The organism is Paractinoplanes tereljensis, assembly GCF_016862435.1.
Lineage (GTDB): Bacteria > Actinomycetota > Actinomycetes > Mycobacteriales > Micromonosporaceae > Actinoplanes > Actinoplanes tereljensis.
Map to the genome: position 1 here is coordinate 1 of NZ_BOMY01000008.1, position 57,671 is coordinate 57,671.

Here is a 57,671-nt window from a genome sequence, read left to right on the forward strand (position 1 = left end):
CGCCTCTTGAGGTGGCTCCGCCTCTTGAGGTGGCTCCGCCTCTTGAGGTGGCTCCGCCTCTTGAGGTGGCTCCGCCTCTTGAGGTGGCTCCGCCCCGCGCGGTGTCTCCGGCGCGCGACATTTCTCCGCCGCGCGACATTTCTCCGGCGCGCGACATTTCTCCGGCCCGCGACGGCCGGCTCGGCGCCGACGCCGCGGTGGGCCGCGCTGACCGCCCCTGGTCGGCATGCCCGTTGGAGCTGCTCGTGGTCAGGGGCATGGGAGGTGGCTCCCCTTGGTCGGCGGTGCCCGGCCGCGGATGCACGACGGATTCACCGGTGTCCTCGGGGAACGTTTCATGACCCGCCGCCGTACGCCCCGCCACCCTTAACGGTGTCGCTGGGCTTCCCCGCCTACCCGGAAATCCTGGCACCGCCCGCAGCACCGGCGAGGCGAAATGCGCCACCTTCGATGAATGCCGCCCGTTACGCCTTGGCCGCGGCCTTCATCTCCTTCTTGTAGGCACGCACCTTGCCGAGCGACTCCCCGTCAACGATGTCGGCCACCGACTTGAACGAGCCGGCTTCTCCATACCCACCCGCCGCTTCCCGCCAGCCGTCCGGCTGCACTCCGTACTGCTTGCCGAGCAGCGCCACGAAGATCTGCGACTTCTGCTTGCCGAACCCCGGCAACGAGGCCACCCGCTTGAGCAGTTCCTTGCCGTCGGCCACCCCCGTCCAGAGGTTGACGGCCTCCCCGTCGTACTCCTCGACCAGCCCTCGGCACACCTCTTGAACCCGGGCCGCCATCGCCTTGGGAAACCGATGCAGCGCCGGCGGCGTGGCAAAGATCGTCACAAGCGCCTCAGGATCAAACTCCGCCAACTCGACCGCGCTAGGCGCATGCCCAAGCCGCTGAGCAAGCACCCAGGGCGAACTGAACGCCTTCTCCAACGGAATCTGCTGGTCAAGCACCATGCCGATAAGCAGCGCCAGGGGGTCGGCGGAGAGAAGCTTGTTGGCCTCGGCGTCAATCGGCAGGCTGAGCGTCATGCCCCTATCTTGCCGCTAACCCATCCGCCCGAGTCCAGACACCCACCCCGTTCCTCCACCCCTCCCGTTCCTCCTCCCCCGCGTTCCTCCACCCCCCGCGTTCCTCCACCCCCCGCGTTCCTCCACCCCCCGCGTTCCTCCACCCCAGCGTTTCTCCACCCCAGCCCCAGCCCCGGCCGCCGGTCACCGCAGGCCCGCCTCGTAGGCGATGACCACCAGCTGCGCCCGGTCGCGGGCGCCCAGCTTGGCGAGAAGGCGGCCAACGTAGGTTTTGACCGTTCCCATGCTCACGTGAAGCTCGGCGGCGATCTCTTCGTTGGAACGCCCGCGCGTCACCTGTGCCAGCACCTCACGCTCGCGCAGGGTCATCTCGGGCAGCGGGTTCACCCGCCGCTCCGGCTGCGCGACATAGGCCGAGATCAGCCGCCGAGTGGCGCCCGGCGCGAGCAGCGCTTCCCCGGTGGCCACCACCCTGATCGCCCGGATCAGCTCGTCCGGCATCACTTCCTTGAGCAGAAAGCCGCTGGCCCCCGCCCGGATCGCCCCGAACACATACTCATCCAGGTCGAACGTAGTCAGCACGATCACCCTGGTAGGCAGCCCGTAGGCGCCTTGGCAAATCTCCCGAGTCGCCTCGATGCCATTCATCTCGGGCATCCGCACATCCATCAGAACAACGTCGGGCCGCTCCCGCCGCGCGACCTCAACCGCCTCCTTACCGGTGCCCGCCTCGCCAACACAGGTAAGCCCAGGCGTGTGCTCGATCAGCATTCGAAAGCTGACCCGCAGCAGCGCCTGATCATCCGCAAGCACAACCCGGACGTCACTCATGACCCATACCGAAAGACCACGTCCACCCGCCAGCCGCCCCCACCCCGCGGCCCAGCGAGAACCTCACCGCCAAACAGCGCAACCCGCTCCCGCATACCAACAAGCCCCTGCCCCGCGACGCCACCGACCACCCCGCCCACAGCGCCACTCAAGCCTCGCCCGCCGGACCCCGCCGCCACTCGGCCGGCAGCACCGCCCACGCCCTGGTGGCCATCAAACCCAGCCACCGCACGGCCGACCACACCACTCACGCCCTGATCGAGGGACCCCGCCGCCGCTCGGCCGACCGTGCCACTCGCGCCCTGATCGACCGACCCCGCCGCCGCGTGGCCGGCGGCGCCTGTCTGGCTTCGTTCTTCTGTCTTTTCGGCGGCTTTGGCGCCGGCTGTCTTGGCCGGGCCGTTGTCGGTCACTTCGATGTGGATCTCGGCCGGGCCGATGTCTATCTCGATGCGGCAGGTGGTGGCCTGCGCGTGCTTGAGCACATTGGTCAGTGCCTCCTGAACCACCCGGAAGACCGCGAGGCCGACGCCCTCGGGCACCGTGGGCTCACCGCGCACGTCCAGATCGACCGCGAGGCCCGCGGTGCGGGCGGCCGCGGTCAGGCCCTCGAGATCGGCGAGGCCGGGTGCCGGGACCACGACCGCCTCGGCCCGCAGCGCCGCCAGCGCTCGGCGCAGGTCTGCCAGCGCGCCGCGGCTGGTCTCGGCGATGACCTGCAACGACTCGCGCATCTGCTGCGGGTTCGCGTCGGCGATGTGGTCGGCCACCGTGGCTCGTACCGCGATGACGCTCATGCTGTGCGCGACGATGTCGTGCAGGTCGCGGGCGATGCGCAGCCGTTCCTCGCCCAGGGCCAACTCGGTGGCCTGCGCGGCGGACCGCGCCGCGTAGGCCCGGCGCTCTCGAATGGTGCGGCCGATCGCCCAGCAGGCCCCGAGCACCCACACCACGAGCAGCACCTCGAACGGCTGCCGGGCCGCCCACCCGAACGCGGCTGCGGCCGTGAGCAGGCCGATAGCGACGATTCGCACCGACCGGCGCCGGTCGAGCTCGATGCCAACCGTGTAGAGGACAAGCCCGAGCATGACCAGCGGAGCCACCCCGGCGTAGTCCGGAATCACGCCGACGGTGGTGACCGCCGCGGTTAGCGCGAGCGCCAACCAGGCGGCGGCCGCCGGCCGGAGCCGCCGCACTGCCACCGGGACGGCCAGCGACAGTCCGACCAGGACGGACACCCAGGCCGGCTCGTGCCAACCCGGATGCGATGCCGCCGGCGGCTCGACAGCCGCAAGAAAACCGAGGAACGCGACCACCGCGGCCAGCAGCACGTCGAACGCGATCAGCTGGCCACGGCTGAGCCCGCGGAGGAGCACGGAGGGCGCGGCAGTGGTCATGCCCGAGACATTAATGACGGACGAGGGGCGGCGCGTCAGACCACGGTCTGAAGTTCGGGGCTCGCAACTATGGACCACGGTCTGACGACACCCCGTCCATCCCCGGGGATCGTCGACACCCATGACAACACCGATGGTCTCGCTCCACGACCTGCGCATGGAGTTCCGCGCCGGGCCCGATCCGGTGACCGCCCTCGACGGCGTCACCGCCGATCTTCCGGCCGGCTCCTTCACCGCTGTCATGGGCCCGTCCGGCTCGGGAAAGTCGACGCTGTTGCACTGCGCGGCCGGCCTCGAGCAGCCGACCTCCGGCGAGGTGGTGCTCGACGGTGTCCGCCTCGGTGAGCTCGACGAGACCGGCCTGACCGTGCTTCGCCGGGAGCGGGTGGGCTTCGTCTTTCAGGCGTTCAACCTGATCTCTTCGCTCAACGCCGCGCAAAATGTCGCTCTCCCCGCCCGGCTGGCCGGCCGCCGCGTCAACGAGGTCGAGTTGGCCGCGGCCCTGACCCGGGTGGGCCTGAGCGACCGCGCGCGGCACCGTCCGGTCGAGCTCTCCGGCGGCCAGCAGCAGCGGGTCGCCATCGCTCGTGCCCTGTTCACCCGCCCGGCCGTGCTGTTCGCCGACGAGCCGACCGGCGCGCTGGACGGGCCGACCTCACGCCACATCCTCGCTCTGCTCCGCGAGCTGGTCGATGAGCACGGGCAGACGGTTGTCATGGTCACCCACGATCCGGTCGCCGCCGCGATCGCCGACCAGGTGATGCTGCTGGCCGACGGCCGCCTGATCGACCGGCTCGAGGCCGCGTCGGCGGCGACGATCGCCGCCCGGATGGCGTCGGTGGAGGCGACATGCTGACGCGAGATCGGCTGGGTGCGTTCGTCGCGGTCCTTTTCGGCACGGCGGTCGTCGCGCTGACCCTGTCCCTGCTCGCCTCGGCGAAACCGCGGGTGCCGGAGCGATTCGACGGTGTCGCCGTGGCCGCGCGGGGTCCCGGCGTGACCACACCGGCCGACCCGTTCCCGGAGGCTCGGCCCTGGTCATCCGCCGAGGCGACCGCGGTGGCCGCGCGACTCGCCGCACTGCCCGGTGTCACTGCCGCCGTTCCCGACCGGCCGTTCTACGCCCAGCCCGTGCTCGACGGTGTGCCGGTGGCCACCGTCCAGCAGGCCCAGGGCTGGGCAAGCTCCGTGCTGGCACCCGACCCGCTGGTCGCCGGCCGGCCCGCACAGTCCGCCCACGAGGTGGTGATACCTCGATCGTGGGGCATCCCGGTCGGTGGCACGGTGACCGTGCTGACCGCGACCGGCCCTGGCTCCTGGACGGTGACCGGCCTGATCACCGCCGAGCGGCTCTACGTCTCCGACGCCACGGCGGTGTCCTCGGCCCCCGGCGTCCGCGTCATCGGGCTCACCGGGCATCCCGATCCGGAACAGGTCCAACGGGCCGTGCCCGATGCGACGGTCCTGCACGGTTCAACGCTGGGTGATCTCGAGCCTCGCGCCGATGCCCGAACCAGGTGGATCGGCATGCAGGTGCTGACGGCCATGACCGCACTGTCGGCGTTCGCTTGCGTCTTCGTGATCGCCTCGACGTTCGCGCTGACCGTGCATCAGCGCCGCCGGGAGTTCGGCCTCCTGCGCGCGACCGGTGCCACGCCCGCCCAGGTTCGGCGAACGGTGGTGCGCGAGGCGGTGATCGTCGGCGCGATTGCCGGACTGGCCGGCACGCTGCTCGGCCTGTTGACGGCGCCGGCGATCGGCCGGGTGCTGATCGATGCCGGCTTCGAGCCGGAGTCGTTCTCGGTGAGCACGCAGCCGTGGCCGTTGCTCGCCGGTCTTCTGGCCGGGCCGGTCATCTCGGTCGCCGGCTCCTTCGTGGCGGCTCGGCGCGCCTCGCGGATCGGTCCCCTCGCGGCGCTACGGCTGGCAGTGGTGGAGGACCGGCCGATGACCCGGACACGCTGGATCGTGGGCCTGCTGTTCGTCGCGGTGGGAGTGGCCGCCGGTGCCGGCACGCTGGCCACCGACGATCTCAGCGACCTGGCGACGTTCGCCCTCCTCGGCGTGATGGCACTGATCGTGTCGGCCACCGTGCTGGCGCCGGCGGCGGTCCCATTGATCGTGCGGGTGCTGCTGTGTCCGGTGCGCGGGCCGATCGGCACGGTGATGCGGGAGAGTGCGCTCGCCGGTGCCCGGCGGACGGCGTCCACGGCGGCGCCCGTGTTGCTCACCGTCGCGTTCGCCGTCTTCATCACCGGCAACGTGCAGACCTCCTCGGCGGCCTACGCGGACCACCGGGCCGAGGCCGCCGGGGCCGGCACGGTGCTCATCCCGGACGGCACCCCCGGGCTGACCGACGCGGTCGCGGCCACGGCGCCGCTGCCCACGAACCTCTACCTGAACGGCACGGTGGTCTTCGCTGTCGGTCTCGACCCAGCCGCGCCGATGGCGGCCGACAAGGCACGAATGCTCACCGCGCCGGGCTCGGTGGTCGTCACGGAGGGCCGCGCGGCCCAGCTTCAGGTCGGTCTTGCCGACTCGATCGAGGTGACCTTCGCCGACGGTCTCCGGCAGTCGCTGCGGGTCGTCGGGGTGGCGGCGGACGGCACCGTTCCGGCCGAATTCTTGCTCAGTCGGGCAACCGTGCGCGCGCACGACCCCTCAGCCCTGGCCGCGGCATCGCCCCTCCACGCCGGGGCATCATCGGCAAAAACGGTCGGAGCGCGAGCCGTCGACGTCACCACCTACTCACGACAGGTCGGCACCGAGGAGGACAGGCTCGTCTGGATCTTCACGCTCCTGTTGATCGGGGTGTCCGTCGGCTACGGGGCACTCGCGGTGGCCAACACGCTCTTCATGGCCACCGCCCGCCGGGCGCCGGACTACCGCCTGCTACGGCTCGCGGGCGCCACGCCCCGGCAGGTGCTGCTCGCCGTCGCCGGTGAATCGGCTCTGGTCGTCGTCATCGGCGCGGTGCTGGGCGGCGCGGCCGCGCTCGTCGCCCTCTGGGGTGCGACCGCCGGCCTGAGGTCACAAACCGGCACCACCCTGCCGCTGCAGGTGCCATGGCCGACCGCAGCCGTAGCGGTCACGGCCTGCCTCGTCCTCGCCCTGGCCGCCAGCGTGCTTCCGGCCCGGGCCGACCTACGCCACATCGGCCCGCCACGGGAGGCATCATGACCGCGCGCCGACCCAGAAGAACGTCGTCAACCCAGCCCAGCCCCGCCGGCTCGGCTCAGGTGCCAAGGGTCGCCCAGCCCGATCCAGTCGGCGCAGGTATCGAAGTCGCCCAGCCCGGTCCGGACGGCTCAGATATCGAGGACGCCCAGCCCGATCCGGACGGCTCAGATATCGAGGACGCCCAGCCCGATCCGGACGGCTCAGGTACCGAGGACGCCCAGCCCGATACGGACGGCTCAGGTACCGGGGACCCCCAGCCCGGTCCGGGCGACTCAGGTGTCGAGGAAGCCTCGGAGGGGGCGGTCGGACAGGGAGGTCAGCACGACGTCGGCAGCGTCCAACGCTAGATCGACGGTGAGCGGGTTGGGCACTGCGACGCAGAACAGGCCGGCTGCCTTCGCGGCTGCCACGCCGTTCGGTGAGTCCTCGACCGCGAGTGCCTCGGACGGTCGCGCGCCGAGTTCGCTCAGGGCGAGTTCGTACAGGTCCGGGGCTGGTTTGCTGTGCTCTACCCGCTCCCGGGTGGCCAGCACCTCGAAGCGGTCGCGCAGGCCGAGCGCGTCGAGGAAGCGGGTGACCCAGATCGAGCCGGAGCTGGAGGCGAGCCCGATCCGCAACCCGAGGTCGTGGGCCTCGTCGAGCCAGGCGACGATGCCGTCACGTGGTTCGGCGGCGGCGATCAGATCGTCGAAGCGCGCGTGGCGGGCCGCGCGGATCGACGGCCGGTCCACCGTGCGACCGGTGAGGGCTTCGAGGTGGGCGTACGGGTCGAAGCCGGAGTCCGTGCCGATCCCCTGTGCCCACACGGTTTGGTCGAGCTTGGCGTCGTGGTCGGCATACACCTCCTGCCAGGAGACGAACTCCGGTGTCTCGGTGTCGAGGATCGTTCCGTCCAGGTCAAAGATGATCGCCTTCCGCACCAGGGCATCATGCCGCCACGAGTCAACGGGGGCGCGGCCGGCCGACGGGTCGGCGCGGCGGGCGATCAGCGACGTGGATCACTGTACGGAACGGCGGAGAAGTGCCAGGGTCGAGCCGAGGGTGGGTAACCGCCGTGAGCGCCCGGGGAACCGGGGGCCGCCGGCCAGGCGCCGGTGTCCGAAGGGAGACGAGATGAGCGACTCGGACGAGAGCATCGCGCGGGAGATCGCGGGTGGCGACTACGGGCCCGGGATCTTCGACGAGCCGGACACCTACCGGCCGGAGAAGGGCGACGACGACGCCGGGCTGTCGAGCACGCTCGCGGCCGGCACCGACGTCGACCGCCTTCAGGATGGCGGGCCGCACCCGGAGCACGGGGTGATGACCACCACCGGTGGGACGGCCGGGCCGAACAGTTTCCGGACGCATCCGCGCTCGGGTCCGGGCGTCGCGAACACCACCACCGGTGACGCGACCACCGGTGCGATGGAGACGCCGGTCGACAGCTACACGAGCGACGCCAGCAGCAACGCGGTCGACTGATTCGGCAGCGGGCGTTCGCTACCGTCGGCCCCGTGATGGATCTCGAACCGTTCGCCGCCGGGCGTGAGGCGGACGTCTTTGCGCTGGATGGCGGGCGCGTTCTGCGGCGTTACCGCACCGGGATGGACGTGCGGCGCGAGGCGGAGGTCATGGCCTATGTCGGCGGGCTCGGCTATCCGGTGCCCGAGGTCTATGCCGCCGACGGCACCGACCTGGTCATGGAACGGCTGGACGGCCCGACGCTGGCCGAGGCGGCACTGATCGGCGAGCTGTCCATTCCGGACGGGGTCGCCATCCTGGCCGACCTGCTCCGCCGCCTGCACGAGCTGCCAGCTCGCGGCAGCGGCGGCGGCGGCAGCGGCAGCGGCAGCGGCAGCGGCAGCGGGGACACGATCGTTCATCTCGATCTGCATCCGGAGAACGTGCTGCTGACTCGGCGCGGGCCGGTGGTGATCGACTGGTGCAACGCCGGCGACGGGGTGGGAGACCTTGATACGGCGCTGAGCGCACTCATTCTTGCCCAGGTGGCGATCGGGTCGATCGAGCATTCGCTCGGCGCAGCGGCCGGGACGATGGTGGACCTCTTCCTGGAGCTGGCGCCGGGAGATCCCATTCGGCTGCTCGACGAGGCGGCGGCCTTCCGGCGGCAGCAGCTCACGATGTCGCCGGACGAACTCGCGATGATCGATACGGCGGTAGCTCGGGTGCGCGCCGCCGCCTAGCCGGGCCGGCGCCGCGCTGGGCAGGGTTAGGCCAGGCCGGGGCGGGCTGCGCCAAGCCGGAGGGCTGAGCCGCGCTGGGCAGGGGTTGGGCCAGGCCGGGAACGGCTGCGCCAAGCCGGAGGGCTGGCCGCGCTGGGACAGGCCGGGGCTAGGCCAGTCGTGCCGGGGCCGGGTTGGCTGGGTGATTTGGCTGCTGAGGATGGGGTGGGTTGTGCGGTGGTTCAACCTTGGGCTGCGGTTTGTGCTGGAGCTCTGCGCGTTTGCTGCGCTCGCCTATGGCGGGTGGCACGTGCCCGGGCCCATCTGGGTGCGGATTCTGGCGGCCGTAGCGCTGCCGGTAGCCGGCGCGGTGGTTTGGGCTCGTTGGGTTGCGCCCAAGGCTAGTCATCCAATTTCGGATCCGCTGCGACTTGTCCCGGAATGGGTGGTCTTCGGTGGGGCCGCCGTCGCGCTCCTGGTCACCGGGCATTTTGTTCTTGCGGGAGCGCTCGCGCTGCTCGCGGCCGGCAACCGGTGGGCCCTGCACGCGCTGCGAACCGACACCGGCGGCAGGAACCGCTGAATACGCCGGGAAAGCGATCGCCCGGCGGGTGGGAGGCGCCGCCGGGCGAATCGTTGGTTTCGAGAGGGTCAGCCGGCGTACGCCTCCAGGCGGGACGCGCGCTCGGGGTCGCGGAGCTTGAGCATCGTTACCTTCTCGATCTGGCGGATGCGCTCTCGGCTCAGGCCGAACTCGCGGCCCACCTCGTCGAGGGTGCGCTGGCGGCCGTCGTCCAGGCCGAAGCGGAGCCGGATCACCGCGGACTCGCGCTCCGACAGCGTCGCCAGGACGATTTCCACCTCGTTGCGCAGTTCGCCCTGGCCCACGGTGGCGCCGGGGTTGTTGGAGTCGACGGCCGCGACGAAGTCGCCCAGGGCGCTCTCGCCGTCCTCGCCGACCGCCTGGTCGAGGCTTACCGGCTCGCGGTCGTAGGAGATCAGCTCGATCACCTGGAACTCGGGGACGTCCATGGCCTTGGCGATCTCGCTGATGCTGGGCTCGCGGCCGAGCGTCGCGGCCAGGTCGCGGCGGGCGCGGACCATGCGGTTGACCTGCTCGACCATGTGCACCGGGATACGGATGGTGCGGGCCTGGTCGGCCATGGCCCGGGTGATGGCCTGGCGGATCCACCACGTCGCGTACGTGGAGAACTTGTAGCCCTTGGTGTAGTCGAACTTCTCGACCGCGCGGATCAGGCCAAGGTTGCCCTCTTGGATGAGGTCGAGGAAGGCCATGCCACGGCCGGTGTAGCGCTTCGCGATGCTGACCACCAGGCGGAGGTTGGCCTCCAGCAGGTGGTTCTTGGCGGCCTTGCCCTCGGCAATGATGATCGTGAGGAGCCGCACGAGGTCGCCGTTCGCTCCGGGGAGTTTCTCCTCGGCGTACAGGCCGGCTTCGATGCGCTTGGAGAGCTGGACCTCCTCGACGGCGGTCAGGAGGCGGGTGCGACCGATGCCGTTCAGATAGGCCCGGACCAGGTCGGCGGAAACCCCACGCTCGTCCGTCGCGTCCAGGTCGGTCAGGAGCTCGACACCATCCGTCATGCTGGTGTCGTCCGACGTCTTCATCATCTGCAGGACCACCTTTCAGTCCCCTCCCCGCTGATAACCGTCTCGTGCGTTCCCAGCCGCATTCGTGCCGGTGATCGATAGCTTGGCCCGGGACGCGTTAAGCGGAGGTGAGGCAAGCGTCCAGGTGGCATGAATCAGGGAGAACCCTGACGTCGCCAAGCCGACAGGTGGCCGAAATGCCGGTTCTGGGATCTTGTCGAGCGCCGATAGTGTCTTTGAAACGCTCCCGAGGAGGATTTGGTTCGATGGTCTTCAAGCGAATGATGCAGGCGCTCGGTGTGGGCGGCCCGTCCGTCGAGACAGTGCTGGCCAACGCCAACTGCCGGCCCGGCGGGTTCCTCGAGGGGCAGGTGCACGTTCAGGGCGGGGACCACGCGGTCGACGTGGAATACCTGGCGGTCGGCCTGATCACCCGGGTCGAGGTGGAGAGCGGCGACAGCGAGTACAACACCGATCAGGAGTTCCACCGGCAGCGGCTGACCGGCTCGTTCCGGCTGGAGCCGGGGGCCCGGCACGACGTGCCGTTCCGGTTCGACGTGCCCTGGGAGACGCCGATCACCGAGGTGTACGGGCAGCACCTGCACGGCATGACGATGGGCCTGTCCACCGAGCTCGAGGTGGCCCGCGCGGTCGACAAGTCGGACCTGGACGCGGTGGCCGTGCACCCGTTGCCGGCCCAGGAGCGGCTGCTCGACGCGCTGCTGCGGCTCGGGTTCCGGTTCAGCCGGGCGGATGTCGAGCGCGGCCGGGTCTACGGGGTGGAGCAGCAACTGCCGTTCTACCAGGAGATCGAGTTCTACCCGCCGTCGGCGTACGCGAGCGGCATCAACCAGCTGGAGCTGACCTTCATCGCCACGCCACGTCACCTCCAGGTGGTGCTGGAGATCGACAAGCGGGGTGGCTTCCTCTCCGAGGGGCACGACGCGTTCGGCCGGTTCGACGTCGACTACGCGTCCGTCGACCAGGTCGACTGGGCCGGTCAGCTGGACAACTGGCTGCGTCAGTCGGCCCAGCGCCGCGGATTGTTTTTCTAGAGCTCCAAAAGAAGCGTCCGCGGGCCTACGTTGACGCTCTCGACCAGCATGTGCGCCTGGAAGCGCCCGGTGGAAACCGCGGCGCCCCGGGCGCGCAGTGCTTCGACGAACGCGGTGACCAGCGGCTCGGCGACCGGCGCGGGGGCGGCCGCACTCCAGGTGGGGCGGCGGCCCTTGCGGGCGTCGCCGTAAAGGGTGAACTGGCTGACCACGAGCAGCGGGGCACCCAGGTCGGAAGCCGACTTCTCGTCGTCGAGGATGCGCACCTCGAACACCTTGCGAGCGAGCTCACCGGCAATAGCCGGGGTGTCGTCGTGGGTGACGCCGAGCAGGACGAGCAGGCCGTCCTCGATCTTGCCGATGACCTCGTCGTCGACGGTCACGCTGGCCCGGCTGACGGTCTGCACCAATGCACGCACGAGACAGACCCTCTCACGGGTTGCGCAGCCGGCGCGGGCCGGTGTCGGGACGCAACGCCGGCGTGCCGATCTCGGTCGCGGCGTGCAGCACCGAGATGCCGTCGGGGCGGGCCAGCACCGGGTTGAGCATGAGCGATCGCAGGCGGGGGTGGTCGTCGGCGAGCCGGCCGACCCGCAGGAGCAGGTCGATCAGGGCGGCCCGGTCGACGGGGGCGGAGCCGCGGTAGCCGTGCAGCAGCGGCGCCGCCCGGGGTTCGTCGACCAGGGCCTCGGCGGCCCGGTCGGTGAGCGGGGCGGCGCGCCAGGCGAGGTCGCCGAGCAGTTCGCTGGCCACCCCGCCGAGCCCGAAGCCGACGACCGGCCCGAAGGCGGGGTCTTCGACGACCTCGACGGTGCAGGCGACGCCGGGCGCGACCATGGTCTGCACCAGGACATCCGGCCCGAAATTTCGCGACAAATCCTCATAAGCCGCAGCCACGTCATCCTCATCAGCCAACGCCAACCGCACCGCGCCCAGGTCGATGCGGTGCCGCAGCGCACCTCCAGCCGCCTTCAACGCAACGGGGTAGCCAAGCGCGGAAGCTGCCGACAAAGCGGACGGAAGTGACGTGCACAAGGTCGACGGGACGACCGAGATGCCGTAAGCCGCGAGCAGCGAGGCCGGCGGCCCGGACACATCGACGGCCAACGGGTCCACATCGGGCAAAGATGGCAAAATCCCCGGGGGTCGACGGAGCCAGTCCGCATAGGTGGCGACCCGGGCCAGCGCCCGCACCGCCTCCTCGACCGACGGATAGGACGGCACCCGGGACGAGAGATTGCCCAGCAGGAAGGTCGCCACGGTGGGCTTCTCGCCGGCCAGGGCGACGCTGGCGAGCGCGGCCGCGAAGTCGCCGTCCTCGTCCGGCAGCTGACCGGGCAGCGGCGGCGCGAAGACCACCACCAGGGCGTCGGCCCGATCGTCGACGGCCGCGTCGGCCAGGGCGTCGGCGAAATCGTGCGCGCCGGCCTCGGGGCTGATGTCGTGCGGGTAGCCCTCGGCCACGGTCAGGCCGTTACTCCGGCAGGCGGCCACCGCCAACTCCGACAACGCCGACGAATTGCCGACCACCGCTACCCGGCGGCCGCTCGGCAGCGGCTGGTGGGCCAGCACCAGGCCGACGTCGAACAGCTCCTGCACGGTGTCGACCCGGATGACCCCGGAGCGGGCGAACAGGGCGGTGACCGCGTGCGCGTCCGGCCCGGGCAGGTCCCCGGACAGGCCGGGCGGCCGGGTGGCCGAGGCGACCGCCACCACCGGCTTGACCCGGGACATCCGCCGGGCCAGCCGGGCGAACTTGCGCGGGTTGCCGAAGGTCTCCAGATAGAGCAGGACGACGTCGGTGCCCGGGTCGTCCTGCCAGTACTGCAGGAGGTCGTTGCCGGACACGTCGGCCCGGTTGCCGGCCGACACGAAGCTGGACAGCCCGAGCCCGCGCCGATCGGCCTCGGCCAGCAGGGCCACCCCGAGCGCACCGCTCTGACTGAAGAAGCCGACCCGCCCCGGAGTGGGGAGCCGGGGTGCGAGCGTGGCGTTCAGCCGTACGGTCGGATTGGTGTTGGCGATCCCCATGCTGTTGGGGCCCACCACGCGCAACCCCGCGCCGTGCGCGCTCTCCACCAGGCGCCGCTGCGCGGCGGCGCCGGCCGCACCGGCCTCGGCAAACCCGGCCGAAACCACCACCACGCCGCCGGCGCCGCTCGCGGCGGCGTCCGCCACCGCGACCGGGACGCTGCGCGGTGGCACCGCGATCAGCGCGAGGTCGACCTCGATGCCGGCGTCGGCGGCCGATTTGTAGGCCGGCAGGCCGGCCACCCGTTTGGCCCGCGGGTTCACCGCGATGATCGTCCCGGTGTATCCGCCGTCGCGCAGATGGCCGAGCATCGCGGCGCCGATGCCCTGACCGCTGGCGCTGGCGCCGTAGACGGCTACCGCCCGGGGTGCCAGGAGCCGGGCGATCGACCTGGCCTCGGTGCGGTGCTCCCGCGACTCTTGCACCTCGCGGGATTTCTCGGTGGGCGCGATCGGGAACTCCAGATGCACCACGCCGTCGGCGTACTTGCGCTGCACCTGGTAGCCGAAGTCGCTGAAGACACGCAGCATGCCGCCGTTCTCCGGGAGCACCTCGGCGACAAACCGGGTGATGCCGTTCTGCCGGGCCGCGTCGGCGAGGTGTTCCAGCAGCACCGACCCGATGCCGCGGCCCTGGTGGGCGTCCTCCACCACGAACGCGACCTCGGCCTCGGCCGCCTCGGCGCCCAGTCGTTCGTATCGGCCGACCGCGGTGATCTGCGGACCGCTGACGATGACGAACGCCTCCCGGTCGTGGTGGTCGACGTTGACGAAGCGCTTCAGGTCGCGTTCCGGGATGCGCGGGTACGGCGAGAAGTAGCGCAGGTAGCGGGTGCGGTCGCTCATCCGGGAGTGCAGCTCCACGATGGCGGGTGCGTCCTCGGGCTGGATCGGCCGCAGGTGGACGGCGGTGCCGTCGGAGAGCAGAACGTCCGCGCTCTTCGCCACGTCAGGCTCCTCAGTCCCGGGGGTCGTGCGGGTCTAGGCCGTGCAGCGGGAACACGGCCATCCGGGTGGCGAGGATGGCCTTGTCGACCGCGTCGGGCGTGGTGCCGGGCTGCCAGGCCTCGACGACCGGCTCGGTGCCGTCGGTCATGACCGTGGGCACGACGCTGCGGGGGCAACGCTCGGCGGCAAACGTGCGCCACGCCGGAGGGACCGCGACAGAAGGATCAAGCGGTGCACCGGTGGCCACCGCAAGCAGGTGGGTCCAAGCGCGGGGCACCACCTCGACCAGGGCGTATCCACCGCCGCCCATAGCGACCCAGCGGCCGTCGCAGAGTTCGTCGGCCAGCGCACGCATCGCGATGTAGGCGGCCCGCTGGCCGTCGACCGACAGGCTCAGGTCGGCCAGCGGGTCGAGCCGGTGGGCGTCGGCGCCGCACTGGCTGAAGATGATCTCCGGGCCGAACGCGCGCAGCACCGACGGGACGACCGCGTGGAAGGCGCGCAGCCAGGCGGCGTCGGAGGTGCCGGGCGGCAGCGGCACGTTGACCGCGGTGCCGGCCGCGTCGCGCCCGCCGGTCTCGTCGGCGAAGCCGGTGCCGGGGAACAGCGCGAGCGGTGTCTCGTGCAGACTGATCGTGAGCACCCGGGGGTCGTCGTAGAAGGCGGCCTGGACACCGTCGCCGTGGTGCACGTCGACATCCACATAGGCCACCCGCTGAGCGCCCTGGTCGAGAAGCCGGGCGATCGCGACGGCCGGATCGTTGTACACACAGAAGCCGGCAGCCCGGGAGGCCATCGCGTGGTGCAGACCGCCGGACACGTTCACGGCTCGGGTAGCCGTACCGTGCCAGACGGCCTCGGCCGCCGCGATGCTGGCGCCGCAGATCCGGGCCGATGCCTCGTGCATCCCGTCGAAGACGGGGTTGTCCTCGGTGTTCAGACCCCAGCCCCGGAAGAACGGGTCGCTGGGCGCCAACCGGACGGCGTCGAGGTAGTCGGGGCGGTGGATGCGGGTGAGGTCGGCCTCGTCGGCCGGCCGAGGTGTGATCATTTCCACCCCCGGACGGCTGAGAACGCCGAGTTCACGAGCCAATGCCATGGTGAGCTCGACCCGCACCGGGTTGAGCGGGTGGTCACCCATGTCGTAGTCGAGCAGGGCTCGATCCCACACCACGGCGGTCGTCCGGTCTGCCATGCCCGCCATGCTGCCACGGCGCGCTCGGCCGCACCGCCGTCAAGGCCTTGTAACGAGGTAATATCGCTGCTGGGAGGGCCGCATCTTGAATGATCTTGTCGACACTACTGAGATGTATCTCAGGACGATCCTAGAACTCGAGGAGGAAGGCGTTCCGCCGCTGCGCGCGCGGATCGCCGAGCGCCTGCACCAGAGCGGTCCCACAGTCAGCCAGACGGTCGCACGCATGGAGCGTGACGGCCTTCTCACGGTCGAGAACGACCGTCACCTGGTGCTGACCGCGGCGGGCCGGGTGGCCGCCGTGGCGGTCATGCGTAAGCACCGGCTCGCCGAGCTGTTGCTGGTCAACGTCATCGGCCTGCCCTACGAGGAGGCCCATGAAGAGGCCTGCCGGTGGGAGCACGTCATGAGCGACTCGGTCGAGCGCAAGGTCTACGAGTTGCTCAACCGGCCGACCCGCTCGCCGTACGGGAATCCGATTCCCGGCCTGGAGAAGCTGGGCGGGGGCGAGGAGGTCGGGGCGAACAGCACCGGCGAGCGCAACCTGGCGTTCCCCGGCCTGTCCGGCAGCGTCGTGGTCAGCCGCATCTGCGAGAGCGTGCAGACCAACGCCGACGTGCTGCGCCAGCTGCACGCGGCCGGCATCGACCCGGGCACGACGGTGACGGTGGCGCAGGAGCGCGACGCCGTGACCATCGACCGCTCGGGCGACAAGATCCGCCTGCCGCGCGAGGTGGCGTCGCGAGTGTTCGTGGCAGCGCACTAACCCGCTGTAGTGTCCATCGCTTTCGCGAGGGTAAGCAGTTTGTTGTTCATGGCCGTCACGTCAGCGGCCTTGGCGGTCTTGGCGAAGGTGAAGCGCAGCGTCTGCAGCTGCTTCGCCTCGCTGAGCCAGCCGATCTCGATGACTGGGCCGTGCTGGCCGCTCGCGGCCGTGTTCAGCCGGTAACCGGCCTTGCCCAGGCCTTTGAGCGTGGTGGCCTTCTCCGGCTTGAGGTCGGAGTTGAACAGCTTGGCGTCGGCCTGGGTGCTCTCCACCACGCTGAGCGCCAGGTCGGGGTAATCGGTGGAGATCATCTGCACCACGCAGGTGGAGGTGTCGTCGACCTGGTCGGACGCGGCGACCTCGAACTTCAGCCCGATCTTGGACTGGATGAAGGCGTAATCCCAGAGGATGCAGGCGCCGCCGGCCGAGGCGGCCGGCTGCTCGACGAAGTCCACCGGCGGCAGCGCGGCTTCGGCGGCATCGTCCTTTTTGTCACATCCGGCCAACCCCAATAGAAGCACGGCGCCGAGTATCAGCGAACGCGAACGCACGAGGCTCCTCCCGAGGGGCTTTCGGGGCACACCGTACTTTGCCCGGCGATAACACGAAAGGCCGAGTGCGGCACCAATCGGACACCGTCCGTGACTTGACATCGCGTGTCAAGTAGCGCCAGGATCAGACCCCGTGGACCTTGTCGAGCAGATCGTGCGCCTGATGGACGTGCGCCTGCTCGACCCGCTCGAGGTGCTTCTCGAGGGCGACGACGCGGTCGACGCCCTGCGCGATCTGGTCCGGCTGCGCGCCCGCCGCTGGGCCGACACCATGCGGCACGGCAGCGACTCCGAAGCCGTGCTCGCCGCGGCCCGGCTGATCGCCACGCTCTACCCCAGCGACCGCGCCTTCGACCCGCCCCCGGACTGGTGGGCCACCCCCCTGGGCCAGGCCGTCGCCGTCCGGGCCGGGCACCCGTGGGCCGACTCCGTCTCCTATGCCACCGCCGGCGCCATGCTCGGCATCACCCGGCAGGGCGTGCACGACCTGGTGCGACGCGGCCGCCTGCCCCGCCACCCCGACGGCGGCGTGCCGTCCGCCGCCATCCGCGACCGTCTCCGAGGAGAACCCATGATCAACGACCGCCTGATCGACGCCGGAGACCTGCCGATCGCGACCCGCGACTTCGGCGGCGACCAGCCTCCGCTGCTGCTCCTGCACGGCGCCGGCGGCAACCTCGCCCAGCTCACCACGCTGGCCCGCGCGCTGCGCCCGCACCACCGGGTGATCACCGTGGACCTGCGCGGGCACGGCCGCTCCGGCGACGGCACCTGGAGCTGGGACGCCGCCCTGGGCGACCTGGCCGCGGTCTGCGTGCAGATGGAGCTGGACCGGCCCGCGGTGGTCGGTCATTCGCTGGGCGGCATGCTGGCGGCGCTGTGGGGCCAGCGGCATCCCGAGGCGCCCGGCGTGGTCAGCCTGGACGGCAACCCGCCGCCGACCCGGCCCGAGCACCTGCCCGGTCTCGACCCCGCGAAGGCGACGGCCGAGCTGGCCCGGCTGCACGCGATCTTCGACCAGATGGAGGCCCTCGGCGGCCGGGTCATCCCCGCCGATCAGCTGCCCGACCTGGTGGAAAGCCAGCAGGCCGCGGCCCGCGACATGGGCGCCAACGAGAAGGTGTGGATCGAGGGCTTCCGCCGCAATCTGGTGCACGCCGACGGCGAGACCTCCACCCGGCCGTCCGCCGCGGTCACCTCCCAGCTGCGCAAACTCATGAACGAGCTGGACCTCGGCCCGGTCTACGCCGCGACCACCTGCCCCGAGCTGCTGGTGCTGCCGACCCGCGACCTGCCGGAGCAGGAGCCGTTCGCCGAGCTCTACGCGGCCCACCGCCGCTACCTGGTCGAACAGGCTTCCCAGGCCGGCCACCCGCGTTACCTCGAGCTCGCCGACGCCTCGCACGCCATGGTGATCGAGCAGCCCATGGTGCTGGCCGGCCTGATCACCGATTTTTTAACCGCAAACCGCTGACAGGTACGCGCCGGGAAGAGTCCCGTCCGAGCAGTTTTCCCTGGGTGCCACACCGGGCCGTGCGCCCGCTGCGGCCAGGTGGCCGCCCGGAAATTCACCCGCACGGCGGAAAAGGAAGTTAATCACACAGTTGATTCGCAGGATGGCCACCGACGCCACTACCTGCACCAATACCGCCCCGAAGGATAAATCGCCGGACTCACCTCGCGGCATGTGTCGGTTTTAGTGTCTTTCGCACGAATTGGCGCGCAACTATAGCGCCCTTAGATTGCACTGTCATTTGGCCATTCGTGGGATTTCTTGAAACGCCGAGGCGATGTTGTGAATCGCCTGAGCCACGTTGAGTTCTCGCGAAGGAAGGCGTCCTTGGGGGGAACATGCAATTGCGAGGCCAGTATTGGTCCCGGGCCGCGGCAAGCGCGGTTTTATTGCTGCTCACCGGCACTGCACTAGTGCTGCACGAGCAGACTGACAGCAACTCAGACAACGGGGCCGGCTCGCAGAGCGTTGCCGATGAACACGCCAAGCACGTGATGGTGAAGCCGGTGCCGGTCGCGGTGACCGCCGCCGCCCCGCTGCCGCGCACCGGTTGGACGGCCACCGCCGACACGGCCGCCTCCGGCTTCGCCGCCGGCAGCGCGCTGGACAACAGCACGACCACGGCGTGGAAGAGCAGCACCACCGTGGCGATGCCGCACTACATCACGATCGACACCAAGAACAAGATGGCGATCAGCGGCCTCACCTACCTCCCGCTGGCCGGCGCCAACGGCCGGATCGGGCAGTACAAGGTGCAGGTCAGCGACAACGGCACGACCTGGTCGGCAAACGTCGCCACCGGCACCTTCGCCGACGACGCGACGGTCAAGACCGTCACCATCGCCACCGTCATCACCCGCTACGTGCGGCTGACCGCGGTCACCGAGGCCGGCAACCGGGTCAAGTGGGCCGCCGCCGCCGAGGTCAACCTGCTGGGTGGCACCGACCCGGCCCTGCCGCGCACCGGCTGGACCGTCGCCGCCGACAGTCAGGAGACCGCGGGCGAGGACGGCAAGGCCGCCAACGCGATCGACGGCAACACCGCGACCATCTGGCACACCCAGTGGCAGGGCGCCGAACCGGGCTTCCCGCACACCTTCACCATCGACATGCACGCGGCCTTCCAGGTCTCCGGATTCACCTACCTGCCCCGGCAGGACGGCGAGGCCAACGGCCGGATCGGCCAGTACAAGATCGATGTCAGCATGGACGGGGCGGCCTGGACACCGGCTGTCACCTCGGGCACCTTCACCGACATCGGCACCGTGCAGTCCATGACGTTCGCCTCGGCGATGGCCCGCTACGTGCGGATCACCGCGCTCACCGAGGCCGGCAACCGCGGCCCGTGGACGTCGGCCTCCGAGATCAACGTGCTCGGCCGGTCCGACTCGCGGCTGGACCGGACCGGCTGGACCGCCACCGCCGACAGCCAGGAGACGACCGGCGAGGACGGCAAGGCGGCCAACGCGCTCGACGGCAACACCGCCACCATCTGGCACACCGAGTGGGACCTCAACGAGCCGGCGTACCCGCACACGTTCACCATCGACACCAAGGCCAGCCAGCAGATCGGCGGCCTCGTCTACCTCCCCCGGCAGGACGCCGAGAGCGGCGGTAACGGCCGGATCGGTGGCTACAAGATCCAGTCCTCGACCAACAACACGGCCTGGACCGACGTGGCCAGCGGCGCGTTCAACGACGACGGCGGTGAGAAGACCGTGGTCTTCCCGACGGTGACCGCCCGGTACGTGCGACTCGTCGCGCTGGCCGAGGCCGGCAACCGCGGGCCGTGGGCGTCGGCCGCCGAGTTCAACCTGCTCGGCCCGAGCGGTGCGGTCGCCGTCAACCGTGGCTCGTGGAGCGCGCCGGTCGGCTTCCCGCTGGTGCCGGTCGCGGCGGCGCTGCTGCCCAACGGCAAGATCCTCACCTGGTCGGCGGAGTACGCCGACGACTTCAACGGTGGCACCGGCAGCACGCTGACCGCCACCTACGACCCGGCCACCGGCGTCGTCACCCAGCGCGACGTGGTCGAGACCGGGCACGACATGTTCTGCCCCGGCATCTCGGTGCTGCCGGACGGCCGGATCCTGGTGACCGGCGGTAACGACGCCGCGGTGACCAGCATCTACAACCCGGCCACCGACGCTTGGACCCGCGGCGCGGACATGACGACGCCGCGTGGCTACCAGTCGAGCGTGACTCTCGGCGACGGCCGGGTGTTCACCATCGGCGGCTCGTGGAGCGGCGGCACCGGCGGCGCCGATGTCGCGCACAAGTCCGGTGAGGTCTGGTCGGCTACCACCGGCTGGAAGTCGCTGCCGGGCGCCAACGTGGTGCCGATGCTGACTGCCGACACCACCAACGGTGACTACCGCAAGGACAATCACGCCTGGTTGTTCGCCTGGTCCGGCAACAAGATCCTGCAGGCCGGCCCGAGCAAGGCGATGAACTGGTACACCGCCGACGGCACCGGCACCGTCGCGGCGGCCGGCACCCGTGGTGACGACACCGACGCCATGAACGGCAACGCGGTCATGTACGACACCGGCAAGATCCTGACCCTCGGCGGCGCACCCAACTACGACAACTCGGCCGCGACCGCCAACGCGTACGTGCTGACCATCAGCGGCACCACGGTCACGACCAAGAAGGTCGGGTCGATGGCGAACACCCGGGCGTTCCAGAACAGCGTCGCCCTGCCGGACGGCAAGGTTCTGGTCACCGGCGGGCAGAACTTCGCGGTGCCGTTCTCGGACAACACCACGGTCTACTCGGCCGAGTTGTACGACCCGGCGACCGAGAAGTTCAGCACGCTGGCCAGCGCGACGGTGCCGCGCAACTACCACAGTGTGTCCCTGCTGATGCCGGACGGCCGAGTGTTCAGCGGTGGTGGCGGCCTCTGCGGCGGCGACTGCGCCACCAACCACTTCGACGGGCAGTTCTTCACCCCGCCGTACCTGCTGAACGACGACGGCACGGCGGCCACCCGGCCGACGATCACCACCGCCCCGACCACGGCGGCCAACGGCGCGGTGATCAACGTGAAGACCGGCGCGGCGGTCACCGGCTTCTCGATCATCCGGATGGGCACCGCCACCCACACCGTCGACACGGACCAGCGGCGCCTGTCGCTGACCCCGACGGCGGCCACCGGCGGCGGCTACAACCTGACGGTCCCGGCCGACAAGGGCATCGCGGTTCCGGGCTACTGGATGCTGTTCGCTCTGGACGCCAAGGGCGTGCCGAGCGTCGCGAAGATCATCAAGATCGGCTGAGTTCGGGTTTGTTCGTGAGGGGCGCCGGTCGAAAGACCGGCGCCCCTCCTTTACGTTCCGCTCGTGTAGAGGCCGGCCACCTCGGCCGCGCTCAGCGCCCGGTGGTAGAGCCGCACGTTGTCCAGGGCACCGTCCAGGTAGGGATCGGCGTACTGGGAGCGGCCCAGCCAGTTCTGGGTGGTGCTCGCCGGCGTCGCGGTCAGCGCCGCGTTACGGGCCACCTCGGCGCCGTTCACGTAGAGCACGCCCAGCCCACCACTGCGGGTGACCGCGACGTGCGTCCAGACCCCGGCCGGTAGCGCCGCCGGCGCGTCGATCCGCTGCTCGCCACCGGAGCCTGCGGTGGTGATGGCGAACCGGGCGGTGCCGGCGCTGGAACGCGGGGTGAGGAACAGGTAGGCACCGGTCCCGGTGCCGAGGTCGAACAGCCGGCTCCAGGTGGTGACAGTGTCGATCCGCGCCCAGAGGGCGACGGAGAAATTGGTCGCGCCGGCGAGGAGGCCGCCGGGCATGGAGGCGTACGCCGTGGAGCCGTTGAGATCAAGCGCCTGCCCACTGCGCCCGCTGACGTAGGCCGCCCCACCCACGAGGGTGGCGGTCCGCCCGTTGCCGGAGGCGTCGGCCACCGACCCGTCGAACGGATAGTGCGCGACCAGGGTCGAGCCCCCGATGGACCAGTAGACGCTGTAGCGCTGCCCGTGCACCTTGTAGAACGGAGCCAGCACCACCCCACCCGCCGTGTACTGCAGCGGCGTGGCCGTGGGCGCCAGCGACGCCGGGTCCAGCACCGGCAGCGCGGTCAGGTTCGACGTGCCGAAGAGTCCACCCAGGACGATCGGCCCGACCTTGACCGCCTGCACCGACGCGTTGTCGTTCGTCGCCTCCCGGGTCAGCGCCATCGGAAGGGTCACGTCGACGACGTCGCCCGAGACCCAGGTCCGGCTGACCGTCGCGTAGGCGCCGGCCGCCGGCGAGGAGAAGACGGCACCGTTCACCCGGATCTGCGTCCCGGCGGCCCACGCCGGGATCCGGATCCGCAGGCTGAACGCGCCGGCGCCGGTGACGGTCAGCCTGGTGGAACCGGCCTCGGGGAAGGACGTGTCCTGCCGGATCGTCACGCTCCGGGCCGACCAGGTCAGCACCGACGGGATGAACAGGTTGACGTAGAGCGTGCTCGCGCCGTCGTGGAAGTAGATCGATTCGCCGTACTTGGTGTTGCTCTCCATTCCGGTGCCGTGACAGCAGACGAAGCTGTTGTAGTCGTTGCTGTAGGTCTTGATCCCACCCGCCCGCAACGGCACGTAATAGCACTGGAAGCCATGCGCCGACGACGGGTCCTGCGAGGCCAGGATGTGGTTGTAGAGCGCCCTTTCATAGAAGTCCATATATTCAATGCGGGACGGGTCGGTGAGAAACAGCTGCCGGGTCAGCTTGAGCATGTTGTAGGAATTGCAGCACTCGGCGGTGGTGTCGGACAGCTCACTGGCGATCCGGTCGGCCGCCTTGAAGTACTCACCGTTCGAGTTGCCACCGATCGCGTACGTATGGTGCCGGGTCACGATGTCCCAGAAATTGACCGCGATATCCCGGTACCGGGTCGTGCCGGTGGCGTGGAATTCGCGGATCGCGCCGAGCACTTTCGGGATCTGGGTGTTGGCGTGGTAGTTGTTCAGAGCGTCCTGATTGGACGCGAGCGGATCGAAGACCTCGGCGTGGTCGAACTGCTGCGCCGCGGCCAGGTGGGTGGCGTCCCCGGTCACCTGGTAGAGGTTGGTCAGCACCTCGTTCATCCCGCCGAACTCGGTGTCCAGCATGTTCTGCCGCTGGGTCAGGGTGAGCCGGTCGTTGCGGAACTTCACCCAGGCCGCCATGCCGACCAGCACGGTCAGTGCCTGCGCGCTACCGGCCAGCAGATGCATGTCGAGCAGCCCGGCCATGATCTTGTGCAGGGTGTAATAGGGCGCCCACACGCTCTGCCGCTGCTCGACCCGGTCGATGAAGCTCTCCGGGAACGCGCTCAGATAGCCGGTGTTGAAGCCGGCCGCCGACGCCCGGGCCTGGCACTGGGCCAGCACGGTCACGATCTGGTTGCCCTTGGTCTGGTAAGCGGTGTCGCCGGTGCTCGCGTAGGCCTGGGCGAGCGCGGTCAGCAGGTGGCCGGTGGAGTGGCCACGCAGTTCGGTGGTGGGTGACTCCCAGCCGCCGCAGGCGGTGGCGGTCGAGCCGAGCCCGACGTTGAGCCGGAACGTGTGCAGCATCCGGTCGACGTCGAGGAACTGCAGGTAGGACTGGGTGCGGCCGGCGTTGGCGGTGAACGGGCTGGTCAGCAGGCGGACGGCGGACAGCGGGAAGGCGAAGGCCGCGACGCCGGTGTCGGGGCGCGCCGCGACGGCCGGAGCGGGGAACACGACGGCGGCGCCGACGGCAGCGGAGCCGGCCAGGAATGTACGACGGGTCAGAGACACGGGACCTCCTCGACGGTGGGGACGGCCCGCCCTCCTCGAAAGAGGGCGGGCCGTCGTCTCAGAACGCCTTGACTTCGAGCAGGCCGACGGACGCGGTGCCGCTCTGCAGCAGCACCCGCAGCCGGGTGGTGCTCACCGACGTGAAGGTGACGTGGTTGTACTGGTTGACCGCGGTCGGGTAACCGGACGCGCCGGCCACGTCGACGTACGCGGTGCCGTTCCAGTACTGGAGCTTCCACGACGCGGGCACCCGGACGCCGCCGTTGTCGTCGAAGAAATAGACATCCGCGCTGGACAGCGACTGCGCGGCCGGCCAGGTCAGCAGGCCCCACTGTTCGCCGGTGTTGGGCCAGGTGCCCCAGCGCCGGTTGACGGTGTCGTTGGACGACGGCGGGTCGATGCCGTCATTCAGCGCGAGCACGCTCTCCCACGACGAGGTGTAACTGGCGGTCGGAGTAGCGGTGAGCGCCTTGTTGGTGTCGGTCGGTGGGGTGACCACTCCCCCGCGGTTGTAGACCTTCGCCTCGGTGATGCCGGTCTTGAAGCCGCTCGCGTGGGTCACCTGGATCCGCAGCCGGGTGGCGTTGACCGCGGCGAACTGCACCACGTTGTAGTTGGCCTGGCCGGTGGCGGTGGCCACCGGGGTCCAGGTGCTGCCGTTCAGGTATTGGACCTGATAGGACGCCGGTTGCCGGTAGCGGTTGGTGGCCCGGTCGTTGCGGAACCACAGCCGGACCTCGTTGACGGTGCGCTGCTGGCCGAGGTTGAGCTCGAGCCAGTCGGTGGCGTTCGGTGAACCGGAGGTGCCCCACAGCGGCTCGTTGATCGGGAAACCGTCGACCGCGTTGGCGCCGGCGGTTCCGGACGCCGTGTAGGAGGCGGTGGTGGCCGCGCCCTGGGCGTAGTTCGGCAGGTCGGCGGTCAGGTCGACGCCGGCCTTGTTGAACATGTCGACCATCTGGGTGCTGCTCTGGGTCACCTGGGTCGGGGACTGGAGTCCGGCGTACGCCTGGTTGTAAAGCACGCTGCCGCCGGCCGGCAGCGTGACCGCGCCCGAGTCGGGGTTCCAGGTCAGCGGAACCAGCTTGTCGACGGTGACCACCCGGGTGCCGTTGATGAAGATCGAGTAACCCTGCGGGATGCCGGTGTACTTGACCACGCCGTCGGCCGGGTCGTCCCAGACGATGCTGAGGTCGGCGTTGCGGTAGCGCAGGTTGTTGGCCGCGAAGTTGGGCCAGCCGATGTTGATCGGGGACAGCTCTATCTGCTTGTCGGTGCGCGGGCGCAGGCCCATCACATCCTCGATGACGGTCCAGTTGCTGCTGCCGAGGATGTTGTGGTGGATCCAGGACCGGTAGTCGATGGTGGTGGTGCCGGCGTTCCAGTCGGCCCAGAACTCGTTGGCGTCGGGCCAGGCGGTGTTGCCGCCGACGTACTGCGCCCAGGTGTTCCAGTAGAGGAGTTTCTTGTAGTCGTCGGTGGTCATCCACTGGTTGGGGTAGTTGCGCAGCACGCTGGAGTACAGCCGGAACTGCACCGTCGAGTTGATGGTGGAGAAGTTGTTGCTGCCCGGGAAGCCGGCTGCGGCCGCCGTCGCCTTGTCCTTCTGGTTCGCCGTGTAGAACGGGAAGATCGGGTACTCGGCGGGGTCGGCGAACAGGCGCAGGGCTTGCTTGTACTCGTCGGTGTTCGGCATCGCGCCGACGGCGTACGGGTAATAGTTGTTGATCTCTTTCCAGGGCACCAGGCTGTTGGTGGCGACGTGCCGGTGCTCGATCAGCTTGTTGGTCGAGTCCCACAGGTAGGTCGTGATCGCGTTCTTGATCCGGTCGGCGATCGCCTGCAGCTCGGCGGCCTTGGTGGTGTTGCCGATCGCGGCGTAGGCCTGGGCGGCGGCGACGGCTCCGCTGTAGACATATGCGGATTCGGCCCGGTCCATGTTGCCGGAGCGCCAGTCGAACGAGACGGCGTCGGCGTCGTTGCCGGTGAGCGCGCCCCAGTCGTACTCGATCAGGCCGTTGTTGTTGTGGTCGTAGTAGGACAGTTGGCCCTTGACGTCGCCCTCGGCGTACTTGGCCAGGTTGCCGGCGATGGCCGGCTGGCCGCCATGGATCTCGAAGCTCTTCCAGGCCGCCTCGGCGATGTACTGGGTGTAGCTGTTCGACCAGTTCTCCGGGTCACCGGGGTTGTCTACGAAGCGTCCGCCCTTGGAGACCTGGCCTACCGAGAGCCACGGGCCGTACGAATACGCCGGGTTACGCAGGTACTTCAGGTCGTCGATGTGCATCGGCTGGGTGAGCACGATGGCGTTGTTGTAGCCCAGAGCTCCCTCGACCGAAGTGGGGAACTGGAAGTCCTGGCCGGGGATGTTGGCGTCGAGGTAGTTGAACCTCATCAGCCACCAGCGGTAGTAGATCTCCTTCTTGATCGCCGGCTCGGGGACGTCGAGGTAGGGCAGGTTCTGGGCCCACCAGAGGTTGTACGCCTTTACATGCGTACTGAAGGCAGTGTCTGGGTTTAGTGCCTTATAAGCGTTGTATTCGGTGAGCGAGTCCGGGATCTCGTTGGCCACGAAGCCCAACTGGACCTTCACGGTCGTGGACGCGCCCGCCGCGACCGTCACACTTCGCGTCAGCGCGGCGCTCGCCGCCGTGAAGCCGTCGCCCGACAGCCGCGGATAAATCGCAGTAAGGGCATTTTTGACCGATACCTGGCCGGTCAGATCGGTGCCGCTGACCGTCGTGGCGTACGGGGAGGTCACCCGGAGCGCTACGGTCTGCGACGCCGTGCCCGTGTTGGTGATCGTCAGGTTGTCGACCGCCACGTCGTTCTGCGTGATGAACTTCGTCTGGTTTATCCGCAACGATCCGTTGGTGTGCACGCTCTTCCAGTGGCTCGGCGCCTGCCAGCGCGACGCCACCTGCTCGGTCCAGGTGCCCGATCCGGCGGTCACCGTGAACGCGGCCTGGTCGTTGATGCTCTCCCAGTACGCGACCGTGCCGCCGAAGCCGAGCACCGAGGGCGTGTGGGTCTTCATGAACACCGCCCGGCCCCGGCTCATCAGCCAGGTGCCGGCCGGATCGTTGCCGACGCGGGCGAGCAGGCGGTCCATCCAGAAGTCGGTGCCGCCACTCTCCGCGTTGTAAATCGCCTGCATGGTGTTACCGGTCGTCATCGCCACGGGGGGAGCCGGGATGGCCGATCCGGAGAACGTCGGATAGCCGATCGTCTGTGCTGCTGCGGCGGGTGCTGGGGGAGTCAGCACGATAGTCGCCAGTACTACGGTCAACGCGAGTGCCAGCCGGGGACGCGGCATCGCGTACCTCCCTTTCAGGTTGTTGTGGGCAGCCAGATCCGCATCGTGGACGGGCCCCGACGGGCCCAGCGGTGGTACGGGAGCAGCGAAACCACGACCGGATCGGGGCCTTCGGTGGTGGTGCGGTGACTCTGGTACGGCCAGCTCTCGTCGATCGGCTTGGTGCGCCGGCCTTTCACCGCGCCGATTTCCGGGGCCACCGAGGTATCGACCTGGATCTCGTCGAGGCGGACGTCGTCCTCGAGGTCGATCGACTCGGCGCACATGACAAGCGGGCCGACCTCGACGGCTGCGCATCCGCGCAGCGCGTCGGCCCGCGGATCGGGGAACGTCCATCGCGGACGCATGGGCAGATCGAGGCGGATCCGCTCACCCTTGCGAAAAACCCTTCGGTGTACGCCGTCCGCGCCGGCCGCCCAGGCCGGTACGCGCAGCGTGATGGTGCGCGGGGTGTCCGGTGCGTCGACCACGGTCACCGTGACGGTCCCGCTGTCCGGGTAACCGGTGTCGACGTCGAGCACCAGACCGCCGGCCTCGACCCGCATCGGCGCGAACTGGTGCAGCTGCACACCGCCGGAGTCCTCGGACACGAAGTAGGTGCCGAGCGAGGCAAGCAGCCGGGCCATGTTGTGCAGGCAGCAGGACACTGGCAGCCAGGACGCCCGGCCCGGCGTGGGGACCCGCTGGTGCAGGGTCTGGTCGTAGAAGAAGGACCGGCCGTCGTCGCCGAGCGAGGTGGCGATCACGTTGTGCAGCACCCGGTCGACGATGTCGCCGTAGCGCAGGTCGCCGGTGGCCAGCAGCAGCCGGTGCGCGAGCATCACGGTGGCCACCGCGGCGCAGGTCTCCGAATAGGCCCGGTCGGGCGGCAGGACGAAATCCTCGCCGAAGCTCTCGTCCCGGTGATGGGAACCCATGCCGCCGGTCAGATGGGTACGCCGGGCCAGCGTCCGGTCGAACTGCCGGGCCACCGCCTCGAGCAGCTCGTCGTCGCCGGTCTCGACGGCCACGTCCACCGCCCCGGCCGCCAGGTACAGCGCGCGGACCGCGTGCCCGCCGAAGACCCTGCCGGAGCGCAGCGGCACGGCGTCCTGGAAGTACTCCCAGCCGAACTCGTGCTCCGGCAGCGTTCGGTGCCCGCGGCGGCTCACGAACGCGGCGGCCTGGTCGAGGTAGCGCCGCTCGCCGGTCACCCGGTAGAGCTCGACCAGCGCGGTCTCCACCTCGGGATGCCCGCAGAACCCCTCGTCGGCGAACGTGGCGCAGATGTGGTCGGCGGCCCGGACCCCGATGTCGAGCAGGCCCGGCGCGGCCCCGGTGCGGGCGGCCGCTACCGACGCCTGGATCAGGTGGCCGGCGCAGTACAGGTCGTGGCCGAAGTTCTGGTCGCCGTAACGCTCCGGCTGGCCGGGCCGTCCGTACGCGGTGTGCAGGTAACCGTCGGCGGCCTGCGCACCCCCGATCAGCGCGGTGAGCTCGGCCAGATCGGCGCGATGGTCCTCGCCACCGGGGCGCCCGGTTTCCCAGCAGAGCGCCTCGACCAGCTTGTAGACCTCGGAGTCACTGAACTCCCGCCCGCGGGTGAGCGCGCTCGGATCCCGGAAGTTCGTCGTCCAGCCGAGCCGGTCCTGCCAGGTGCGGCAGTGCTCCATTGTCGTAGTGCCGTTGATCACCTGGCGGTGCCGCCAGAAGCCCCCGGTGAACCACACCCGGTGCGGGCCGACCGGGCGCAGCGCGCCCCTCGATGGTGCGACAGGTCCAGTCATAGCCCCGGTCCCCCGAAATCTACGAAAACCTTTTCGGCATCGTGACAAAGTGTTTCCATGCTGTCAACGGTCGATTTCCACAGTGGTCAGTGCTGCTAAGCTGCCGAAAACTTTTCGGTGGGGGTGTGCGATGGCTCGGAGACACGCGCAGGTGACGCTGACCGACGTCGCCAAACGGGCCGGGGTCTCGGTGGCCACCGCGTCCAAGGCACTCAACGAGCGCCCCGAGGTCGCCCCGGCCACCCGCGACCGGGTGCGGCAGGCCGCGGAGGAACTGGCGTTCCACCCGAACGTGCTGGCCCGCGGCCTGATCTCGGGCAACACCCGGACGGTCGGCCTGCTCACCGACGAGTTGTCGGCGGCCCGGTTCGCGATCCCGGTGCTGCTCGGTGCCGAGAACGCGCTCGGCAACGAGCAGATGAGCGTCCTGCTGTGCGACGCTCGCGGCGACGCGATCCGGCGCCGGCACTACATCCGCACGCTGCTGGCCCGGCAGGTCGACGGCTTCATCATCCTGGGCGACTCCAACCAGGTCCGGCCGTCGCTGAGCGGCGAGATTCCCGTTCCGGTGGTGTACGCGTACTGCGAGTCAGACGACCCTTCGGACCTGTCGGTCATCGCCGACGATGCGGGCGGCGCTCGCCTGGCCGCCGAGCATCTGGTGACTCTGGGTCGCCGAAAGATCGCCCACATCACCGGCGACCCGGGCTACCGGGCGGCCCGCGACCGGGCCGCGGCGATGATCGAGGTCCTCGACGCGGCCGGCCTGCCGCTGGTCGGCGAGCCGCTGTTCGGCCAGTGGTCGCAGCGCTGGGGCCGGCACGCCACCGCCCGGTTGCTGGCCACCCATCCGGACGTGGACGCCATCTTCTGCGGCAGTGACCAGATCGCCTCGGGCGTCACCGAGGCCCTGCGTGACCTGGGCCGGACCGTGCCCGAGGACGTCGCGATCGTCGGTTACGACAACTGGGAGGTGCTGGCGACCGAGTGCCGCCCGCCACTGACCACGGTGGACCTCAACCTGGAGCAGCTGGGCACGACCGCCGCCCAGCACCTGTTCGCATTGCTCGACGGCAACCAGCACGCCGGGGTGATCCGGCAGCCCGGCCGCCTGGTGGTCCGCGAGTCCACCGCGGTGGCCAATCCTTACGGATCGTGTCGCTGATCCGGCTGACTACCGAGCGACAGCAGGTCTACCTTCGGCTTGAATCCCCCGGTCCACATCGAAGCACGGGGCCCCATGCGCACATGCGACCGCTCGATTCGCTCATGCCGAAGGGAGCATCACTCATGACCGATCGCTTCGATCCCAACATTCCACCCACCGGACCGACCGACCCCGCCATCCAGGGCGAATTCACCGGCATCGTCGGTATCACCGAACGGCCGGCCATCGGAAAGTCCAACCTGGTCGTCGACGGCTCCAAGCCATTCGAGATCGACGTCAGCTGGCACATTTTCGGCAACCTCACCCCGCTGTGGCTGACCGCGCTGTCGGTCCGGACCAAAGACTGGGTGGTGACGGCGTACGCCGAGTCGCAGGGCCCCGGCGATGAGGTTCTGCTGGGCACCGTGAACGTGCCGGTTCGCGGCCCGAACTTCAGCCAGGACGAGGCCTACCGGGCGAAGATCAGAGTCCCGGCCAACACGCTGCCCGAGGAAGACCCGGGCAACCGCACCCAGTCCGGCGTCTACAAGATCATCGTGACCACGTTCCTCGACTCGGATCTCGGGCCGGTGGGTTACGACATGATGGGCTACGCCGAGGGCCCGATCATCAAGGTGGAAGACCCCCGCTAGCTGCGGGAATTCCCGGCCGCGTCTCGCTCAGGCGGCCTCGATACCGTCGACGACGACGCCGCCCAGCGAACCGACGTGGGAGGCCGAGAAATCGCCGCGATCGATGACCGTCAGACGCGGCCGGGACTTACCGACGACGACCCGCCGCCCGCATGCCTCGTCCGCACAGACGAACAGCACCTCGGCGGCCGTCTCGGTCTCGCAGAACATTTCATGGATAGCCATGACTTTTAATACCCCGCCGAGAACGGCCCTCAATCCCAGGGAGCCGACCGATGGAAGAGTTGACACAGAAATCACCTGAGGGGCGCGCCGCATTGGTGACGCTTTCCGAGGGTTCCTGCTATTTCCCTGGCTGCCGGACACCCATCCTGGTGTTCCTCGACGGCCGACTCGAGTTCAACGTGGAGATCACCCGGAGCAACGGTGCTCTTCTCCTGCTGTGCGTGCCGCACCGGCGCATCGTCGACCGCGACCCCACCGCACATCCCGCCGGCCTGCTGCGCACGTGGGTGCCGCCGGCGATCAGAGAACTGGACGACCTCGACGAGGATCGTCTCCCGGAACTGCTCGCCGAGGCCTTCAGCACGGCCCGCGAGCAGATCAACGAGGCCCTGCTGCGCTTCGAGAAGACCGAGGGCGAGGCGGCCCGGTTGCTCCGGCACCTGGTCGACGGCCTGCACGACGAGCGCAGCCGGTACGCGGCCGACCCGGTTCTGGTTCGGCTGGCCCGCTTACTGGACACCATCGAGCCGGAGGCACGCCGGGCACCACGCCCGGAACGCCTCAACGTCGGCTGGCGCGCCTGAGAAACAACGATCCCCCGGACCGCCGAGCGGTCCGGGGGATCATCGATGAATCGTCAGCTGCAGCCCGAGGTGGAGCCGCAGCCCTCGCACACGTAGCAGCTGCCGGCGCGGCGCATCTTGGTGCCGCAGGTGAAGCACAGCGGTGCGTCGGCCGAGTGTCCGGTCACGATCTCGAGCAGCTCGGTCGACGAGCCCACGCTCGCCGGCGGGGCCTTCTCGATGTCGACCGGGACCGACGCGGCACCGACCGGAGCCGACACCGGGGCGGACGCGGCCATCCCGGCGAGCTCTTCCGACGCCGCGGCGACCTCGGCCGCCGCTTCCGCCTGCACCTGGGCGGCCCGCTCCTTCGCCGTGAAGATGCCGAGGTCGGCGCGGGTGTCGTAGGGCAGGAAGTCGAGCGCCAGGCGACGGAAGATGTAGTCCATCACCGACGCGGCCATCCGCACGTCCGGGTCGTCGGTCATGCCGGCCGGCTCGAAGCGCATGTTGGTGAACTTGCCGACGAAGGTCTCCAGCGGCACGCCGTACTGCAGCCCTATCGAGATCGCCACCGAGAAGGCGTCCATGACGCCGGCCAGGGTGGAACCCTGCTTCGACATCTTCAGGAAGACCTCGCCGAGGCCGTCGTCGGGGTAGGACGACGCGGTGAGGTAACCCTCGGCGCCACCGACCGAGAACGACACGGTCTCCGACGGCCGCTTCTTCGGCAGCCGCTTGCGGACCGGGCGGTACTCGACGACCTTCTCCACGACCTTCTCGACCTCGGCGACCGGAGCCGCAGCAGCCTCGACGGCCTTGCTGGTCTTGGCCACCGAGAGCGGCTGGCCCACCTTGCAGTTGTCGCGGTAGATCGCGAGTGCCTTCAGGCCGAGCTTCCAGCCCTGGTAGTGGATGTTCTCGATCTCCTCGACGGTCGCCGTCTCCGGCATGTTGACCGTCTTGGAGATGGCACCCGAGATGAACGGCTGCACGGCCGCCATCATCCGCACGTGACCCATCGGGGCGATCGCGCGCTCGCCCATGGCGCAGTCGAACACCGCGTAGTGCTCCGGCTTGAGGCCGGGCGCGTCGACGACGTTGCCGTTCTCGGCGATGTGCTCGACGATCGCCTCGACCTGCTCCTCGGGGTAGCCGAGGCTGCGCAGCGCGCGCGGGACGGTCTGGTTGACGATCTGCATGGAGCCGCCGCCGACCAGCTTCTTGAACTTGACCAGGGCGAGGTCGGGCTCGATGCCGGTGGTGTCGCAGTCCATCATCAGGCCGATGGTGCCGGTGGGGGCGAGAACCGACGCCTGGGCGTTGCGCCAGCCGTTCTTCTCACCGAGCTTGTTGCCGGCCTGCCACTGCTTGGTGGCCTCCCGGACGATCTCGTTGGCGACCGGGTTGTTGGTCCGGATCTCGTCGTTCGCCGCGGCGTGCTTGCGCATGACCCGCTTGTGCGCCTCGGCGTTGCGGGCGTAGCCCTCGTAGGCGCCGACGACACCGGCGATCTCGGCCGAGCGACGGTAGGCGGTGCCGGTCATCAGCGAGGTGATGGCGGCGGCGACGCCGCGGCCACCCTCCGAGTCGTAGGGCAGGCCGGACGCCATCAGCAGGGCGCCGATGTTGGCGTAGCCGATGCCGAGCTGGCGGTAGGCGCGGGTGGTGACCCCGATCTTCTCGGTCGGGAAGTCGGCGAACGCGATCGAGATCTCCATCGCGGTGATGATGAACTCGACGCTCTTGACGAACTTCTCCACCTCGAAGCCGCCGTCGGCCTTGAGGAACTTCATCAGGTTGAGCGAGGCCAGGTTGCAGGACGAGTCGTCCAGCGACATGTACTCCGAGCAGGGGTTGGACGCGGTGATCCGGCCGGTCTCGGGGTTGGTGTGCCAGTCGTTGATGATGTCGTCGTACTGCATGCCGGGGTCGGCGCACTCCCAGGCCGCCTCCGCGATGCCGCGGAACAGCTTCTTGGCGTCGACCCGCTCGATCTCCTCGCCGTGCAGCCGGCCGCGGAGGGCGAAGTCGGTGCCCTCCTCGTAGGCCCGCATGAACTCGTCGCTGACCCGCACCGAGTTGTTGGCGTTCTGGTATTGCACCGAGACGATGTCGGCGCCGCCCAGGTCCATGTCGAAGCCGGCGTCCCGCAGCGCGCGGATCTTGTTCTCCTCGCGCGCCTTGGTGTAGACGAACTCCTCGATGTCCGGGTGGTCGACGTCGAGAATGACCATCTTGGCGGCCCGGCGGGTGGCACCGCCGGACTTGATGGTGCCCGCGCTGGCGTCGGCGCCGCGCATGAAGCTCACCGGGCCACTGGCGGTCCCCCCGGACGACAGCAGTTCCTTGGACGAGCGGATGCGGGACAGGTTGACGCCGGAGCCGGAGCCGCCCTTGAAGATCAGCCCCTCCTCCTTGTACCAGTCCAGGATGGAGTCCATCGAGTCGTCGACCGACAGGATGAAGCAGGCGCTGACCTGCTGCGGCGACTTGGTGCCGACGTTGAACCAGACCGGCGAGTTGAAGCTGAACACCTGGTGCAGCAGCATCCAGGTCAGCTCGTGCTCGAACAGCTCGGCGTCGGCCTTGGTGGAGAAGTAACCGTGCTTCTCGCCGGCCTTGCGGTAGGTCTCGACGACCCGGTTGATGAGCTGCTTGAGCGACCACTCGCGCTCCGGGGTGCCGACCGCACCGCGGAAGTACTTGGTGGTGACGATGTTCGCCGCGTTCACGCTCCAGAACGCGGGGTACTCCACGCCACGCTGCTCGAAGTTGATCGAGCCGTCCCGCCAGTTCGTCATGACGACGTCCCGGCGCTCCCACTCCACCTCGTCGTACGGGTGGACGCCCTCGGTCGTCCAGACCCGCTCGACCCGCAGCCCCCCGGCCGGCGCGCTGCCATTTGCACGACTGCGCTGCCGACCTGCTGTGATGCCGTCCCCGGCCATACTGCTCCCCCTCGTCGAAACTGCTCGTCTTTAGTTGATCTTGGCTGATCGGGCGGCCGCCGCCGCCTCACGATCAGCCGTCGCGTCGCGCAGCGCGGCAATCTCCTTCTCGAACTCGTCGAGCGAGTCGAAGGATTTGTAGACGCTGGCGAACCGGAGATAAGCCACCTGGTCGAGCTCCCGCAGCGGGACGAGGATCGCGAGACCCACCTCATGGCTGGGGATCTCTGCCGCACCCTTGGCCCGGATCGTCTCCTCGACCTTCTGCGCGAGCAGTGCGATCGAGTCCTCGTCGACGGGCCGGCCTTGGCAGGCCTTGCGGACCCCGCTCATGATCTTCGTCCGGCTGAAGGGCTCGGTCACGCCGCTGCGCTTCACCACTGCGAGAACTGCTTCCTCGACCGTGGTGAACCGCTTGCCGCACTCGGGGCACGAGCGGCGGCGACGGATCAGAGCACCGTCGTCGGCCTCACGTGAGTCGACCACGCGCGAGTCGGCATGGCGACAGTACGGGCAGCGCACGCGATTCTCCTTCCGGAACCCCCTCCATTGTCCTCCGGGCACGCCAAAAACGACGTCGCTAACTGTGCGCCGCCGTCAACAGCCTGTGGATGGACCGGGGAGGGAAACCCCAACCAGTGGATGACTTACACCCTTGTAACTACTACATGTTGGGGTAGACGCTAGGCCCAAGCAGACGCGGGCGCAAGCTCAGAGCGTGCCGACGCGCCGTATTTTCCGCCTCAACACGTGCGGTGTACCGGCGACTACTGACGGCGGCTTTTCATCACGTTCGCGGCAAGATCAAAATCTGGCCGGGAGTCAAACCGTAACCGTCCAGGTGGTTGATTCGGCGGATCTCAGCGACGGCTGCCTGGCCGTCGCGGCCGGGGCGCACGCGGGTCGCGATGTCCCACAGCGTGTCGCCGGGCTGGACCTTGAGCGTAGGTGGCGCGACCACCGGTTGATCGTCGGCCCGGGAGGCCGTGGTGAACAACACCGCGCTGGCGAGGGAGGCCACCAGCGCCAGAAGAACCAGCACCACAACCCGTCCACGCCGCGTCAGTCGCAGCGGCGGTGCAACCTGCCGAACGCTGTGTACCACCATCTCGACCCTCTCAAGTCCGCTAGGACACCCGTTCGATCGAACGCCCGTACGACGGTCTATCAGAACAGGCGTACGGAAGTCGAGCACTTCCGAGCGACACGCCGAGAGAAAGTCGTACAGATGTTTGAATATGTCGCACCCCCCGATTACGGTTTCCCATCAAGAGGGGTCATCCGGGCCATCGCCATCCCCACGGCGTGACCGGGCCGTGACCCAGCTCCGCGAGCGCACCACGTGCCGACAGGCACTGGCCGACAGGAAGGGCGGACGTGTCGACCGACGACCGGACCAGCCGGCAACAACACATCACCCCGCGTCGCTCCCCGGCGCGAACCCGCGGCGACGGGACCCCCCAGCTGCGGGCCGTCACCCCCGTGGTCAGCCACTTCCCCGACCTGGTGACCGCCGACCTCACCGCGCGCCAGCGGCGCATCCTGGAATTCATCCGGGAGTGGGGCGAGCGCTACGGCTACCCGCCCAGCGTCCGCGAGATCGGCGAAGCGGTCGGCCTGGTGTCCCCGTCCAGCGTCGCCTACCAACTGAAGGCCCTGGAGACCAAGGGCTTCCTGCGCCGCGACCCCAACCGCCCGCGGGCCGTCGACGTGCGGGCACCCAGCGAGATGGTCGACGACGAGGCGCTGCGCCGCGCCCGCCCGCAGCCCACCTACGTCCCGCTGGTCGGCCGGATCGCCGCCGGTGGCCCGATCCTGGCCGAGCAGGCCGTCGAGGAGTTCTTCCCGCTGCCGCGCGAGCTGGTCGGCGAGGGCGACGTCTTCATGCTCGAGGTCAAGGGCGACTCGATGATCGACGCGGCCATCTGCAACGGTGACTGGGTGGTGGTCCGCCAGCAGCCGACGGCCAACGCGGGCGACATCGTGGCCGCGATGATCGACGGCGAGGCCACGGTCAAGAGCTACCGCCAGCGCGACGGCCACGTCTGGCTGATGCCGGCCAACCCCGCTTTCGACCCCATCCCCGGCGACGACGCGACCATCATGGGCCGCGTGGTGGCCGTCCTGCGCCGCGTCTGACGTGCAAAATAGAGGCCGGTCCACTGGACCGGCCTCTATTGATCAGGTAGCTCAGCGGCGGTAGCCGGGATTGTCGAAGCGGCCCTCCGGGCGGCCGTTGCGGTCGGCGTAACCGTCGCGCTGCGGCGGGCGACCCTGGCCGCCGCCCGGCTGCTGGCCGTAGACGCCCGGTGAGCGCTGGCCCTGAGCCGGACCGCCGCCACCCTGGCCGGGCGGGCGCTGGCCCTGCGGCCCACGCGGGGGCTGGCCGTGCTGCTGGCCGCCGCCGGGCGCGCCGTAGACCGGGCCACCGCGGCCGGGCTGCTGCTGCGGGCCGCGTGGTGGCTGGGCCGGCTGCTGCGGGCCGCGCGGGGGCTGGCCGCCCTGGGGCGGCCGGGCGTATTGCGGGCTGCCACCGCCACTGCCGCCGGCGCCGTAGACCGGGCCGCTGCGGTTGGGATTGCCGCCACCGGGACCGTAGCCACCACCGGGCGGAATCGCGCCGGACCGGGAACCGCCGTAGACGCCGTTGCGTTGCGGGGCGCCGCCGACGCCGATCAGCTCGGTCTCGGGATCGCCGGGTTCCGGGGAGTCGTTGCCGGCCCAGGCAGGCGACGAAGCCGCCCGCTTGCGGTGCCGGGTGATGCCGAGCACACCGATGCCGACCAGGAGCAGGCCGAGCAGGCCGACCCCGCCGACGAGGTAGGTGATCTGGTCGATGGTGAGGTCCGCGTACCACGCGGTGCCGGAACCGCCGCCGGAGCCGCTGGAGGCTTTCTTCACCGTGGCGACCGTGGTCGCCGGGGTGTACTTCAGGATGCTGTTGGGCGTCTCGTGGTCGCCGCTCATGTCGGAGACCGTGTAGAAGAGGCTGCCGTCCGCGCTGTAGGTGATCGCCTCGCCCTGAGTTTCGTTCGGCAGGCCGGTGGTGCGCGGCTTGCCCTTCAGCGCGGCCAGCACGTCGTTGCCGGTGACGTCCCACTCCAGGGCGTCGGTGTAGGTGCGCAGCACGACCTTCCCACCGCCGGGCGCGATCGCGCCGCCGTCGATGGTCTTGTTGCCGATGCGCGCGTAGGGATTTCCGGCCGTCTCGGTCGCGTTGACCGAGAGCTCGCCCACCTTCTTCAGCGGGACGCCGGTCTCGTTGTTGGTCTTCAGCGCCGCCGACGGCTGGTAGATGCCGGCCGCCTTGCCGATCTCCTTGGTGATGATCAGCGGGATGTTGTCGCCGGTGAGCAGCAACGCCTCGGCGTCGTGGTGGTCACCGTCGGGAAAGGACACCCGGTGGACAACCGGCTTCTTCGACCCGTCGACCGGCATGGTCCACAGGGTGAGTGTGGGCCGGCTGGTGGTCTTGTCGTAGTCGTTGTCGCCGATGTCGGCGATCCACAGCGTCTGGCCGTCCGGCGAGAGGATCAGGTCTTCCGGGTCGCGCGGGCCCTTCCCGCTGTACGAAACCTCATCGACCACCTTGCACTTGGTGTCGAGGAAGAAGATCTGCCGGTGACTCTCGACGGGCGCGCTGTCGTTGATCACGACGAAGCCGGTCTTGGTGGCGACTATCCCGGACAGCTCGTCCAGCCGCTCGTCGGTCACCTTGCAGACTGATTTTCCCGCGGTCGCCTTGACGCTGACCGTGGGGTTGGGATCATCCGCAAACGCACTGGACGGACCGACCATCACCAGCCCAATGGCTGCAACAGCCGGAAACACGAGACGCCGCATCCGATCAGTGTCGCATGCGGCGTCCCGAACCGGTGTTACGCGTGGATCAACCCAGGTCAGGGCAGTCCACTCTCAGTGCCGGAATGACTCCAGCTCGCCAGCGAGCTGCTCGTTGACCCGTACCTGCAGCTCGGTTCCATCATCCGTATAGCGGGTGTTGAGTACCTGACCGGACCGATGAATTCGGGCGACCAGGTCACCTCGGTCGTACGGAAGGATGATCCGCAGGTCGACGGCCGGACGAGGCAGCCGCTCGGCGATCGCCACGTGCACATCGGCGATCCCGGCGCCGCTGCGGGCCGAGACGAAGACCGCGTCCGGCCAGGTGCGCTTGAGGCGCAGCAGGGTCTCCTCGTCGGCGGCATCGACCTTGTTGACGACCAGCAGCTCCGGAATCTTGTCCGCGCCGACCTCGCCGAGCACCTCGCGGACCGCGCTGACCTGACCCTCGGGGTCGGGGTGCGCGCCGTCGACCACGTGCACGACCAGATCGGCCTCGGACACCTCCTCGAGCGTCGAGCGGAACGCCTCGACGATCTGGTGCGGCAGGTGCCGGACGAAGCCCACCGTGTCGGACAGCGTGAACACCCGGCCGTCCTCGGCGGCGGTGCGCCGGGTGGTCGGGTCGAGCGTGGCGAACAGCGCATTTTCCACCAGCACGCCGGCCTGGGTGAGCTGGTTGAGCAGGCTGGACTTGCCGGCGTTGGTGTAACCGGCGATCGCCACGGCCGGGATCCCGCTCGCCTGACGGCGCGAGCGCTTGGTCTGGCGTACGGTCCGCATGTTCTTGATCTCGCGCTTGAGGCGCGAGATGCGGGTGTTGATCCGGCGCCGGTCGGTCTCGAGCTTGGTCTCACCGGGACCACGCGTGCCGACGCCGCCGCCGGAACCGCCGCCGGCGCCACCGCCCTGCCGGGACAGCGACTCACCCCAGCCGCGCAGTCGCGGCAGAAGGTATTGCAGCTGGGCCAGCTCGACCTGCGCCTTGCCCTCTTTGCTCTTCGCGTGCTGGGCGAAGATGTCGAGGATCAGCGCGGTCCGGTCGACGACCTTGACCTTGACCTGCGACTCCAGCTTGCGCAGCTGGGAGGGCGAGAGCTCACCGTCGCAGATGACCGTGTCGGCGCCGGTGGCGATGACCACGTCACGCACCTCGTCGACCTTGCCCCGGCCGATGAAGGTGGCCGCGTCGGGCCGGCTGCGCCGCTGGATCAGGCCCTCGAGCACCTGCGAGCCGGCCGTCTCGGCCAGCGCGGCCAGCTCGGTCAGTGAGTTGTCGGCGTCCTCGACACTGCCGTCGGTCCAGACGCCGACCAGCACCACTCGCTCGAGGCGCAGCTGCCTGTACTCGACCTCGGTGACATCGGTGAGCTCGGTCGACAGGCCGGCGACCCGGCGGAGTGAATGACGCTCCTCGAGCTCGAGATCGCCCGTGGTCGGGTCTTCCTGCCCAAAAGCGTCGTCAAGGACGGGTGCCTGGTAGATGTCTCGCAAAAGTGACCTCCTCGGCCCGATCGTGGCACGTCCTGCGGGCAGGCGCATCTACATAAGCGGGCCGGGCGTTGACGTTGAGTGTTTGAACCAGTAATAACCACCGGATTGGAAACCACTATTCCGGACGCGCAAGAATGCCTTGAAGCACTTGCCGACGTCGGAGGACACACCGTGGTGACCACCCGCCTGCCCAGCGCAGGTTTCTCGATCACGATCCGCATCGCAGTTACCGCGGACGCCTCGTCCATCGGACGCCTCACCACGTGTGTCGGCGAGGCCGGCGCGATCGTGACGGCCCTGGACGTGGTCGACTCGGACCCCACCCGGGTTCTGGTCGACCTGACCTGCGACACCGCCGACTCGAACCACGCCGATCAGGTCGTGAAGCAGCTCGAGGAGCAGGATGGGGTAGATGTCCGGAAAGTGTCGGACCGCACCTTCCTGCTGCATCTGGGCGGCAAGATCGAGGTCAGCTCGAAGGTGGCGCTGCGTAACCGCGACGAGCTGTCCCGGGCATACACGCCGGGCGTGGCGCGGGTCTGCATGGCGATCGCGGAAAACCCGGCCGACGCCCGCCGCCTGACCATCAAGCGCAACACCGTGGCCGTGGTCAGCGACGGCTCGGCGGTGCTCGGCCTCGGCAACATCGGCCCGGCCGCGGCCATGCCGGTGATGGAGGGCAAGGCGGCGCTGTTCAAGCGGTTCGGTGGGGTGGACGCCTGGCCGGTGGTGCTCGACACCCAGGACACCGACGAGATCGTGCGGATCGTGAAGGCGATCGCGCCGGCCTACGGCGGCATCAACCTCGAGGACATCGCCGCGCCGCGCTGCTTCGAGATCGAGGCGCGGCTGCGCGAGCAGCTGGACATCCCGGTCTTCCACGACGACCAGCACGGCACCGCGATCTGCGTGCTGGCCGCGCTGACCAACGCGCTGCGGGTGGTCGGCAAGAACATGGCCGACGTGCGGGTCGTGGTCTCCGGCGCCGGTGCGGCCGGCACCGCGATCATGAAGCTGCTGCTGCGCCAGGGCGTGGGCGACATCATCGCGTACGACCGGAAGGGCGCCCTGCACCGCGGCATGCCCGACCTCACGCCGACCTGGCAGTGGCTGGCCGAGAACACCAACAAGGCCAACTTCGCCGGCGACCTGCCCGGCGCGATCGAGGGCGCCGACGTCTTCATCGGGGTCAGCGCGCCCAACCTGCTGACCGGCGACGACATCGCCAAGATGGCCCCGAAGTCGATCGTCTTCGCGCTGGCCAACCCCGACCCCGAGGTCGACCCGCGGGAAGCCCGCAAGCACGCCGCCGTGGTGGCCACCGGCCGGTCCGACCAGCCCAACCAGATCAACAACGTGCTCGCCTTCCCCGGCGTCTTCCGCGGCCTGCTCGACTCGGCCGCCGAGGAGTTCACCGAGGAGATGGCCCTGGCCGCGGCGAACGCCATCGCCGACGTGGTCGGCGTCGACAAGCTCAACCCCACGGTCATCGTCCCGAGCGTCTTCGACCCGAAGGTCACCCCGGCGGTCGCCGCGGCGATCCGCGCGGTCGTCCGCGGCGGCCACGCCCCGCACAACGCGGCCGCGGTTCCCGAGGTCGAGCTCGCCGAGGCTCCGGCCGAGACGTTCTAAGCGGACGTCCAGCCGGTCAGCTCGCCGAGGCGGTCGGTGATCAGGCCGGCGACGCCGGCCGCGGCCAGGGCCGGCCACCTGGTCAGGTCGTTGGCGGTCCACGGCATCACCTCGATGCCGTGGCCGGTCAGCTCGGCCACCCGGTCGGGGGCGGCCAGCACGTCGTCGACCGGCGGGTTGCAGCAGACCACGCCCAGCTCGCGGGCCAGCTCCACGGTGTCGGCCTCGAACGACATCCGGAGCAGGCCGCGGCGGACGTCGGGGGCGGCCGTGCGGACCAGTGCGACCACCTCCGGGTCGAAGCTCTGCACGATCGTGCGGGCCAGCAGGTCGCGCTCGGCGACCTGCTCGACGATCGCCTTGACCTGGTCGAGGGTCGCCGGTGGCTTGATCTCCAGCAGGATCGACGGGCCGGGCGGAGTCAGCAGGTCAAGCGTCGCGGCCAGGGTCGGCACCCGCACGCCCGCACAGGCCGGGGAGAACCAGGCGCCGGCATCGAGAGCCAGGACATCCGAAGCGGCCGCGTCCCAGACGTAACCGGTGCCAGAAGTAGTGCGGTCCAGGGTGCGGTCGTGGATGACCACCGGGACGCCGTCCAGGGTGGTGCGGACGTCGAACTCGACGTGGGTCGCGCCGGCCCGGACGGCGGCGGCGAACGCGGGCAGGGTGTTCTCCGGCGCCACGGCCGAGTAGCCGCGGTGCGCGATCCGGTGCCGCATCAGTCGAGGATCTCGCCGTTGGCCACCAGCACCGCCGGGCCGGCCAGCCACCAGCGGTCGTCGGCGTCGTGGGTCACCTCGAGGCGGCCGCCGGGCAGTTCCACGGCGACCTTCCCGGTCGTCAGGCCGGCGTCACGCAGAGCCACCGCGCCGACCGCGAGGGCGCCCGAACCGCAGGACAGCGTCTCGCCCGAACCGCGCTCGTGGACCCGCATTGCGACATGCCGGTCGAAACCGTCGAGCGGCGGGGCGGGGACGGTGAACTCGACGTTGACCCCGCGGCTGAACAGCGCCGTGTCGAAATCCGGCGCGACACTCAAATCCAGCGACGACAGCTCGACGCCGTCGTGCAGGGCGCAGACCAGGTGCGGATTGCCGCAGTCCACGGCCATCCCGGGGAAGGTCAGGGGTCCGGTTGTTGCGGTGCTCGCCGCGTACACCCGGGGGGTGGTCATGTTCACCCGGATGAGGTCGCCCTCGATGACCGCGACCACGACGCCGGCTCGCGTTGCCACCGGCAGGCCCGCAGGGCCGGGCGTGGCCAGCCCGGACGAGATCAGATAGCGGGTGAAGACGCGGACGCCGTTGCCGCACATCTCGGCGATCGAGCCGTCGGCGTTGCGGTAGTCCATGAACCATTCGGCGTCGGCGGCGAACGCCGCGCCGTCCGGGTCCTTCGCGGTGCGCACCACGCGCAGCACGCCGTCGCCGCCGATGCCGAATCGGCGGTCACACAGCGCCGCGACCTGGGATGGCGTCAGCTCGAGGGCGCCGTCCGGGTCGGCGATGATCACGAAGTCGTTGCCGGTGCCGTGGCCTTTGGTGAACAACACGCCGCCCATCATCCCGCAATCGCCAGAGCGTCCGCCACGAGTGTGTCCGACGCCCCGTCCAGCCAGTGGATCGCCGGATCGCGCCGGAACCAGGACCGCTGCCGGCGCACGAACCGGCGGGTGCCCTGCACCGTGTCCGCTTTAGCCGATTCCTCCGCCAGAACGCCGTCGAGCTGGGCGAGAGCCTGCTGGTAGCCGAGGGCGCGGGCGGACGTCCGCCCCTCGCGCAGGCCCAGCGGAAGCAACCCGCGCACCTCGTCCAAAAGCCCCCCGGCCCACATCAGGTCGACCCGAAGGGCGATCCGCTCGTCCAACTCGGCCACCGAGCGGTCCACCCCGATCTGCACCGACGGGTAGTGCGGGGTCGGCTTCGGCAGGGTCGCGGTGAATGGCCGCCCGGTCAGCTCGATCACCTCCAGCGCCCGGACGATCCGCCGCCCGTTCGAGGGAAGAATGGCCGCCGCGGCGGCCGGGTCCCACTGCTGGAGTCGCTCGTGGAGCGGTCCGGTGCCGGACGCGGCGAGCTCCTCCTCCAGCCGGGCCCGGATGGCCGGGTCGGTGCCGGGGAACTCGAACTCCTCCAGGACCGCGCGAAGGTACAGCCCCGAGCCGCCGACCAGCAGCGGAACGCGGCCCCGGGCCAGGATGTCGTCGATCGCCCGGCGGGCCAGCGCCTGATATTCGGCCACCGCGGCCGGCACCGTCACGTCCCAGATGTCGAGCAGATGGTGCGCGACACCCTGCCTCTCGGCGACGGTCAGCTTGGCCGTGCCCACGTCCATCCCCCGATAGAGCTGCATCGAGTCGGCGTTCACCACCTCACCGCCCAGTTCGTGGGCGAGAGCGATGCTCAGGGCGGACTTTCCCGCGGCGGTCGGTCCCACGACGGTGATCACACGCGGAACCACACTTGACGGCACGGAGCAACCGTAGGACAAGGTTTGGCCACGGTCATCGGCGGGCGCTTCCCCATAACCGGGTTGGACCTGTGACAATGCGCGAGAAAGAATGCCGATGAGAAGCTTTGGCGTTCCGCTGCGCTATGGCGGCGTTTGCCACCCTTGGACGGGGAGGCCGGCGCCGGGAGACTGAGGACGGGTTATGAACGACTGGACGGCTTTCGGACGCGTGGATGCCGACGGCACCGTGTACGTGAAGACCGCGGAGGGCGACCGGGTGGTCGGCTCCTGGCAGGCGGGCACTCCCGAGGAGGGCCTGGCGCACTTCGCTCGGCGCTTCGCCGACCTGGTCACCGAGGTCGAACTGGTCGAGGCCCGACTCAAGACCGGCGCGGCCGACGCGTCGCACTCGCTGGCCAGTGTGAAGCGTCTTCGCACCGAGCTGGCCGAGGCGCACGTGGTGGGCGACATCGACGGGCTCACCGCCCGCCTCGAGCGGCTCGCCGGAGTCGCCGAGGAGAAAGCCGGCGAGGCTCGCGCCGCCCGCGACGCAGCCCGGGTCGAGGCCCTGGCCCGCAAGACCACCCTGGTCGAAGAGGCCGAGAAGATCGCCGCCGACGCCACCGGCTGGAAGACCGCCGGCGACCGGCTGAAGGAAATCCTCGACGAGTGGAAGACCATCCGCGGCGTCGACAAGAAGACCGACGGCGAGCTGTGGAAGCGTTTCGCCGCCGCCCGGGACGGCTTCACCCGCCGCCGCGGCGCCCACTTCGCCACCCTTGACGGCCAGCGCAAGCAGGCCCAGGGCGCGAAGGAAGACCTGGTCACCGAGGCCGAGGGCCTGGCCGAGTCGACCGAGTGGTCGAGCACGGCCAACCGCCTCAAAGAGCTGATGAACGAGTGGAAGGCCGCACCGCGCGCCGCCAAGGAAGCCGAGCAGAAGCTCTGGGAGCGGTTCCGCGCCGCGCAGGACGCCTTCTTCACCCGCCGCAGCGAGGTCTTCACCGCTCGCGACGCGGAATACAAGGGCAACCTCGACAAGAAGCAGGCCATCCTCACCGAGCTCGAGGCGATCGACGTCGACGCCGACCCGCGCGCCGCGCAGAACAAGCTGCGCGACGCCCAGGCCGCCTGGCACGACGCCGGCCGGGTGCCGCGTGAGTCGTCCGCGTCGCTCGACCGTCGCTGGCGGGCCGCCGAGGAGCGCATCCGGGTCGCGATGGACTCGGCCTGGCGCAAGACCGCCCCGCAGGACAATCCGCTGCTGAAGCAGATGCGGGAGCAGGTGGCCGAGGCCGAGGAGAAGCTGGCCCGGGCCCAGGCCGCCGGTGACAACCGCCGCATCAAGGAAGCCGAGCAGGCGTTGTCCTCCAAGAAGCAGTTCCTCGCGCTGGCCGAACAGGCAGGCTGAACAGGCCGGCTGAAAGAAAAGGTCTGAATAATACGGGCGCCGAACGGTCCCGTATCAGCACGGCCAGGTCCGCGGTCGGACCTGGCCGCTGCGCCACTCTCGCGTGTAGCGATGGATGACGACCGCTACGCGGTCGCGAGGCTGAGCACGCCGATCGCCTTGGACTTCTTGGCCTCGTACATGGCCATGTCGGCCCGGGTCAGCACGTCGTCGGTGCGGTCGCCGGGGACGGCGTGCGCGACGCCCACGCTCACCCCGATCCGCACCTTCTCGCCGGCCGCGACCAACTCCCGGCCGACCAAGCCCCGGATCCGGTCCGACATCGCCTCGACCGCGCCCGGCCCGCGGCAGATGACCACGAACTCGTCACCGCCGAACCGGCTCACCAGGTCGTCCTCGCGCAGCCCGGCCTGCAGATGGTCGGCCACCGCGACCAGCAGGTCGTCGCCGGCCGCGTGCCCGAGCCGGTCGTTGACCGGCTTGAAGCCGTCCAGGTCGCAGAAGAGCACCGCCAGCTCCGCCGGATCGGTCCGCAGCTCCTGGTCGATCCGGTCGACGCAGGCGGCCCGGTTCGGCAGCCCGGTCAGCGCGTCCGAGGTGGCCAGCCGGTGCAGCGCCCGCTCGGCCTCCCGGCGGGCTGTCGACAAACGGGCGATCCGCACCATGACCAGCGGGATCAGCCCGGCCGACGAGAGCGCGATGAGCACCCCGTCGGTGGGCAGGCCGAACATCGCCCGGCCGCCGCCGACCAGCGGCCCGAGCGCCAGCATGAACCCGAGGAAGGTCAACCGGCCGGTGGTCAGGTCGTCCACCGGTTTCGGGCCGCGAGTGGTCACCGCCGACACCGCCGGATGCAGCGCGGCGCAGCCCAGCGCCGCGTAGCCGGCCAGATAGACGTTGTTGGTCCAGTCGGCCCGCACCCCGTCGTCGAAGGCGAGCGCGCCGCTCACGCTGCCGACCAGGCTGAAGCCCAGGCCCAGGGCGAGCAGCCGGACCGGGGCCAGCTCACGGCCCGCGCCGGCCGAGATCCGCACCATCGCACCCAGCGTGCCGGCCATCATGAAAATGCTCAGGAAGGTGCCGATCTGCTGTTCGATCGGGATGTTGTGGGCGGTGAACGCGGGCAGCATGACGGTGTCCCAGAGCAGCCCGGAGAGCGCGACCGCGGTGATCACCGAGTCGATGATGCCGCCCACGTCCCCACGGCCGCGCTGCACGATGACCACCAGCGCGGCCGCGAGAACGCCCAACGCCCCGCCGGTCAGGAAGATGTCGGCGGCGCTGCCGTCACCGCTGAGCCGGCCACCCCAGGTGACCAGCCAGATCCAGATGAAGTTGCCGACGTTGTAGAAGATCATCCCGGCCAGCAGCGCCCACCAGGCCTGCTGTGAGCCCCTGGGCGCCCGCCGCAACGCCATCACGACCGGCGGCAGGACGCTGAGCGTCACCACCAGGAACGGCCAGCCGCGCAGGTCGAACGGCCACACCAGGTACGTCGCCACCAGGGCGCCGGCGAGGGCGGCATAGACGCGCAGAGTGGCCACGGGTCGCCAATCGGCGGCCTCGCACCCGAAATGAGACTTTTGTCAGACTGCGCAGCCACCGGTGGTCGCCGGCAGCGGCGCCGGGACACCGATCGTGGGCAGGCCCAGCGAGACGCCCTTGAGCTTCGGGGTGCGACCGGCCTCGGACGCGTCGCCGGCCCGGGTGCGGCGGTGCGACAGCGGTGCCCCGTCGGCGTTGAGGTGGTGCGGGGCCGCGTAGGTGATCACGGTCTCGACGATGTCACCCGGTCGCGGGGTGGTGTCCCCGGTCGCGAAGTGGACCAGCCGGCCGTCCCGGGCCCGGCCGCTCATCCGGCCGGTGCGCTCGTCCTTGCGGCCCTCGCCGACCGCGACAAGCACCTCGACCTTCCGGCCCACCAGCTTCTTGTTCTCTTCCCAGGTGATCTCCTCGAGGAGGGCGATCAGCCGGTTGTAGCGGTCCTGGACGACGGCCTTGGGGACCTGCTCCTCCATCGTCGCGGCCGGGGTGCCGGGGCGCTTCGAATACTGGAAGGTGAAGGCGCTGGAGAACCGGGCCTGGCGGACCACCTCGAGGGTCTGCTCGAAGTCTTCCTCGGTCTCGCCCGGGAAGCCGACGATGATGTCGGTGGTGATCGCGGCGTCCGGCATGGCAGCCCGGACCTTCTCGATGATGCCCAGGTATTTCTCCTGGCGGTAACTGCGGCGCATGACCTTGAGCAGCCGGTCGGAGCCGGACTGCAGCGGCATGTGCAGCGAGTGGCAGACGTTCGGCGTCTCGGCCATCGCGGCGATCACGTCGTCGGTGAAGTCCTTCGGGTGCGGGCTGGTGAACCGCACCCGCTCGAGGCCTTCGATCTCGCCGGTGGCGCGCAGCAGCTTGCCGAAGGCGAGCCGGTCGCCGAACTCGACGCCGTACGAGTTGACGTTCTGCCCGAGCAGGGTGACCTCGAGGACACCCTCCTTGGTCAGCGCCTCGACCTCGGCCAGGATCTCGCCCGGGCGGCGGTCTTTCTCCTTGCCGCGCAGCGCCGGCACGATGCAGAAGGTGCAGGTGTTGTTGCAGCCCACCGAGATCGACACCCAGCCGGCGTAGGTCGACTCGCGCTTGGTCGGCAGGGTCGACGGGAACACCTCGAGCGACTCGAGGATCTCGACCTCGGCCTCCTCGTTGTGCCGGGCCCGTTCGAGCAGCGCCGGCAGCGAGCCGATGTTGTGGGTGCCGAAGACGACGTCGACCCAGGGGGCCTTCTTGACGATGTCGCCGCGGTCCTTCTGCGCCAGGCAGCCACCCACGGCGATCTGCATGCCGGGGTGTTTGAGCTTGGTGGGGCGCAGGTGGCCGAGGTTGCCGTAGAGGCGGTTATCGGCGTTTTCCCGGACCGCGCACGTGTTGAAGACCACGACGTCGGCCGCGTCGGGGTTCGCGGCCCGCACGTAGCCCGCATCCTCCATCAAGCCGGAGATGCGCTCGCTGTCGTGCACGTTCATCTGGCAGCCGTAGGTGCGCACGTCGTAGGTGCGCGCACTGCTCACAGTCTCGGTAGTCATGGCAATTGACCAGGGTACTGCTTACACCGCCGCGGGCCGCTCCGGCGTCCGGTCACAATCGTCGCCGGTGCATGGCCGCAACCCCCGCCGCTCCGGGCCGTCGTCGGTCTCGACCTCGTCGACGTGCACCAGTCGCAGCGTGCCGTCCGGTTCGGCCAGCACGTACCGCGAGGGGTCGAAGGAGTCGTCCGGCAGCAGGACCGCGGCATCGAGCCGGACCGCGACGGCGCTCGCGGCCGTTGCCTCGGCCACTTCGGCCGGGGCCAGGTAGATATCGGCAAGTGTCGGAAAGTCGCCGCCGACCAGGTAGACGTCGCACATCACCGCGTCGCCGCCACCCAACGGCGTCACGGTGCGTTCCAGCGTGCCGGCGATGGCGCCGCACACGCGATCCGCGTCAATTCGTTTTCCGATCGCCCAGTTCCACAGGCCGGGTGTCGGATCCCCGTCAGCCATACCGAACATGGTGGACAATGCCTGGGCCTTCCATCAGTTAAGTTACCGCCCTGTGACCATTCTCGGTGTGAACCGATACAAGGGTCCAATTAGAGTGTGCCCATCCGGGTGATCCGCGACGAACGGACGGTGGTTCAACAGTGTCCGACGAGGCTCTCATCGTCCTCGAGAACGTCAACAAATACTTCGGTCCGCTGCATGTGCTCGACGACGTTAACCTCTCGGTCGCCCGCGGCGAGGTGGTCGTCGTGATCGGACCGTCCGGTTCCGGCAAGTCCACGCTCTGCCGCGCGATCAATCGACTGGAACCGATCAATTCGGGGACCATCACGTTCGACGGCAAACCGCTGCCTGCCGAGGGCCGGGCACTTGCCCGCCTGCGCAGCGAGGTCGGCATGGTGTTCCAGTCCTTCAATCTCTTCGCACACAAGACGATCCTGCAGAACGTGATGCTCGGACCGATCAAGGTGCGTAAGGAGAAGTCCGTCGAAGTCCACGAGCGGGCCATGTCGCTGCTCGACCGGGTCGGCATCGCCAACCAGGCGGAGAAATATCCGGCCCAGTTGTCCGGCGGTCAGCAGCAGCGGGTGGCGATCGCCCGGGCCCTCGCGATGCAGCCCAAGGCGCTGCTTTTCGACGAGCCGACCAGCGCGCTCGACCCCGAGATGGTGGGCGAGGTGCTCGACGTGATGACGTCGCTGGCCCGGGAGGGGATGACCATGGTGGTGGTCACTCACGAGATGGGTTTCGCGCGGCACGCCGCCAACCGAGTGGTGTTCATGGCCGATGGCCAACTCGTCGAGCAGGCTCCGCCCGCAGAGTTCTTCGCCAATCCGAAAAGCGATCGGGCCAAGGACTTTCTCTCCAAAATTCTTACTCACTGACTCTTTGTCCGAAGCGGAAGAAACGATTTCGAGGAGCGTAATCATGCGCATCACCCGATTGGCAGCGACGTTCGGCGCATTGACCATGGCGCTTGCCGTGGCTGCCTGTGGCGGAGACGACTCCGGGTCCGACGGCGGTAGCGGCAGCGGCAGCACCGCGTCCGGCATCGTGGGCAAGGCCGAGAAGGACAAGAAGCTGACCATCGGCGTCAAGGCCGACCAGCCGGGTCTCGGTCTGCAGACCGGTAGCACCTACACCGGTTTCGACATCGAGATCGGCAAGATCATCGCCAAGGGCCTCGGCGTCGACGAGAGCGGCATCACCTGGAAGACGACGGTCTCCGCGAACCGCGAGCCGTACATCCAGCAGGGCCAGGTCGACATCGTGGTGGCCACCTACACGATCAACGACGAGCGTAAGCAGAAGGTCAACTTCGGCGGTCCGTACTACATCGCCGGACAGGACCTGCTGGTGCCGGCCGCGTCGACGATCACCGGTCCCGACCAACTGGCCGGCAAGAAGGTCTGCTCGGTCAGCGGTTCCACCCCGGCCAAGCGCATCCAGACCGACTACAAGGACGCCCAGCTGCAGCAGTTCGACTCGTACTCGAAGTGCGTGACGGCGCTGGCCGGCGGTCAGGTCGACGCGGTCACCACCGACGACATCATCCTGGCCGGTTACGCCTCCCAGGATCAGTACGCGGGCAAGTTCAAGGTCGTCGGCAAGCCCTTCAGCACCGAGCCGTACGGCATCGGCGTCAAGAAGGAAGACTCGGCGGGCTGCACCAAGATCAACGACATCCTGAAGGCCGCCGCGGCCGACGGGTCGTACAAGAAGGCGTGGGACGACACGCTCGGCAAGAGCGGTAAGGCCGCGCCCGAGCTGGACACCTCCAAGCTCACCAACTGTTCCTGATCTCCCGGTAATCGGCGGGGCCGGTCCTCCGGCCCCGCCTTCGGTTTTTTGAAGGGCGCCATGGACGTCTTTTCCGATTCGTACAATCTCGACGTTTATGTGACTGGGTTCCTCTGGATCCTGAAGCTCACGGCCGCCGGCACGGTCGGCGCTCTGGTTATCGGCACGCTGCTGGCCGCCATGCGGGTCTCCCCCGTGCCGGTGCTGCGCGGCTTCGGCACCGCCTGGGTGAACATCTTCCGGAACACCCCGCTCACGCTGATCATCTTCTTCTGCTATTTCGGCCTGTATTCGACGCTCGGCGTCACGCTCTCCGACAACCTCGAGCTGAACAACTACTGGCTCGGTGTCGTCGGCCTGTCGGTCTACACGGCCGCGTTCGTCTGTGAGGCGATCCGCTCCGGCATCAACACGGTGCCGGCCGGGCAGGCCGAGGCGGCCCGGGCGATCGGCATGACGTTCCGGCAGACCCTCACGCTGATCGTGCTGCCGCAGGCCGGGCGGGCGGTGGTCGCGCCGCTGGGCAGCATCCTCATCGCGCTCTGCAAGAACGCGACGATCGTCGGCACGATCGGCCTCATGGAGTCGTCGAACGCCATGAAAGACCTGATCAACTCGAACGGCGACAAGGTCTTCACGATCTTCTTCATCTTCGCCGGGACCTTCGCGATCGTCCTCATCCCCACCGGCTACGGCTTCGGCTGGCTGGCCAACCGACTGGCGGTGAAGCGATGAGCACGGACGCGGTTCTCTACGACCACCCGGGCCCGCGCGCCCGTGCCCGCAACCGCATCCTCACGGTGGTCTTCGGGGTGGTCCTGGCCGGGCTGCTCTACTGGATCTACCACCGGTTCGACGAGAAGGGCCAGTGGGCCGGCAGCCTCTGGAAGCCGTTCACCCAGAGCAGCACCTGGACCGACTACATCCTGCCCGGCCTGCAGGGCACGCTCCAGGCCGCGGCGATCGCGATGGTCCTGTCGCTGGCCTTCGGCATCCTGTTCGCCGTGGGGCGGCTCTCCGACCACTGGTGGGTGCGCATCCCGTCCGGTGTCGTGGTCGAGTTCTTCCGGGCCGTACCCCTGCTGTTGATGATGTTCTTCATCTTCTTCGGCATCCCGTTCGTCACCGAGAAACCGATGTCCCCGCTCTGGGCCGTCGTCATCGCCTTGACCCTCTACAACGGGTCGGTGCTGGCCGAGGCGTTCCGGGCCGGCGTGCGGTCGGTGCCGTCCGGGCAGAGCGAGGCGGCGTACGCGATCGGCATGCGCAAGGGCCAGGTGATGGGCCAGATTCTCATCCCGCAGGCGGCCCGGGCCATGCTGCCGGTGATCGTCAGCCAGCTGGTGGTGCTGGTCAAGGACACCGCGCTGGGCTACATCATCAGCTACAGCGAGCTGCTCCAGCTGGGCGTCAACAACGTCGCCGCCAACTTCGGCAACGTCATCCAGGCCGCGATGGTGGCCGCCGTCATCTACATCGCGGTCAACTCGACGCTGACCGCGGTGGCCGGCTGGCTCTCCCGCCGCACCCGGCGGAGCGGCAAGGCCCCGCGCGCCCCTCGACCGGCCGGCGCCCTGGTGGGCACCGCCGAGCCGTAGGAGTTACCGGGCCAGTTCCGTGACGCGGGATTCACGAACCACCGTGACGCGGATCTGGCCCGGGTAGGTCAGCTCTTCCTCGATCTGCTTGGCGACGTCGCGGGCCAGCACGGCCGCGCCGATGTCGTCGATGTCCTCGGGGCGAACCATCACCCGGATCTCGCGGCCCGCCTGCATCGCGAACACCTTCTCGACCCCGACCTTGCCGGCGGCGATCTCCTCGATCCGCTCGAGGCGCTTGACGTACGCCTCCAGGCTCTCCCGCCGGGCCCCCGGGCGCCCGCCCGAGCAGGCGTCCGCCGCCTGCGTCAGGACCGCCTCGATGGTCTGCGGGGGCACCTCGTTGTGGTGCGCCTCGATAGCGTGCACCACGTCTTCCGACTCGCCGTACTTGCGGGCCAGGTCGGCGCCGATCAGCGCGTGGCTGCCCTCCACCTCGTGGGTGAGCGCCTTGCCGATGTCGTGCAGGAACGCGGCCCGCTTCATCGACGGGATGTCCAGGCCCAGCTCGGCCGCCATGATCCCGGCGATGTGCGCGGTCTCCACGAGGTGCTTCAGCACGTTCTGGCCGTACGAGGTGCGGTAGCGCAGCCGGCCCAGCAGCTTCGCCAGCTCCGGGTGGATGTCGGTGATGCCGACGTCGACAAGCGCCTCCTCGGCGGCCCGGTCGCAGAGCCGGTCCACCTCGTTCTTGGCACTGTCGAAGACCTCCTCGATGCGGTGCGGGTGGATGCGGCCGTCCAGGACCAGCTTCTCCAGGGTCAGCCGGCCGACCTCCCGGCGAACCGGATCGAAGCAGGACAGCAGCACCGCCTCCGGGGTGTCGTCGATGATCAGGTTGACCCCGGTGACCGACTCGAACGCCCGGATGTTGCGGCCCTCGCGGCCGATGATCCGGCCCTTCATCTCGTCACTCGGCAGGTGCAGCACGCTGACCACGCTCTCCGAGGTCTGCTCGCTGGCGATCCGCTGGATGGCGTCGACGACGATGCGGCGGGCCCGGGTGTCGGCCGTGTTCTTGGCGTCACTCTCGATGTCCCGCACCATGATCGCGGCTTCCCGCTTGGCCTGTGCCTCGATGTCCGACACCAGCTCGGCCCGGGCCGCCTCGGCGGTCAGGCTGGCGATCCGCTCCAGCTCACGGCGCTTCTGTTCCTCCTGCTGCTTGATTTCCGCTTCCCGGTTGAGGAGAGCGCTTTCTCGGGACGACAGATCCGCATCCTGGGTGCCCAGCCGACGCTCCCGCTCGACCAGCCGCTCCACCTCGTCGCCGTGCAGCCGCTCCCGCTCGTCGATCCGGGCGGCGCGGCGCTCCACCTCGGCGGCCTGCTCCTTCGCGGTCGCGTTCAGCAGGGCCACCTCCCGCTCACCGGAGCGGCGGGCGGCCGAGCGGACCTGCTCGGCGTCGGCCTCGGCCTGGCGGTGGGCGCGCTCCAGGATGGTGTCCGCCTCGCTGTGCGCGTCCTCCAGGACCCGGCGGGCCTCGGCCCGGGCCGAGGTGGCCTCGGCCTTGGCTGCGGCGACCTCGGCGCGTACGGAGGCGGCCTTGGCGTTCGCGTCCGCGACCTTCGCCTGGGCGGCACCGACGGCCTGTTCCTCGCGCTCCTGGGCGTTGGCGCGATCGCTCTGCATCTGGCGCAGCGCCCGCGCTCCGAACAAGAGCCCGGCCACCACCAGGGCGCCGAGGACGACGATCGCCACCACGAGCACCCAGTACGGGGCGGTCATCTCGCCGCGTCTCCCTTCGCCGCCCGGCGCGTTGTGCGCGCGCAGGCTGTCTGCGGGATGCCCGACCAAGGCTCGTTGCAACCGCGACAAGGCTGCGCCGAGCCACGGCGCGCACTGTTGCGCACGCCGGACGCGACCGCCATGTATGTCTCGCCGGGGGCGGCGCGGTCTGCCGCCGTCCTGGCCGAAATATTCGCTTCAGTGACCCCTGGGGGTCACAAGTGATGCCGCAATGTAATGCGATCTATGTTGTGCTTGTTGCATGCGATGGTCGGACACACCTTGTGTAACGCGAGGCTAGGTCGCAAGTACCACTTCGGTCAAGGTTCCATGATTCGCCCGGGTATGGGACGTAGGGCACAGATCTGCTTACCCGCAGCTCACGATCCCGGTGGGCAATTCAGGCGTACCTGTCCCATAGATCACGCATCGGCGCCCAGCTTCCCCCGAGCTGATCTTTCCAGTCCGCGATGAGATTGGCGGATATGGGCGAATTCTCGTCGTCCCACCACAATCCCGCGACCGTCTTGGTCTCGCTGCCCTCGGTCACCCGGGACGCGTTCTCAGCGTAGTGGCCCTGAGTGCGGTTCGACGGCGCCGGGCGCCGGAACGGCTCGAGGACACCGGGCGTGAGCGTGTGCGCCCCGAGGTTCTGGCTCTGCGCGACCTCCCAGGCCGCGTTCTGGTCCTCGACCGTGTTGTATTCGATGAAGTACAGCGCCAGGCCGTCGAGGTTGCAGGCCACCCGGGTCGTCTCCCCCGCGCTGGCCACGGGGCCGCCGGGTTGACCGCTGCGCTTGCAGTCCGACACGTACGGCAGCCAGCCCTCGACTATCGCGTCCAGGTCGGTGCCGGCGAAGACGGGCTTGTTGATCTTCACCTGGTTCTGCTCGAACTTGCTCAGCTCGGTCGACACCGTGGGCTTGGCGGGCTCGGGCGCGGTGGAGCGTCCGACGAAGAAGCCACCCGCGCCGAACAGCAGGAGCCCGGCGACCAGGCCCGCGGCGATCCCGACGAACAGGCGGCCGCGGTTCGGCGCCGGCGTCGGCTCGATGCGCCGGCCGCCGAAGGAGGACGGTGCCGAACTCAGCGGGTCGGCCGCCGAGCCCGGGGTGACCATGGGCCAGGCGCCGCTCTCCTGGAACGGGCCGTAACCGTACGGATTGCCGCTGGTCGGCTGGGCGGCGTAGGGGTTGCCGCTCATCGGGTCGGCCGCGGAGTAGCCGTGGGAGGGCGCGAAGCCCTGACCACCGGATGCGGGCACGCCGCTCGCCGGGTTGCCACTCACCGGATTGCCGCTGGCCGGGTTGCCACCCACCGGGCTGCCGCTCGCCGGGCTGCCACCGGCCGGATAACCGCCTGCCGGGTAACCCCCGGCGGGGTAACCGCCTGCCGGATAGCCGCCCGCCGGATAGCCGCCCGCCGGATAGCCGCCCGCCTGGTAGCCGCCGACCGTCGGGTACGCGCCGCTCGCCGGGTAGTGGAGGCCGGGAGCGCCGCTCGCCGGGGCGGTGCCGGCCGGGTAGCCGCCGGTGGGCGGGGCCGACTGCGGGTGGATCGGGCCGTGGGCGGGATATCCACCCGGGGCCGCCGGCGCGGGAGTCTGCGCCGGGAGTTGCGGGTGCGCGGGAGGCACGGAATAGGTTGTGTCGGCCGGCGGAGAACCCGCACTTTGCCCGACGATCGGCTCGGTCGACTCGGCACCCTGATGAAGGGGACCGTAGCCCCGCGCGTTGCTCTGCGAGTCCTCGGTCACGACCCAGGAGATTACCAGGCAGTCGCCAACGCCGATGTCCCGCGAAGATCGTTAACAGCACGTCACATCGACCGATGGGAGACGCCTCACACCCGGCCCACGCTCGATCGGCGGGGGACGCCCCGTGCTCGGTCGGCGGCGTCGGCCCGCGCTCGATCGGCGGGGACGGCCCGCGCTCGATCGGCGGGGACGGGCTAGCCGAGGCCGGACGTCTCGTCGGCCAGGGCGTCGGCGTCTATCTGGTCGGCGAACTCGGCTGCCTCGGCGTCTCGGGCCACCAGGGCGTCCTTGACCGCGCGGAAGGCCACCCCCGCCGGGTAGCCCTTGCGCGCCAGCATGCCCACCAGGCGGCGGAAGACCGCCTCGGGTGGGCCGGTCGCGGTGCGCAGCTTGCGGTCCACCAGGGCGCGCGCCGTCGCGGCCTCGTCATCGTCGTCGAGGGTCTCCAGCGCCTCGCTTGCCACCTCGGCGTCGACCCCGCGCTGGCGCAACTCGTTGGCGAGCGCCCGCTTGGCGAGACCACGCCCCTGATGCCGGCTGGACACCCAGGCACGGGCGAACGCCGCGTCGTCGATGATGCCGACCTCGTCGTAGCGATCGAGAACCTCGGCGATCACCTCGGCCGAGATCTCCTTCCGGGCGAGCACCTTCGTCAGCTCGGATCGCGTGCGTGGGCGCACCGCGAGCTGTCGCAGGCAGATCTCCCGGGCCCGCTCCGACTCGCTCTGCTCACTCGCCCCGGAGCCTCTCTGTTCCCGGGCCCCGGGTGTGGCGGAGTATCCGCCCGGCGAGGCTCGCCGGCGACGGGCGGGAACGTTGCCGCGTTCCGTTTCGTCGCCGTCGAGCCCGCCGGGCGGTTGCTCAGCGGCTGACCCGCGCGTGGTCCGGGGCGGGAGGGCATCCCATCCGCGCCCGGACCGTGCGCCGCGTCGTCCGGTCATCAGGCGTTACCCGATCAGAAGTCGACCGGCGGCAGCTCGGGGCCGCCGGCGGCGTCCCCGGTCGTCTGGCCGACGCCCAGCTTCTCGAGGATCTTCTTCTCGATCTCGGCGGCAACGTCGGGGTTTTCCTTGAGGAATTCCCGCGCCTTTTCCTTGCCCTGGCCGAGCTGGTCGCCGTCGTACGTGTACCACGCGCCGGACTTGCGGATGATGTTCTGCTCGACGCCGACGTCGATGAGCGAACCCTCGCGGGAGATGCCCTTGCCGTACATGATGTCGAACTCGGCCTGCTTGAACGGCGCGGCCACCTTGTTCTTCACCACCTTGACGCGGGTGCGGTTGCCGACCACGTCGGTGCCGTCCTTGAGGCTCTCGATGCGGCGCACGTCGAGACGCACGGACGCGTAGAACTTCAGGGCGCGACCACCGGTCGTCGTCTCGGGCGAGCCGAACATGACGCCGATCTTCTCGCGGAGCTGGTTGATGAAGATCGCGGTAGTGCCGGAGTTGTTCAGGATGCCAGTGATCTTCCGGAGCGCCTGGCTCATGAGCCGGGCCTGCAGGCCGACGTGGCTGTCACCCATCTCGCCCTCGATCTCGGCGCGCGGCACGAGCGCGGCCACCGAGTCGATGACGATGACGTCGAGCGCACCCGAGCGGATCAGCATGTCGGCGATCTCGAGCGCCTGCTCACCCGTGTCGGGCTGGGAGACGAGCAGGGCGTCGGTGTCGACGCCGAGCGCCTTCGCATAGTCGGGGTCGAGGGCGTGCTCCGCGTCGATGAACGCCGCGATGCCGCCGTTCCTCTGGGCGTTGGCCACGGCGTGCAGCGCGACCGTCGTCTTACCACTG

Annotated in this window: 47 protein-coding genes (1 of these 47 running past the window's edge); 19 read left to right on the top strand and 28 right to left on the bottom strand. The window is 69.5% G+C overall.

The window, feature by feature from the left end; translation table 11 throughout:
• Window positions 1-464: 464 nt before the first annotated feature.
• From Ate02nite_RS05660 to Ate02nite_RS05670, 3 genes are all read right to left on the bottom strand, one after another.
• Entirely contained in the window at window positions 465-1,031 is a 567-nt protein-coding gene (locus tag Ate02nite_RS05660) for an HhH-GPD-type base excision DNA repair protein (RefSeq protein WP_203799989.1), read from the bottom strand.
• Window positions 1,032-1,214: 183 nt separating this feature from the next.
• Entirely contained in the window at window positions 1,215-1,862 is a 648-nt protein-coding gene (locus Ate02nite_RS05665) for a response regulator (RefSeq protein WP_203799992.1), read from the bottom strand.
• Window positions 1,859-3,259 carry a sensor histidine kinase gene (locus Ate02nite_RS05670; protein ID WP_203799995.1) on the bottom strand — a complete coding sequence of 467 codons (1,401 nt, stop codon included), beginning with the start codon at window positions 3,257-3,259 and terminating at the stop codon, window positions 1,859-1,861. Before Ate02nite_RS05670 ends, Ate02nite_RS05665 begins: the two co-directional genes overlap by 4 nt.
• A gap of 121 nt (window positions 3,260-3,380) precedes the next feature.
• Here Ate02nite_RS05670 and Ate02nite_RS05675 point away from each other — a divergent pair, with 121 nt between their 5' ends.
• On the top strand, window positions 3,381-4,115 hold the full coding sequence (locus Ate02nite_RS05675; protein WP_203799998.1) for an ABC transporter ATP-binding protein: 735 nt from the start codon (window positions 3,381-3,383) through the stop codon (window positions 4,113-4,115).
• A complete protein-coding gene (locus Ate02nite_RS05680; protein ID WP_203800000.1) occupies window positions 4,109-6,439 on the top strand; it encodes an FtsX-like permease family protein in 2,331 nt (776 codons plus the stop codon). Before Ate02nite_RS05675 ends, Ate02nite_RS05680 begins: the two co-directional genes overlap by 7 nt.
• 272 nt (window positions 6,440-6,711) lie before the next feature.
• Here the strand turns inward: Ate02nite_RS05680 and Ate02nite_RS05685 are convergent, their stop codons facing one another.
• On the bottom strand, window positions 6,712-7,359 hold the full coding sequence (locus tag Ate02nite_RS05685; RefSeq protein ID WP_203800002.1) for an HAD family hydrolase: 648 nt from the start codon (window positions 7,357-7,359) through the stop codon (window positions 6,712-6,714).
• A 193-nt stretch (window positions 7,360-7,552) separates the two neighbouring features.
• Between Ate02nite_RS05685 and Ate02nite_RS05690 the strand changes: the two genes are divergently transcribed.
• The 3 genes from Ate02nite_RS05690 to Ate02nite_RS05700 all read left to right on the top strand — a co-directional run bounded on the left by Ate02nite_RS05690 (window position 7,553) and on the right by Ate02nite_RS05700 (window position 9,187).
• On the top strand, window positions 7,553-7,903 hold the full coding sequence (locus Ate02nite_RS05690; protein ID WP_203800004.1) for a hypothetical protein: 351 nt from the start codon (window positions 7,553-7,555) through the stop codon (window positions 7,901-7,903).
• A 35-nt stretch (window positions 7,904-7,938) separates the two neighbouring features.
• Window positions 7,939-8,625, top strand: coding sequence for a phosphotransferase (locus tag Ate02nite_RS05695; RefSeq protein ID WP_203800014.1), 687 nt, complete (start codon window positions 7,939-7,941; stop codon window positions 8,623-8,625).
• Window positions 8,626-8,836: 211 nt separating this feature from the next.
• Window positions 8,837-9,187 (top strand): YrdB family protein, encoded by a 351-nt coding sequence (locus Ate02nite_RS05700; RefSeq protein WP_203800017.1) that lies wholly within the window; start codon window positions 8,837-8,839, stop codon window positions 9,185-9,187.
• A 68-nt stretch (window positions 9,188-9,255) separates the two neighbouring features.
• Here Ate02nite_RS05700 and sigB read toward each other — a convergent pair whose 3' ends face one another.
• Window positions 9,256-10,236, bottom strand: coding sequence for an RNA polymerase sigma factor SigB (gene sigB / locus Ate02nite_RS05705; protein WP_275422790.1), 981 nt, complete (start codon window positions 10,234-10,236; stop codon window positions 9,256-9,258).
• A gap of 245 nt (window positions 10,237-10,481) precedes the next feature.
• On the opposite strand from sigB, the gene Ate02nite_RS05710 reads away from it, so the two are divergent.
• Complete coding sequence (locus Ate02nite_RS05710; protein WP_203800020.1) at window positions 10,482-11,270, top strand: sporulation protein; 789 nt, start codon at window positions 10,482-10,484, stop codon at window positions 11,268-11,270.
• Here Ate02nite_RS05710 and dtd read toward each other — a convergent pair.
• Genes dtd through Ate02nite_RS05725 form a run of 3 tightly spaced genes read right to left on the bottom strand, consistent with a single transcriptional unit; the run spans window position 11,267 to window position 15,444 of the window.
• Window positions 11,267-11,689, bottom strand: coding sequence for a D-aminoacyl-tRNA deacylase (gene dtd / locus Ate02nite_RS05715; RefSeq protein ID WP_203800022.1), 423 nt, complete (start codon window positions 11,687-11,689; stop codon window positions 11,267-11,269). The genes Ate02nite_RS05710 and dtd overlap by 4 nt on opposite strands.
• 13 nt (window positions 11,690-11,702) lie before the next feature.
• Window positions 11,703-14,249, bottom strand: coding sequence for a bifunctional acetate--CoA ligase family protein/GNAT family N-acetyltransferase (locus Ate02nite_RS05720; RefSeq protein ID WP_203800025.1), 2,547 nt, complete (start codon window positions 14,247-14,249; stop codon window positions 11,703-11,705).
• A gap of 10 nt (window positions 14,250-14,259) precedes the next feature.
• The gene (locus Ate02nite_RS05725) at window positions 14,260-15,444 is read right to left on the bottom strand and encodes an acetoin utilization protein AcuC (protein WP_203800028.1); all 1,185 of its coding nucleotides are present in this window, start codon (window positions 15,442-15,444) and stop codon (window positions 14,260-14,262) included.
• A gap of 82 nt (window positions 15,445-15,526) precedes the next feature.
• On the opposite strand from Ate02nite_RS05725, the gene Ate02nite_RS05730 reads away from it, so the two are divergent.
• Entirely contained in the window at window positions 15,527-16,210 is a 684-nt protein-coding gene (locus Ate02nite_RS05730; RefSeq protein WP_275422799.1) for an iron-dependent transcriptional repressor DtxR, read from the top strand.
• Here Ate02nite_RS05730 and Ate02nite_RS05735 read toward each other — a convergent pair.
• Window positions 16,207-16,761, bottom strand: coding sequence for a hypothetical protein (locus Ate02nite_RS05735; RefSeq protein WP_239147149.1), 555 nt, complete (start codon window positions 16,759-16,761; stop codon window positions 16,207-16,209). The two genes, Ate02nite_RS05730 and Ate02nite_RS05735, sit on opposite strands and share 4 nt — an antisense overlap.
• Window positions 16,762-16,894: 133 nt before the next feature.
• Here Ate02nite_RS05735 and Ate02nite_RS05740 point away from each other — a divergent pair, with 133 nt between their 5' ends.
• Both Ate02nite_RS05740 and Ate02nite_RS05745 read left to right on the top strand, forming a co-directional pair.
• Window positions 16,895-18,235, top strand: coding sequence for an alpha/beta fold hydrolase (locus Ate02nite_RS05740; protein WP_239147150.1), 1,341 nt, complete (start codon window positions 16,895-16,897; stop codon window positions 18,233-18,235).
• A gap of 377 nt (window positions 18,236-18,612) precedes the next feature.
• Window positions 18,613-21,549: a galactose oxidase family protein gene (locus tag Ate02nite_RS05745; protein WP_203800032.1), complete on the top strand. Its 2,937-nt coding sequence runs from the start codon at window positions 18,613-18,615 to the stop codon at window positions 21,547-21,549.
• Between the two features lie 50 nt (window positions 21,550-21,599).
• Here Ate02nite_RS05745 and Ate02nite_RS05750 read toward each other — a convergent pair whose 3' ends face one another.
• Genes Ate02nite_RS05750 through Ate02nite_RS05760 form a run of 3 tightly spaced genes read right to left on the bottom strand, consistent with a single transcriptional unit; the run spans window position 21,600 to window position 29,096 of the window.
• Window positions 21,600-24,014: a glycoside hydrolase family 127 protein gene (locus Ate02nite_RS05750; protein WP_203800035.1), complete on the bottom strand. Its 2,415-nt coding sequence runs from the start codon at window positions 24,012-24,014 to the stop codon at window positions 21,600-21,602.
• 58 nt (window positions 24,015-24,072) lie between these two features.
• A complete protein-coding gene (locus Ate02nite_RS05755; protein ID WP_239147151.1) occupies window positions 24,073-27,330 on the bottom strand; it encodes a discoidin domain-containing protein in 3,258 nt (1,085 codons plus the stop codon).
• A gap of 14 nt (window positions 27,331-27,344) precedes the next feature.
• On the bottom strand, window positions 27,345-29,096 hold the full coding sequence (locus Ate02nite_RS05760) for a glycoside hydrolase family 127 protein (protein WP_203800037.1): 1,752 nt from the start codon (window positions 29,094-29,096) through the stop codon (window positions 27,345-27,347).
• A gap of 130 nt (window positions 29,097-29,226) precedes the next feature.
• Here Ate02nite_RS05760 and Ate02nite_RS05765 point away from each other — a divergent pair, with 130 nt between their 5' ends.
• Together Ate02nite_RS05765 and Ate02nite_RS05770 are read left to right on the top strand one after the other, a co-directional pair.
• Window positions 29,227-30,261 carry a LacI family DNA-binding transcriptional regulator gene (locus tag Ate02nite_RS05765; protein WP_203800039.1) on the top strand — a complete coding sequence of 345 codons (1,035 nt, stop codon included), beginning with the start codon at window positions 29,227-29,229 and terminating at the stop codon, window positions 30,259-30,261.
• Window positions 30,262-30,386: 125 nt separating this feature from the next.
• A complete protein-coding gene (locus Ate02nite_RS05770) occupies window positions 30,387-30,896 on the top strand; it encodes a hypothetical protein (protein ID WP_203800041.1) in 510 nt (169 codons plus the stop codon).
• Window positions 30,897-30,923: 27 nt separating this feature from the next.
• On the opposite strand, the gene Ate02nite_RS05775 is transcribed toward Ate02nite_RS05770, so the two are convergent.
• Window positions 30,924-31,121 (bottom strand): hypothetical protein, encoded by a 198-nt coding sequence (locus Ate02nite_RS05775; protein WP_203800051.1) that lies wholly within the window; start codon window positions 31,119-31,121, stop codon window positions 30,924-30,926.
• Between the two features lie 50 nt (window positions 31,122-31,171).
• Between Ate02nite_RS05775 and Ate02nite_RS05780 the strand changes: the two genes are divergently transcribed.
• The gene (locus Ate02nite_RS05780; protein ID WP_203800053.1) at window positions 31,172-31,705 is read left to right on the top strand and encodes a hypothetical protein; all 534 of its coding nucleotides are present in this window, start codon (window positions 31,172-31,174) and stop codon (window positions 31,703-31,705) included.
• Between the two features lie 53 nt (window positions 31,706-31,758).
• On the opposite strand, the gene Ate02nite_RS05785 is transcribed toward Ate02nite_RS05780, so the two are convergent.
• The 3 genes from Ate02nite_RS05785 to Ate02nite_RS05795 form a co-directional block, all read right to left on the bottom strand.
• Entirely contained in the window at window positions 31,759-34,635 is a 2,877-nt protein-coding gene (locus Ate02nite_RS05785; RefSeq protein WP_203800073.1) for a vitamin B12-dependent ribonucleotide reductase, read from the bottom strand.
• Between the two features lie 30 nt (window positions 34,636-34,665).
• Window positions 34,666-35,157 (bottom strand): transcriptional regulator NrdR, encoded by a 492-nt coding sequence (gene nrdR, locus Ate02nite_RS05790; protein ID WP_203800076.1) that lies wholly within the window; start codon window positions 35,155-35,157, stop codon window positions 34,666-34,668.
• A 265-nt stretch (window positions 35,158-35,422) separates the two neighbouring features.
• Window positions 35,423-35,680, bottom strand: coding sequence for a LysM peptidoglycan-binding domain-containing protein (locus Ate02nite_RS05795; RefSeq protein WP_239147152.1), 258 nt, complete (start codon window positions 35,678-35,680; stop codon window positions 35,423-35,425).
• A gap of 332 nt (window positions 35,681-36,012) precedes the next feature.
• Here Ate02nite_RS05795 and lexA point away from each other — a divergent pair, with 332 nt between their 5' ends.
• Window positions 36,013-36,774 carry a transcriptional repressor LexA gene (lexA, locus tag Ate02nite_RS05800; RefSeq protein WP_203800078.1) on the top strand — a complete coding sequence of 254 codons (762 nt, stop codon included), beginning with the start codon at window positions 36,013-36,015 and terminating at the stop codon, window positions 36,772-36,774.
• Window positions 36,775-36,825: 51 nt separating this feature from the next.
• Here the strand turns inward: lexA and Ate02nite_RS05805 are convergent, their stop codons facing one another.
• Together Ate02nite_RS05805 and hflX are read right to left on the bottom strand one after the other, a co-directional pair.
• Complete coding sequence (locus tag Ate02nite_RS05805; RefSeq protein ID WP_203800080.1) at window positions 36,826-38,478, bottom strand: hypothetical protein; 1,653 nt, start codon at window positions 38,476-38,478, stop codon at window positions 36,826-36,828.
• A gap of 72 nt (window positions 38,479-38,550) precedes the next feature.
• Window positions 38,551-40,020 (bottom strand): GTPase HflX, encoded by a 1,470-nt coding sequence (hflX, locus tag Ate02nite_RS05810; protein WP_203800089.1) that lies wholly within the window; start codon window positions 40,018-40,020, stop codon window positions 38,551-38,553.
• Between the two features lie 123 nt (window positions 40,021-40,143).
• On the opposite strand from hflX, the gene Ate02nite_RS05815 reads away from it, so the two are divergent.
• Window positions 40,144-41,604, top strand: a complete 1,461-nt coding sequence (locus tag Ate02nite_RS05815; RefSeq protein ID WP_203800091.1) for an NAD-dependent malic enzyme — start codon at window positions 40,144-40,146, stop codon at window positions 41,602-41,604.
• On the opposite strand, the gene Ate02nite_RS05820 is transcribed toward Ate02nite_RS05815, so the two are convergent.
• Genes Ate02nite_RS05820 through miaA form a run of 3 tightly spaced genes read right to left on the bottom strand, consistent with a single transcriptional unit; the run spans window position 41,601 to window position 44,052 of the window.
• The gene (locus tag Ate02nite_RS05820) at window positions 41,601-42,323 is read right to left on the bottom strand and encodes a glycerophosphodiester phosphodiesterase (RefSeq protein WP_203800092.1); all 723 of its coding nucleotides are present in this window, start codon (window positions 42,321-42,323) and stop codon (window positions 41,601-41,603) included. The two genes, Ate02nite_RS05815 and Ate02nite_RS05820, sit on opposite strands and share 4 nt — an antisense overlap.
• Window positions 42,323-43,156, bottom strand: coding sequence for a diaminopimelate epimerase (gene dapF, locus Ate02nite_RS05825; protein WP_203800103.1), 834 nt, complete (start codon window positions 43,154-43,156; stop codon window positions 42,323-42,325). The genes Ate02nite_RS05820 and dapF overlap by 1 nt, the downstream gene beginning before the upstream one ends.
• Before the next feature lie 8 nt (window positions 43,157-43,164).
• On the bottom strand, window positions 43,165-44,052 hold the full coding sequence (gene miaA, locus Ate02nite_RS05830; protein ID WP_239147153.1) for a tRNA (adenosine(37)-N6)-dimethylallyltransferase MiaA: 888 nt from the start codon (window positions 44,050-44,052) through the stop codon (window positions 43,165-43,167).
• A 205-nt stretch (window positions 44,053-44,257) separates the two neighbouring features.
• On the opposite strand from miaA, the gene Ate02nite_RS05835 reads away from it, so the two are divergent.
• Window positions 44,258-45,466 carry a DUF349 domain-containing protein gene (locus Ate02nite_RS05835; protein WP_203800116.1) on the top strand — a complete coding sequence of 403 codons (1,209 nt, stop codon included), beginning with the start codon at window positions 44,258-44,260 and terminating at the stop codon, window positions 45,464-45,466.
• Window positions 45,467-45,591: 125 nt separating this feature from the next.
• Here the strand turns inward: Ate02nite_RS05835 and Ate02nite_RS05840 are convergent, their stop codons facing one another.
• The 3 genes from Ate02nite_RS05840 to Ate02nite_RS05850 are packed head-to-tail and all read right to left on the bottom strand — an operon-like array spanning window position 45,592 to window position 48,996.
• A complete protein-coding gene (locus Ate02nite_RS05840; protein ID WP_203800118.1) occupies window positions 45,592-47,010 on the bottom strand; it encodes a GGDEF domain-containing protein in 1,419 nt (472 codons plus the stop codon).
• A gap of 42 nt (window positions 47,011-47,052) precedes the next feature.
• Window positions 47,053-48,540, bottom strand: coding sequence for a tRNA (N6-isopentenyl adenosine(37)-C2)-methylthiotransferase MiaB (gene miaB, locus Ate02nite_RS05845; protein WP_203800120.1), 1,488 nt, complete (start codon window positions 48,538-48,540; stop codon window positions 47,053-47,055).
• 21 nt (window positions 48,541-48,561) lie between these two features.
• Window positions 48,562-48,996 (bottom strand): hypothetical protein, encoded by a 435-nt coding sequence (locus Ate02nite_RS05850; RefSeq protein WP_239147154.1) that lies wholly within the window; start codon window positions 48,994-48,996, stop codon window positions 48,562-48,564.
• Between the two features lie 140 nt (window positions 48,997-49,136).
• Between Ate02nite_RS05850 and Ate02nite_RS05855 the strand changes: the two genes are divergently transcribed.
• The 4 genes from Ate02nite_RS05855 to Ate02nite_RS05870 are packed head-to-tail and all read left to right on the top strand — an operon-like array spanning window position 49,137 to window position 52,394.
• Window positions 49,137-49,880 carry an amino acid ABC transporter ATP-binding protein gene (locus tag Ate02nite_RS05855; protein ID WP_203800125.1) on the top strand — a complete coding sequence of 248 codons (744 nt, stop codon included), beginning with the start codon at window positions 49,137-49,139 and terminating at the stop codon, window positions 49,878-49,880.
• Window positions 49,881-49,923: 43 nt separating this feature from the next.
• Window positions 49,924-50,796 carry a glutamate ABC transporter substrate-binding protein gene (locus Ate02nite_RS05860; protein ID WP_203800128.1) on the top strand — a complete coding sequence of 291 codons (873 nt, stop codon included), beginning with the start codon at window positions 49,924-49,926 and terminating at the stop codon, window positions 50,794-50,796.
• Between the two features lie 60 nt (window positions 50,797-50,856).
• Window positions 50,857-51,531: an amino acid ABC transporter permease gene (locus tag Ate02nite_RS05865; RefSeq protein ID WP_203800130.1), complete on the top strand. Its 675-nt coding sequence runs from the start codon at window positions 50,857-50,859 to the stop codon at window positions 51,529-51,531.
• A complete protein-coding gene (locus Ate02nite_RS05870) occupies window positions 51,528-52,394 on the top strand; it encodes an amino acid ABC transporter permease (protein ID WP_203800132.1) in 867 nt (288 codons plus the stop codon). Before Ate02nite_RS05865 ends, Ate02nite_RS05870 begins: the two co-directional genes overlap by 4 nt.
• A gap of 3 nt (window positions 52,395-52,397) precedes the next feature.
• Here the strand turns inward: Ate02nite_RS05870 and rny are convergent, their stop codons facing one another.
• From rny to recA, 4 genes are all read right to left on the bottom strand, one after another.
• On the bottom strand, window positions 52,398-54,122 hold the full coding sequence (rny, locus tag Ate02nite_RS05875; RefSeq protein WP_203800141.1) for a ribonuclease Y: 1,725 nt from the start codon (window positions 54,120-54,122) through the stop codon (window positions 52,398-52,400).
• Between the two features lie 400 nt (window positions 54,123-54,522).
• Window positions 54,523-55,758 carry a hypothetical protein gene (locus Ate02nite_RS05880; RefSeq protein ID WP_203800144.1) on the bottom strand — a complete coding sequence of 412 codons (1,236 nt, stop codon included), beginning with the start codon at window positions 55,756-55,758 and terminating at the stop codon, window positions 54,523-54,525.
• Between the two features lie 314 nt (window positions 55,759-56,072).
• On the bottom strand, window positions 56,073-56,819 hold the full coding sequence (locus tag Ate02nite_RS05885) for a regulatory protein RecX (protein WP_203800147.1): 747 nt from the start codon (window positions 56,817-56,819) through the stop codon (window positions 56,073-56,075).
• A gap of 14 nt (window positions 56,820-56,833) precedes the next feature.
• On the bottom strand, window positions 56,834-57,671 hold the 3' portion of the coding sequence (gene recA, locus Ate02nite_RS05890; protein WP_203800150.1) for a recombinase RecA. The gene runs 209 nt beyond the window's last position; the window shows 838 of its 1,047 coding nt (coding positions 210-1,047); its start codon lies beyond the right edge, outside the window; its stop codon occupies window positions 56,834-56,836.

Bases quoted from the DNA above. Each gene is read 5' to 3' on its own strand.
- Ate02nite_RS05660 (WP_203799989.1), bottom strand. From the start codon at position 1,031: ATGACGCTCAGCCTGCCGATTGACGCCGAGGCCAACAAGCTTCTCTCC.
- Ate02nite_RS05665 (WP_203799992.1), bottom strand. From the start codon at position 1,862: ATGAGTGACGTCCGGGTTGTGCTTGCGGATGATCAGGCGCTGCTGCGG.
- Ate02nite_RS05670 (WP_203799995.1), bottom strand. From the start codon at position 3,259: ATGACCACTGCCGCGCCCTCCGTGCTCCTCCGCGGGCTCAGCCGTGGC.
- Ate02nite_RS05675 (WP_203799998.1), top strand. From the start codon at position 3,381: ATGACAACACCGATGGTCTCGCTCCACGACCTGCGCATGGAGTTCCGC.
- Ate02nite_RS05680 (WP_203800000.1), top strand. From the start codon at position 4,109: ATGCTGACGCGAGATCGGCTGGGTGCGTTCGTCGCGGTCCTTTTCGGC.
- Ate02nite_RS05690 (WP_203800004.1), top strand. From the start codon at position 7,553: ATGAGCGACTCGGACGAGAGCATCGCGCGGGAGATCGCGGGTGGCGAC.
- Ate02nite_RS05695 (WP_203800014.1), top strand. From the start codon at position 7,939: ATGGATCTCGAACCGTTCGCCGCCGGGCGTGAGGCGGACGTCTTTGCG.
- sigB (WP_275422790.1), bottom strand. From the start codon at position 10,236: ATGATGAAGACGTCGGACGACACCAGCATGACGGATGGTGTCGAGCTC.
- Ate02nite_RS05710 (WP_203800020.1), top strand. From the start codon at position 10,482: ATGGTCTTCAAGCGAATGATGCAGGCGCTCGGTGTGGGCGGCCCGTCC.
- Ate02nite_RS05725 (WP_203800028.1), bottom strand. From the start codon at position 15,444: ATGGCAGACCGGACGACCGCCGTGGTGTGGGATCGAGCCCTGCTCGAC.
- Ate02nite_RS05745 (WP_203800032.1), top strand. From the start codon at position 18,613: ATGCAATTGCGAGGCCAGTATTGGTCCCGGGCCGCGGCAAGCGCGGTT.
- Ate02nite_RS05755 (WP_239147151.1), bottom strand. From the start codon at position 27,330: ATGCCGCGTCCCCGGCTGGCACTCGCGTTGACCGTAGTACTGGCGACT.
- Ate02nite_RS05760 (WP_203800037.1), bottom strand. From the start codon at position 29,096: ATGACTGGACCTGTCGCACCATCGAGGGGCGCGCTGCGCCCGGTCGGC.
- Ate02nite_RS05765 (WP_203800039.1), top strand. From the start codon at position 29,227: ATGGCTCGGAGACACGCGCAGGTGACGCTGACCGACGTCGCCAAACGG.
- Ate02nite_RS05770 (WP_203800041.1), top strand. From the start codon at position 30,387: ATGACCGATCGCTTCGATCCCAACATTCCACCCACCGGACCGACCGAC.
- Ate02nite_RS05775 (WP_203800051.1), bottom strand. From the start codon at position 31,121: ATGGCTATCCATGAAATGTTCTGCGAGACCGAGACGGCCGCCGAGGTG.
- Ate02nite_RS05780 (WP_203800053.1), top strand. From the start codon at position 31,172: ATGGAAGAGTTGACACAGAAATCACCTGAGGGGCGCGCCGCATTGGTG.
- Ate02nite_RS05785 (WP_203800073.1), bottom strand. From the start codon at position 34,635: ATGGCCGGGGACGGCATCACAGCAGGTCGGCAGCGCAGTCGTGCAAAT.
- Ate02nite_RS05805 (WP_203800080.1), bottom strand. From the start codon at position 38,478: ATGCGGCGTCTCGTGTTTCCGGCTGTTGCAGCCATTGGGCTGGTGATG.
- hflX (WP_203800089.1), bottom strand. From the start codon at position 40,020: ATGCGCCTGCCCGCAGGACGTGCCACGATCGGGCCGAGGAGGTCACTT.
- Ate02nite_RS05820 (WP_203800092.1), bottom strand. From the start codon at position 42,323: ATGCGGCACCGGATCGCGCACCGCGGCTACTCGGCCGTGGCGCCGGAG.
- Ate02nite_RS05835 (WP_203800116.1), top strand. From the start codon at position 44,258: ATGAACGACTGGACGGCTTTCGGACGCGTGGATGCCGACGGCACCGTG.
- miaB (WP_203800120.1), bottom strand. From the start codon at position 48,540: ATGACTACCGAGACTGTGAGCAGTGCGCGCACCTACGACGTGCGCACC.
- Ate02nite_RS05850 (WP_239147154.1), bottom strand. From the start codon at position 48,996: ATGGCTGACGGGGATCCGACACCCGGCCTGTGGAACTGGGCGATCGGA.
- Ate02nite_RS05860 (WP_203800128.1), top strand. From the start codon at position 49,924: ATGCGCATCACCCGATTGGCAGCGACGTTCGGCGCATTGACCATGGCG.
- Ate02nite_RS05865 (WP_203800130.1), top strand. From the start codon at position 50,857: ATGGACGTCTTTTCCGATTCGTACAATCTCGACGTTTATGTGACTGGG.
- Ate02nite_RS05870 (WP_203800132.1), top strand. From the start codon at position 51,528: ATGAGCACGGACGCGGTTCTCTACGACCACCCGGGCCCGCGCGCCCGT.
- rny (WP_203800141.1), bottom strand. From the start codon at position 54,122: ATGACCGCCCCGTACTGGGTGCTCGTGGTGGCGATCGTCGTCCTCGGC.
- Ate02nite_RS05885 (WP_203800147.1), bottom strand. From the start codon at position 56,819: ATGACCGGACGACGCGGCGCACGGTCCGGGCGCGGATGGGATGCCCTC.